The organism is Balneola sp. (assembly GCA_002694685.1).
In the GTDB taxonomy this organism is placed as follows: Bacteria; Bacteroidota; Rhodothermia; order Balneolales; family Balneolaceae; genus Gracilimonas.
The window spans coordinates 173,014-230,684 of the sequence record NZMW01000017.1; the positions used below are offsets into that span (position 1 = coordinate 173,014).

The window sequence follows — 57,671 nt, forward strand, 5'->3', positions numbered from 1 at the left end:
ATAACTAAATTCATTCAATAATTTCATATTCTGCCTCTTCCAATTCAGCAAATGCTGTATTTGGTTGATAATCAAAATTTCGCCTGCTGTATTTCGAGTATTGCCACATCTCAGAAACAGGATTTTTGAGTTTATTAAACCTGTAATATATAAAATACGAGAAAATGAATGTTAGTATAGACCAGAGTAAGGTTAACATATCAGATCAGAGTTGTTTAAAAATAATCAGTGTTAAATTTATATTACTGTGAAGGTTCAACTTTTAAACGCCTGTTTTGACGAAGTTTCGTAAAATACAGCCACAGGGCTGGTATTATCACTAATAAGCTGATAATCTGTGAGGTAGAAATTAAGCCGTCAAGATAAACGCCCCGGGGATCATTTCTAAAAATTTCTACAAAAGACCGTGCGACAGAATAAAGCATAATAAAAACCAGGAAGATTTCTCCTTTAAAACGCTGCTGTTTTTGCCACCAAAGCAAAATGCCAAATACTACCAATAGGACAAGCGTGGAATAGATTTGGGTGGGGTGCAGTGGGATACCCGTTGGGGCCATCGACATTGAATCAGTAAAGGTAACCGCCCAGGGAAGATCCGTCGGTTTGCCGAAACTGTCTCCCGAAAAGAAGCAGCCCAGTCGTCCAAAGGCGATGCCCAGCGCCAGGCCGGGCGCTGCCATATCGCTAATTTGCCATAAGTCCAGATCATGTTTTCGTACATACCAAATCCCGGCTCCTAGTCCGAACAAGAAACCTCCATAGAACGTAAAGCCTCCATTCCAGAGCATCAGAATTTTCAATGGATTTTGCAGGTACCACTGCAGGCTGCCATCGAACAGGATAGAGAAAAGTCGCGCACCAATAATGGCCCAGAGGACGACGATGACAGCCAGATCCATTATTTTTTGAGGGTCGACGCGGTTTTTTATGGCCTGACGATAAAGCCACCATATTCCTATAAGAATGCCACCAGTGTGAAACAGGCTAACCGTATGAATGGTAAACGGGCCGAGTTCAAAAAGAATGGGTTGCATAGTTTTTAAAAAATGAGGTTAATGTTAGCATTCTACTTCGGCATAGTCGTGCTCTCCATGCTTACACCATACGCATGAGCAGTTTTCGTGCATACACTGTTTGTCTTCCAGCCGGGTTTTGAAAGCCCGGTTGGCGACCGGAAAAACAATCTTTTTATACCAGCTTGGGTTATACTGAGTTCGGAGGGTAGGAATTATATCGTCCTTTTCTGCCAGACGGTCGAGCATAATGGTATATCCCAGGTCTTCCAAGCGGGTAAACAACCAGCGGTTGGCCAACGACACCTCCATTTTTGGGATGATATGCTCTTTGCACAAGTTAGGATAGGAACGATTCTCGATGATGCTTTGGGCCGCCAGATATCCAGAGTGCATGGCATAGCGCATGCCGAAGCCAAACAAGGCGTCTTGAAACCCGGCATTTTCTCCCACATAATAGATGCGGTTGTTTTTAACCAGCGTTTGATTTAGTGAGAAATTGACATAACCGCCAAAATATTTTGAATCCTGTATATCTATCATGATGTGCTTTTTCATTTCACCTAAAGCTTTTTCAAAATAATGGAGGGACTTGGGAAATTTTTCAAACAAACAAGTCGCAAATGTAGCTTTACCCTCATGTACCAATAAATAAGCATAACCATGTGGGGCAATATCATCACCAAGGAAAGCCGCATAGTAATTTTTATGAGTTGTAGAGAAAATGATTCCTTTCGCAATTGCATCACCGCCTTTTGGGCCAGTGCTTATTATTACTCTGCCGTTTTCAGGCACCTTTGTTATTTTTGTTCCCCATTCAAAATGAACTCCTGCTTCTTCTGCTTGCCGCCTCAACCCCTGATCCAGGCTCCATTCGTTAGAACCTCGTTCAATTAAATAAAAAAGGGGTCGTGACATGCTATAATGGTATTTTTGACCAGAAGGATTAAAAAACTCAACATTTTCGAGGGACTCAAAGAGATAATTCACTGAAATACCTATACGGCTCAAAAATTCTTGAGTATCTTCTTCGGTTGACCAGTTTTCGATACCCTGGAAATCATGGTTAAAGCGTTTACCGACCTCATAGTACATTTCATAAACGGTAACCGGAAATCCGGCTTTGGCTAAATTGATAGCAGCTACTAATCCACCAGGGCCGGCTCCAATGATATGTATTTGTTCCTTTTTCATACCAACTTCCAATAGGATTTAAAAAATATTTGAATAGTCCTTAATGTTTTAAGAACAAAATGATTTGAAATGCAATTAGCCGTATCAGGACCAAATGCATAGGGGTTTTTCGGTGCATTAATTAGAAAAACTAAAGGATCTATGACCAGAAATGTAATAGTCAGGTTCTCTTAAGAAAGTATCCTCGCAAGACGGACAACAGAAGAATAGCTCCATGCCCTCATATTCTATATGAGGGGAAAGGACAGGGTTATCTATAGTTAAACCGCTTACAGGACAGATTGCATGATGTGACATAAGTACCTCCCAATGTTTTTACTTTAGATAGAATAATGTTGAATTTCCTGAATCTTCTTTTCGGCAAACTTAATCAGATGCCGGTCAAAAATTTCTTTACAGGTAGTAGTACAGAACGCCCATGTATTGCCATTGACACTACTTTTGGGAGAGCTTTGAGGGTTTATTACCTCTTTTCCGGTTACTACACACTCTTTGTTTAGATTAAGATGTTCCATTTTGCAAAAATTAAATCCCTGCCCAAAGATTACCGACCTCATAGATCCAAAGGCAGGGGTGTTATTTATTGAATATTGTACTTAGTGATGATGATGGTGGCTACCGTTGCTTCCTATAAAATCGGCGGGATTTTCATCAAATGTTGTTTTGCAATTTTCGCAGCAGAAGTAATAGGTTGTTCCCTTGTACTCACTGCTGGGGGCGCTTGTTGGGTCTTCGATTTCGTGTCCCATTACAGGGCAGATGTTTTGTGCTTTCATGGTATCCTCCATGTTATTGGTTGTGATTTATAGATTTATTCAACGATGAGTTTACCTCGCAGCATACCCATCGCACATTGAAATTCGTATTCGCCAGGTGTATCGGGGATAAATTCCACAGAAATGGTTTTATGCGGGGTTAGCGTAGCCTGCTTTCCGAAGTCCGGAAAGATCACCTGCTCGGAGCAGGCGGCCGTCTCTTCGCGAAGGAAATTCAACCTCACCGGCTTACCGGCATCTACTACAATAACATTGGGACTATATCCTCCCTTTACTTTAATCAGGGCTTCCTGTAGCCCACCTGTACCGCTTTGAACACGGGTGCCCTCCGAGCTGGAAAACCAGAAATACCACGCGACAAGCGCGATAAGCAGGATTCCACCGATTAGTACAAAAATTTCATCAAGTGTCATGATAATCTCCTTTTAAGTTTATTTATTAGCTTTTGAAAATTTTGGTTGGAACTTGCGCAGCCGATTAGCATTGGTAACAACTGTTACAGAACTAAAAGCCATGGCGGCAGCGGCAATCAGTGGCGAAAGCAGGATACCAAAGAACGGATACAACAACCCTGCGGCAACCGGCAAACCGGCCGTGTTATAGGCAAAGGCTCCGAACAGGTTCTGTTTGATATTTCTCATCGTCGCCTTGGAAAGCTGGATCGCCAATACCACACCTTTCAGGCTGCCTTTGATCAGGGTGATGTCGGAGGCTTCGATGGCTACATCCGTTCCGGTGCCGATAGCCAGCCCTATGTCGGCCTGGGCCAGCGCTGGTGCATCATTGATGCCGTCGCCTACCATTGCTACTCGTTTACCTTCATTTTGGAGTTTTTGCACATTCAGGGCTTTATCTTCGGGCAGCACTTCGGCCATAACGCGATCCACACCCACTTGGCGTGCAATGGCATCAGCGGTTCGCTGGTTGTCGCCGGTTATCATGACGACCTCCAGTCCCATGTTCTTAAGTTGAGCTATAGCTTCTTTGGAATCGGTTTTTACGGTGTCGGCTACGGCCACGATTCCGGCAGCTTTTCCGCCTATTGCAACAAACATTGGAGTTTTACCTTCATCGGCCAGTTTGGTGCTTTGATCCAGTAAATTGCCTGTATCGATGCCGTTATCTCTCATCATTTTAACATTTCCGAGAAGTACCTTTCGTCCGTTCACTTCGGCTTCTACACCGTGACCGGGCACGGCGTTAAAATTTATGGGGTTCAGAAGAGTAAGTTCTCGTTCTTCTGCTCCTTTTATGATGGCTTCCCCCAGCGGGTGTTCGGAAGCGCGTTCCACGCTGGCACTCATATTCAGAATCTCATCCTCGCTAAAGCCGTTTGCGGTAACAATGTCGGTCAGCTTGGGTTGTCCTTCTGTAATGGTACCCGTTTTATCTAAGACAATGGTATCAAGTTTCTGTGCGGTCTCCAGCGCTTCTCCGCTGCGGATCAGGATACCATTTTCAGCTCCTTTGCCTACACCTACCATTAATGAAATTGGAGTTGCTAAGCCCAGAGCGCAGGGGCATGCAATGATCAGTACCGTAACGGCAACAACCAAAGCGTAAATTAGTGCCGGGGCAGGCCCTATAAGATACCAGACAACGAAAGCAGCGATAGCCAGGATAATGACAGCAGGGACAAAATAACCTGAAACTTTATCCACTACACGCTGGATGGGTGTTTTGGAACTCTGGGCTTCCTCGACCATTTGTACGATCTGTGCAAGTGCCGTGTCTTTGCCTACTTTGGTGGCCTGGAATTTAAATGAACCCGTTTTATTGATGGTGGCGCCAATCACCTCATCACCCTTATGTTTTTCAACCGGGATGGATTCCCCGGTGATCATCGATTCGTCAATAGCCGAAGAGCCTTCCACGATTTCCCCGTCAACCGGTATCTTCTCTCCGGGGCGAACCACAATAATATCGTCTAATACTACTTCTTCAACGGGTATATCTTGTTCCTTCCCATCACGTACTACACGGGCTGTTTTAGCCTGTAGGCCCATTAGTTTTTTAATAGCCTCCGAACTCCGACCTTTTGCTTTAATCTCAAGAGCTAAGCCCAGATTAACTAAAGCAACTACAACAGCGGTAACATCATAAAATACTTCAGCCAATGCTTCAGTTGGAAAGATTTCCGGGAATAATACAGCTACCGTAGAGTACAGCCAAGCTGCCGTAATACCCACTGCAATGAGGGTATGCATATTGGCCGACCGGTTTTTAAAAGCTGCCCAAGCTCCGGTATAGAAATGTGAGCCTGCCCAAAACATTACCGGCAACGTTACCACGCCCATGGAGAACCAAATCCAGTACAGCAGGTCGGTACCCCGTTGGAACTGGTCTGGAAGTCCAAGGAAATCAGGATAGCTGAAAATCATTACCGGAATAGAGATAACCGCTGAAAAGATGAATTTCCACATCAATGATTTATATTCTCTATTCCGTGCCTGTTCATTTTCATCTACAGGGTCACTACTACCCTGATTTCCCTCTGCGGTGTTTTGGGTATCACTCCCGTTCTCATCATATTTATGGGAAATTTCTGATACCTGATATCCCATCCGTTCAATGATGTTTTTAAGAGCAGGATAATCAACTTTTGAGGGGATATATTTTACAAGGGCTGCCTCAGTCCCAAGGTCTATGCTCGCACTGAGTATGCCCGAAGTACCTTCAAGTTCCTCTTCAATTTGCGACACACATGAATTGCAGTGCATTCCGGAAATATGAAGCCGTAACTTCGCATACCCGGTTCTATAACCTGATTTTTTTATAGAATCAATTATTTTCGAAACAGAAACCTCAGAACCTTCATATTCAACATAGGCGTTTTCGGTAGCACCATTAACGACTGCTTTCTTAATGCCCGGCAATTTCCGGAGTTCTTTTTCAATGGTTGTGGCACAGGAAGCACAATGCATATCTACAATAGGCAATTGAATTTTTTCAATACCATTTGTCGTTATTTGGTAGGTAGCCGGAGAATCCTGATGCCTGGCAACATACTTTTCTGGATTCTCATCAAATTTTGTTTTGCAGTTTTCCGAGCAGAATTTAAAGGTCTTATCCTTATAGGTACTTTGATATGGAGAATCATTATCAACTTCCATTCCGCATACAACATCCTTAGCCATTGGTTTCTCCGTTATAGGTTTTAATTCGACTTTTTCATCAAGCCTCTTTTTCAAGTTTCTACCCAATGATAATACCTACTACCTTAAGACAACCTTAAATGAGCTAAAGAATCTGAAATTAATATTTAGATTGATATACTGAGAAAGATGGTTTTTTATTTAGACCTGAAAGGTGAGCCTGATGCTGGTATGTAGTAAAAAAGCAGAGAGGCAAATAGATAAAGTCCTCCACCTGCAATTAAGACTTCTGTAAAACCCCATTCAATGCCAATGATCATCGCTGTGACAGCTCCTGCGACCGAAGCCAACCCGTTGGCACCCCACATCGCCGCAGTAAATTTCTCCAGTCCATGGTTATTCATCATTCTCAGGGTTAGCGGAAAGGGGAAGCCCATGGCAAAACCAATAGATCCGGTGAGTAAGCCAGCCTGCAATGGCACTGAGGCCGCCGACGCAAGAAATTTGTCAAGGAAAAAGTTATAGGTCAGGCTAAGGAAAAACACAGCGATGGTGCTGAAAATAACGGCGAGTGAAAGACGATCAGTTATCCATGCACTACTTAAGCTTCCTACACCAACTCCGAGTAGTAGTGAAAATAATAGTACAGAAGTGGCTGAGACGGGATTGCCGAGATATAACGACAATTTTTGGAAAAGAGCAATTTCCAGCATCATGAACCCTACTCCAAGCAACAGAAACACCAATAGGAACCACTTCATTTTCTTATGGCGGGCAAACGGCTTGACAAACCCGATTTTTACCTGATCCGGAGATTTTTTGACTGATACCACCATCACTACCACCCCAAGCCCAAGTACAAGCAACCCGTAGAGCTGGCGGAAGGGAGAGGGTAAGGTCTTATCAAAATTATAGAAGAAAGGATTATCATCATAAACCGGAGATATATTGAGGGGAAATTTTTTAGCAAAATTCTCCATAGTCATAGTTCCGTCAGAAAGATCATATAGGTTTTGATCAAACATGCTCCATTCTATGGTGGAAGTTGAATCATTCGGAACAGGTAACAAATAGGAGGCTTGTTCCTGAAAGGGTACAAAATAGTCACCCTGATCATATCCCAACTGATGCAGGGCAGCGTGCCTTTCCTGCATGTCTTTGCCTTCAAAAGGTGTTTTTTTAACTACTAAGGCAGGCATATTATGTTTGGAAACCGAGTAGAGATGATTCATCGCTTGCTGGTTGGGAATCCCTCTTTTTTCAAAAGCTTTCAGTGCCAGCCCTAACAGCCGGTAGAGTTCGGCATTACCATGTGTAACAAAAATAATTCTGCCCTCGGGAGTAAGCCGATCCAGGTAGTCGCTGAAAGCCTCTACGGTAAACAGGTAGTTTTCGGTTAAAGCATAGCCGTCGATGCTTCGGCTGCTTTTGGTTACCGGCAGAGCCAACATGAGGAGATCATATTTTTCAGAAGTATTTCGGATAAAACTGCGCCCTTCAACTACTACTATTTCAACATTGGGCAGTTTTGTATATAAACCGCCATTGAAATCCTCATAATCTTTGACTATTTGCACCAAGTCCGGGTTTACTTCAACACCAGTGATAGATGATACGCCGCCGAAAAGAGCTACTAATATGTCTCGCCCGCCACCGGGACCTATAATTAGGGCGCTGTCTTTTTCATTCTCATTTAAAAAGTAAAATGGGAAAAATTGCCCGAAGTTGGAGGTCAAATCACTTCGTAATGTTGAATCATTTAACAATGCCTGAAAACTGAACATAGAAGTGCCAGCGGCTCCGTCAACATAAATCATTTTTTCATCAGGTAATTGGTCGTTCTCAACAAGAGTTGTTTGGCCGAAAGCGCTCCATCTTGTTTCGATAACCCGGCCGTTACCGGAAGCATCATACAATAGCCTGTTGATATCCTTGCTTTGGTTATTTTTGATGGGAAGTATGCCTTGAGGGGCCAGCCAGATACCGCCTGCCGCAAAAAGAAGGGTACTTAACCATAGTATGGATGTACTCCATTTGAGCGATTCGGCTGTCATCAGGATGATCGAAGCCGCCGCTAATACAAATACAACAATGAAGGCCGCTGTGGTTGCCGGAACTGAATTTAGCAGAGAAACTGTCAACAGGGCAGCTAAGGCACCACCGGCAATGTCAAACCCGTATAACAGTGAACTCCGCTCCGGGGCTTGTTGAAAAAAAGATGCGATAGTCATACCGAAAAACAGGAAGGGTAGTACCGGAAGGAATAAGACGGTGTAGGTGATTGGTGTACTCCATGAAGGGGAGGCTGCCTGTGTGAGGTAAAGGATTAGCGCGGTAATTATACCAGCAGCAAGGGCCGTAGAAAGGATGAGCTTGTTTGTACTGATGGAGGGCCAGATTACCCCGCCTTTTTTCAGCAGCAGTCCACCCATACCCAACCCAAGCAAGGCAAGAGACAAAATGGCGAACACGTAATGATAGCTCAGGATAACCGCAAAGATGCGCATCAATACAATCTCATATATTATCATGCCGAACGAGATTAGTGCCAGCGAAATAAGGGTGCGCGTTAACCGTAGAGAATCCAATCCAGGGTTTTTCGGCAACTCAGGTATCATATTATTCATGAATGTTTTTATTGCAACCTGATATAATCAGATGGACAGAGATTGTCTCAGTCTGTTTTCAGTCCCCATCGTTTGTAGAAAAAGTTATAAATGGGTACATAAACCAGCCCGATGTACGCGCCCCAGGCAAAACTCTCGATAAGTCCGAGGAAGAAACTACCGACCGTAATCCATTCGAAGGCGGGTAATACAATTTCCAAGAACTGATGCATGTGGACGCTTTCGGGTGTTACTAAACCATAAATAACGCAGAAAATAAAACTGACTGCTGTAAAAGTACCTGCTGCCCAGCTTACAATTTTAATATTTAACATGATGAATCACCTTTTATTTTGTTATTGATGTTGATATTAGAATCCATTTTTATGTATCGGTTTTACAGAATGATATTGGGAACTTGACCTTGAGGACACCCAAAGCATCAAAGAGCCACTTATACCGGCCAAAATAGAAGTAATCAGGATGCTTAGCTTGGCAATATATCTAAGTTCTTCACTTTGGAACGCCAGATCAGTAATAAAAAAGGACATTGTAAATCCAATGCCTGCAATCAAAGCCACACCGCAAAGTTGCCCCCATGTTACTCCTTCTCCAAGTTGTGCAATGTTTAGTTTTACTAAAATCCATGAAAAGCCAGCAATCCCTATAAATTTGCCAACTATAAGTCCTGCCATGATGCCCAAGCTGATTTGCTGACTCAGAGTATTCAGAATATCACCATGAATATGGATGCCCGCATTTACCAGGGCAAAAACAGGTAGTATAAAAAAGCCGACGATAGGCGATAATCCATGTTCTAATTTTTGTAATGGGGTTTCAGCATCATTGGTTTTACTTTTAATTTTTTCAAGTATCTCCAGTTGACTTTCAGAAATGAAGCTTCCTTTAATGGGAGTGGTTTCTATAAATTTCCGGTGAAGGATCGTTAAATTTTTCAAATAATCTTGTTCCTTAATTTTTACTTTTCCAGGGATGGTAAAAGCGATAAGAATACCGGCAACGGTAGGGTGAACACCTGAAAAGAAAAAGGCCAGCCATACCCCTCCAATACCAATAATGAAATAAAACCAGGCACTCCTGACTCCAAAATAGTTACCTCCTACAAGTACCAGGAAAAAAAGGAAACCATGGAGTAAATCCATTTCAGATATTCCCGAAGTATAGAAAACTGCGATCACCAATACTGCCCCCAAATCATCTACAATAGCAAGAGCAACTAAAAAGACTTTAAGCGAAACTGGCACTCGATTTCCAAACAGAGAAAGTACACCCAATGCAAAAGCAATATCGGTGGCCATTGGTATTCCCCAACCACTTTGTCCAATACCATTACCATTAAAGAATGAATAGATTAGTGCCGGGACAAGCATTCCGCCCACGGCGGCCCCAATCGGCAGTATGGCTTTACGGGGATTCGAGAGTTTTCCACCGAGTATTTCACGCTTTAACTCTAAACCAACAAATAGAAAGAATACGGCCATTAACCCATCATTTACCCACAGCAGCAAGGGCTCAGATAAGGTATTTCCATTTAGCCCAATGAAAATTTCCATATGAATAAATTCATTGTAATATTCTTTTAAAGGAGAATTTGCCCATAGCATAGCGACAATGACTGCCAATAAAATTGCAATACCGGCCCCTGCCTGATTCTTTCCTTTTAGGGATTCCAAAAAAATCACAAGAGGATTTTGCTTTAAAGGTTTCATGCTTATTCCCTTAAGTCAGGCTAATGATGTTGATGTTTGTTTGTGTCATTTTCAGGGTGGTTGTGGTCTTCTGGCGAGTTCTGGCTATGTCCTCTTCCATGCCCTCCGTGTCCACCATGGCCATGACCGAACATATGCATGACTATGAAAAGTATAGTTATTAGTAATAGGAACCAGTTTTCAGCTATCCATTCCATAGTATTCACCTTATCAGTTGTTTCTTGTTTTTCCGTGCCTTCACACGCGGGATTGGTTTTCGTATATTAGTTGTCTTGATATGCTTTTCAAATTCCTGTAAATCATGTTTCAATTCCTTAAAATCATCCAGGCTTATTTCACCACGGGCATAGCATCGGCAGAAATGTTCCATTTGGATTTTTAAGGGATCTTTCTCCAGCTTTCGTCTTATAAATGACACCACTATAAATAATATGAATGCGGCAAGTAAAAACCACCAAAAGAGTGGGATGTTCCATATATAGTCTAACCACATATGTGCCTCCTTTTATTTTTAAAAAATTATTATTCAGAGGGTGCTAAGTTTTTGTCTAACTCAATAATACAATAGGAAGGCTTAAATGAAGCTGAAATTTTATAGCTTACTCCTGAAGAATAAGTATTCAATTAACCTATAACGTTGAGATTTTTTTTAACCAAGTAAAATGTTACGTAGAACAGAAATAATGAAAATGTGAGATAGGGAAGATGAATATTTATTACGTACAATCCGGAGCCTATAAATGAACCGGTTGCAAGTCCCAAGCTGCTTATAGATGCCAAGATTCCCATTCTTTCGCCAACATAATTTTTATTTATTTTGCTGGTAATAGAAGCCAAAGCCGGGCTAATTAATGCCATTCCCAACGCAAGAATGCTCACTACTATTATGATAAGGGTAAAAGAACTTGCCAGCATCAAAAACAACAGAGCTAACCCCACCAAAAAATATCCGATAGGCAACAACCTCTCTTCCCCTAATTGGTCAATTAAATATCCCGTAAAGCCAATCTGACTAATACTCATTCCGAGTGCACAAGCCATGAATATATAGCCCATTTCAATTACACTGTAACCCATAATTTGCTGTGAATGGAGCGCATAAGTACTTTCAAACATGGCTAATGCTGCTTGTGCAATAAGTGCATAGAAAAGAATCGGGAGCATTTCCCCCTTTATAATACTCAATAAACCAAATTTACTTGGGGGGTTGCTATTGTTTACGACTGGAGATGGATCACCTGGCATCCATATTATCAAAGCTGCTAGAGCCAACAGCGAAAAACTTCCTGCAAATATAAATGGTACAGTGTAAGGGGTTGCAACCAGCAGCTTCCATGACCATTCGGTAAACCAGCCAACGTCCATAAAGAAAGAACTCAGTACTGGTCCAAAAATTACCCCCAAGCTAGCTGATCCACCTACCCACGCCAATAGTTTACCTCTATTTTTTACTGTGCTCAGATCCGTAACCCATGAGTTAACTGTGGGGAGAACAGAGGCTGAAAATAGTCCTCCTACTATTCGAAGCACATAAAGCAAGACCAAGTCGTTAGTCCACCCAAAAAAAATCAGCGAGAGTGCATAACCGCCCATACCTGCTGTCAACACGGGAAATCGGCCAATACGGTCGGACCAGCGTCCCCATAAAGGGGCAGCAATAAACTGCATCAGCGGGAAAATGCCTGTCATAAGACCTACATGCACGGCCGGTGATAGAAGGAATAACTCATTTGAACGTACTGATTTTTCTACAAAAAATGGAAGAATTGGAAGGGTTAGTCCGTAGCCGATCATCACTAGAAACAGACAGATCAGCAGGATGCCAATCTGTTTATTAATCCTGAGTATTGATGATCTACTTGTCATTTTAAATTTATAGTCTTACGAAGTATTTATATGGCGGATGATTGTTGGTTGAAGGCTTTTTATTTCTAATAAAATTTTTAACAAGCAGTAAATCGATACTAATCAAGCTTGTTTACAGTATTTCCTGATCGTTGAATGAACTGCTTCCATTTTCCTTTCATCGGAAGAAAAGCCGGGACGTTCCGTTTGTATTTGAGATATTCTTCACCAAACTCCTCGATCACTTTCTTCTCTTCCCTTTTGGCAAGCAGGACATAAGCGATAACGATGACCGGGAACAGGCCTACGGAGAATATGGTGGGCCAGTGAATGACACCCTCTCCAAAAAGCCCGATAAACAACCCCGTATATTGGGGATGCCTAACCAGCCCGTATAACCCGTCGGTAGCAAGCCTGTTTTCCTGTTTGGCGCGATACAGTTGGCGCCAGCCCTGGATGAAAATGCCAAATCCACCAAAAAGAAGGATATAGCCCGCAATCATCGAGATCATCATCCCCGTTTCACCAACGCCCACTAAAGTAGACCAAAGGTTGGCGTTTAGATCACCACTACCACTATCCAACCCCAGGAACCGAACCATCAGATAAATGGTAAGCGGGAAGCCGTACATCTCCGCATACAATGCGATGATGAAGCCCTGAATCAATCCTGCTCCTATCCACTCCCTCCAAGTTTTTGGGGCCAGATATTTGTATAAAAGCCAAGACGCAATAACGATAACAAAAAGTGCTAACACCCAGGCACCTGAATGTTCAATTCCTCGTTCCATGTGAATATTCCGTTTAGATTAAATGTATGTTAGGAATGAAAATGGTGTTGTTTATATGAACCGCTGTGTAATGCCCAGCGAATGGTTCGTTTTGGTAATGGATTTTTGAGGATCCGACTCGGTGCCGGTAAGCGCTCGGATGGCGTCGATAGTTTCGGGAATAACGATGGCCTGATTATCGACCAGGTAGGCGTAATACAACTCATCGCCTTCCACTTTGAGCATATCTTCCCAGATGGCCACTTCGTACATATCGCCGTGCGGGCGTCCCAGGTCCAGCATCAGCTCCTTAACGGCGTTATTGGCGGAAAGGTCGTCGCTCATATTTATAAAGGCCGTTCGGGTAGAAGTGCCGAAAGCCTCCAGGACTTCCTCTTTAGATGCATTTTTGGTTAATTGCACGGTCCAGTAATGCATATGGGAAAGTGTTTGGGGTACTTTTACCGCGGCAGTTACCACGTCCAGTTCGGGATCTACGCTCTGGGCATCCGGGCCCTGGTGACTGGGAATTTCCGGTTCAGGAACCATTGTATTCATGATACCGTTTTTGTGGCTTTCCCACGGATCGGTAGCTCGGCGCAACAGCGTACCACGTGCTTTATTCAGTAATCCCGCTCGTTTTAATGCGCTGAGGGTCCGTACGATAGAGGTGGTGTTGCAGGAGACCACGCGGGTACTTTCCCGATTTAAAGCAGAGGCATAATTATTTTCCGCGCTGAAGGAATGCCCGGTCGTCTCGTGCTTTTCCCCGCCCTGCACAATAAACTTCACACCGGCCGTTTTGTACCGTTCGGCATTCTGGGTACCGAACTTTTTGGGAGCGCAATCCACCACCAGGTCAGCGAGCTCAAGCAGGTCATCAAGATCGCCGGCTACCGGAATATGTTTCTCCCTCATTGTCTTGCGGCCTTCTTCGGTATTGGCAAACACGGCGTATCCTTTAGCTGCCGCTGCCTTTATTCTCCAGTCGGCAGCTACATCACCGATGCCCACCAGTTCCATATCTTCTTGCAAGGTTACTGCTTCCGCCACTCGTTTTCCGATGACGCCATATCCGTTTACGGCTATTTTGATCTTTTCCATTGTTGTATTTTTTTTACTTGTTTAGTTTTAAAACTTTTTTACGCTCCTCAAACTCTTCGCGTTCTATTTCTCCACGAGCTAACCTCTTAGTCAGTATACCCATTGCGTCTTCCCGTACAACTCTACCGCGCCAATATGGAATCAAATCCAAAAAAACCAAAAGGAGTCCTATCGAAATCACAATCCACCAGATCCAGTGCATGCCAAAAAAGTGGTGATTGTAAAACATGATTTTGTAATATTTATTTAACTAAAAATGTAGTAATCGGTTATTTAAACGATTATCCGTAAGATAGATGCAAGTGCCTTAAATAAAGCTTAAACCAAAGAATGAAGTTTATGTCTCCTGATATATTCAGATGTGAGATAACCATTGCGTATGTAGAACATACACTACACTAAAAACAAAAATCCATAATCAAAAGGATATAAAATGACAGAATTAAAGCTCACTCAGTTTATTATTCCGGTGATAGTATTGCTCATTATTACAGCCAGTTATATTTATTATTCAAGAAAAGTCTCAGAGAAAAATGTGTTCAACAAACTCCTATTAAAAATCAGCGGCCTGGCTTTTTTGCTTAACCTTGTGTGGGAGATCGCCCAGGGACCGCTTTATTCGGGCTATGTCTATGATTTAAATCATATTTCTTTTTGTGCATTGGCATCCGTAGCCGATATGTTGATGGTATTGCTTCTTTATTTTGCTTTTAGCCTGTTTTATAAAGATCCGTATTGGCTAGGCAGAATGACCATCCGTAACGTGATCGGTTTGGTTCTTATCGGCGGGGTAGGGGCCATTTTGGGAGAACTCAGACACCTTGCAGCCGGGAGCTGGAGCTACTCTGATGCAATGCCGCTGCTACCTTACGTAGAAGTCGGCTTATCTCCCGTATTGCAATTTATGATGCTGCCGACTTTGATTTTTTATCTCGGCCGCTTATCCATAAAAAAGTTCAATGAAGTTGATTCCCCTTAAAAAAATCCGCATTCATCTACCTATCTCGTTCCGTTTTAATAAGTCTTGTCCCCGGATGGTTCTTTATCATAATAAGTTTGGTCGACTTTTTGCCTCCAGTAGGTTAACTCAAGCTGATTCGTGGCCTCTGCAAAAGATGGTTTTTCATAATAGACACCATTGATCTCAAGTATGGGTAATATCAGTGGATTACCCAGCTTCGATATCAACTCGTTAGCTTTTGATCTATCATACCGAAGATCGATAAAGGTGAAATTTTGCTGTCTCTCTCTCAGAAGGTTAACTACGTTTTTTAAATATTCACACCATTCCTTACAATAAATAGTGATAGTTATACTTTTTTCTATGTGGTTATTATTGGAATCATTCATCTGTTCACTGAATTATTTTTAACATTACATATATCCATGGCTTCCTCAAAGACCTTGTTCATGGTATGATTATCAAGCCCAACGCTCTTAAGAACTTGCTTGTCCTCACATATCTGCTTGCAGAAGACAACATTTTGTTCCAAAAGGAGCTTTTTCTTTTGATTGCTTAGGGTTGTCAGGCTTGTAATCGGATGAAGATGTACATGGCTTATTAGGTCTTTTAGTCCGTTATTTTCCGGATAATCCCAGCTTAAGAGTTTAAGACCTACACATTTTCCATACTGCTGGGCATCTGTAGTGAAACGGGTGTTTGTAACTACCCAGGCCTGGTGTTGTTTGTCTTCGTGGCCGGATTGGCTCCTCCAGTTTCTTTCTACATCCTTGAATCGTGATTGAATGTAAAGTGGAATTTTTACATTACATTTATGACCTTTCCGGTTGTGAAATTTACACTCGATCATAAAATGTTCGTCGTCTTTTTCTGCGATAACATCAATTTCATGGGAGACGCAATTCCCGTTAACAATAACTCCGGTATCAGTTTGATAACCGAGCCTGTTTAGAAGTTCTCCGATAAATTTTTCAAAAGGATAGCCGGAAGGCCCTAATTCCAGCAGGGCTTCTTTTAATTTATATCTGCCAGCCGAAGAATTTGAGTATTGCCTGAGCTGCTTAAAAGCTTCTCTGTATATTTTTTCAGTCGTTATCCCTTCAAATAGAATCCGTTGGATAGAGTGAATAATCTTGTCTGTAATCTGTTGATCGGCACCTGCTTTTCTGAGAGAATTGCGAAGCTTACTCTCATAAAAAGGTTCCCTTTCTCCGGACGCTTTAATTACGTTAAAGGTTGCCATTTTTTTTATTTTTAGGCCGTTTGTTGACTAATTACTTTGCAGTAGAATTTTTTTTCGTTCTTCAAATTCTTCGTGTTCTATTTCACCGCGGGCAAACCGCTTTTTTAATATATCCAGAGGATCTTCAGTGGTATCGGTTTTAGGCCTGTATGGAATCACATCAAAAACCACCAGGAGAATGATGACTATGATAATGACCCACCAGATCCAGTGCATGCCTATAAAGTGATGATCAAATAACATGGTGCTAAGGTGTTTTGTTACTATTGAATGTATGCTGTGCCATCAGTCGCATGCCACAGCAAGATACTGTCAGTAAGATAAACCATGAGTCTTAAAACAAGCTTAAATATTGAAAATATATCTGATTAAATGCCTGTGTCCAGAGGCTAATTGGCTTGATTTTGCTCCAGCAGATGAATCAGGTCCGTGTGGGATATAATTCCTGCCAGACGATCATCATTCAGCACCGGAAAAACACGCTGGCCTGATTGCTGAATCTTCGACACTAACTCGTATATAAGTGTTCCCGGGGCCAGGGTTTGTACCTCTTCTTTAATCAGGGTTACCACCGGATTATCAAAATGCCCCTTTTGTATTTCCTCGATGATCCTCTCATAGGATACGAGCCCCACAAAGCGATCTTCATGATCGGTTATAACCAGTTCGGGTTCCCGGCTTTCCATAAAGGCGGCTGCCGCCATTGATACGGAAGCTGTTTGGGGGAGTACATGAAAATCGGTCGTTATCAGATCTTTGGCCTTTACTTCCCGCAAGGATTCCTGCAATCCTACTTGGTTAGCTTCCGCCCCGGCACCGAGAAAAACAAAAATTCCGATAAAAAGCAGAAACGGATTATAAAACAGGCCGAAAAGAACAAAACCAATAGCCAACAGCTGCCCGACCGAAGCGGCCACACGGGTGGCCTTGCTTCTTTTCATTATGAAGGCCAGCAATGCCCGGAGCACCCGCCCACCGTCCATCGGGAAAGCAGGTATCAGGTTAAACAGAACCAAAATAATATTGATCACCAGCAGGTCGGCCAAAAAATTACCGCCGGTTATGTGATGGCTCAGTTCCATATTGCTTTGCCCCAATACCAACATGATGAGGTACAACCCGATTGCAATTACTACATTAACAGCCGGCCCGGCAATGGCTACCACCAGTTCCTCTTTGGGATCTTCGGGCATGCTTTCCAGCCGGGCTACCCCGCCGATGGGAAGCAGGTTGATATCCCGGGTTCCGATGCCATACCTTCGTGCCGCCAGGGCGTGGCCGAATTCGTGGAGGGTGACGCATGCAAACAGGGCAGCAAGGAAAAGCAGCCCGATTAATATTTCAAAAAGCCCGTGTCCCTGTTGCAAATGCATCCAGGAGAGCCAAATGACCAGTAAGATGAAGGTCCAGTGAATAAAGACCTTGATACCGGCAGGTTTTCCGATGTAAAGTGACCATTTCATGGCAATAACCGTTATAATTTTTGTTGTTAACTGTCGAACATGATCCAAGTCACCTTAGCATGTGAGCAGCTGGAGGATTTTCAGTGCCTAATCTTACAGGAATTTCCTGAAGCTGCGCACCGCCCAGAAGCCGGTCAACTTTATCAGCAAGATTGCGAATCAGATTTTTCAGTGTGTCCATAATAAAGTGGGTTAACCGGTTCACATTTCAAGTTCATAATTTAACATACAAACGCATTGCTGAAATAAAGCTTAAACTGGTAAGAGATTTTGCAATTATATTGCTTCTATATATAAGGGTGGCCGTCACTTTACCCTTATAAAGATGATTGGATAGGCTGGATCAAAATAGGTCAATGGACAGCAGCAAGAGTAAAAATTCTTGGCCACTAATTATTTGTAGATCGAAGCAATTCAGACAAGCATTACATAATACTTAGTTACTTGGGTCGCGTTTACTATTACTGATTTCTGCCCCCTATTACTATAAAGCTGAGTAAAATTATAAAACGGCTGTATTTTGGCATAGATGTTCATTTTGCAACGAATTTCGGAAGAGTGTTTAGATTACGCACCCTACCGAAATTTCTTTGCTGGAAAGACATCAACGTTGATTCATTTGTGCCATTGTATTACTGAGCGTTTGGAATGCTCCTCATTGACTCACTTGCTTCATAAAGTCACTAACTAGTATTTGTTGCTCTGTGGTTCTGAGCCCTTTCGGTGATGACCGATCATTAGAATATGGCAGGCAAGCATAGCTACAATTGCTAATGCAGTTGCTATTCCTTTATTTAAACCAAGTGCCGGGGCAATGAAGAGAAACAAAAATACGGCCCCGCACCCGATTATCATCCATAGAATGTACTTATTCATTGTATAAGAGTGTGCTATTGGGTTTAACTTCTTACGTAAAATATTGTGTTAAACTAAACTCTAGATATCCGGCGGTGAAGCTTGAATATCTCTTGAGTTTGATTAATTATGATGCTTTTGATGGTCGTTGCCTTTCATTCCATCTTTTTTGTCCATCATTCCCTCGCCATTCATCATATTTCCCTGCATCATTTGCATGCAGGTCATATGCATTTTCATCATGGATGAATCACCCATCATTTCCATCATTTTAGAGTGGTCCATTTCTCCATCCTGCATCATAGACTGCATCATCTTCATGTGGGCTTGCATGCGTTCTTTCATTTCAGGGTTATCCATCATATTCTGCATATTGCCCATCATCATGGTGCTGTCCATCTTCATAGAGCCCATCATTTTTTGCATCATCTGCTTACGCATTTCGGGGCTTTGTGCCATATGATCCATCATCATCGAGCGCATGGTAGAATCCTGCATCATTTCCTGCATCTGTTGTTTCTTTTGATTCATATCCTGCTGTTGAGCAAAGCTCATTCCTGCAGAAAAAAGAAGAATCGTAAGTGTAAGTGTAAGTGTTTTCATGATAGTGTTAGTTTATATATTGTGTTTTTAGTTATTACATATCTTTTTAAAAAAAGACACTGGGTCCTCTAGTGCCATCTTTAATACGAATAGCTTCGTCAATTGAAGAAATAAAAATTATGCCATCACCCTCAGTTCCGGTGGAAGCTTTCTTTTGTATGATATCTGCAATTCTTGAGGCGTCTTTGTCGTGAGCGGCAATTTCAATCTTTATCAGTTCTGCATGCATCGCTGGAAAGTCTAATGAACCATGTTGTTTGTTCGGATCAATATACCTACCGGTACCCTCACCTTTAAATACCGTCATACCAATTACTCCATGATGTCGCAATTCTTTATAAATTTCTTCAAGTAAAATCGGTCTGATCAAAACTTTTAGCAGCTTCATGATATTTAGGTTTCTATTAATAATGGCTAAAACACACACTTTCAGAGTGTTTTAAGGTATTTTCTAATCTCAAAATAAGAACCCTAGCTTAAATCAAGCTTAAATAAATAAATCAAAGAATTCATAGAGTTACATGCAGCTTTATATGCTGTATGGTGAATATTTTACCTTATTATTTATTGTCTTTAAGCCCTGATTTTGTTAGCCTAAGCGCCAACCAAATTGTTTATTTATGACCATTCAGGAATACGTTGATCAGTTAAATCTGAGATATAAATCAGGCATTTCGAGGGAACACAGTTATCGGGGTGATTTACAGACTTTGCTTGGAGAGCTTTTGCCCGATTTACTCATTACCAATGAGCCGGCCCGATCTGAAGTGGGAGCACCTGATTACATTCTTACCAAAGGGAAAATTCCGGTTGGGTATATCGAAGCTAAAGATATTGGCGATTCCGATCTGGCAGGTAAAAAGAAAAACAAAGAACAGTTTGAGCGCTACAAAACCGGGCTCCCAAACCTCATCTTCACCGATTATCTCGACTTCTATGTGTATAGGGAGGGCGAATTGCTGACGTCTGTTTCAATTGCCGAAATTCAGGATGGTAAAATCGTTGGGCGAACTAAAAACTATGGCGAGTTCGAAAACATCATCAAAGATTTTGGGACGCATGTGGGGCAAACCATCCGCAGTGCCAATAAGCTGTCGAAGATGATGGCCGGTAAAGCCCGAATCCTCGCTGATGTAATTGAAAAAGCCCTGAATGCCGATGAAGAAAAGCAGAAAAACAAAGTAAACGAGACGGCTAACAATACCCTGCGGGAACAATTGACTGCATTTCAGAACGTCTTGATTCACGATATCAGCGCTAAGGAATTTGCAGATATCTATGCACAGACGATTGCTTATGGTATGTTTGCAGCTCGTTTACACGATTCGACATTGGATACCTTTGATCGACATGAGGCAGCTGCGCTTATTCCAAAAACCAATCCCTTCCTTCGTAAGCTTTTCCAATACATTGCAGGATATGACTTGGATGATCGTATCGCATGGGTGGTAGATGGGTTAGCTGATATTTTCAGAGCGACCGATGTTGATGGCCTTCTAAAGAACTTTGGAAAAGCTACTCAACAACAAGATCCCATCATACATTTTTATGAAACATTCCTGGCTGAGTATGATCCCAAGCTGCGAAAAAGTCGCGGAGTTTGGTACACGCCAGAGCCGGTGGTAAACTTTATTGTACGAGCGGTCGATGATATTCTAAAAGACGAATTTGGACTGAAAGACGGGCTGGCCGATACCTCTAAAACAAAAGTGAAGGTAAAAGTACCCACGCACGACAAACGACATAAAGGCGGTATGGTGGAAGAGGAACGGGAAGTCCATAAAGTGCAGATTCTGGACCCGGCAGCTGGAACCGGAACCTTTTTAGCTGAAGTGATCAAACAAATTCATTCCAAGTTTGAAGGACAGCAAGGCATTTGGGCTACCTATGTGGAAGAACATTTGATCCCACGCCTGAACGGATTTGAGATCTTAATGGCCAGTTATGCAATGGCACACCTGAAACTGGACCTGCTGTTAAGGGAAACTGGTGTAGAGCCAAGTGGTAGTGAACGTTTCCGGGTGTATCTGACTAACACTCTGGAAGAACATCACCCAGACACAGGAACCCTCTTTGCTGGTTGGTTAAGTGAAGAGGCTAATGAAGCCAATCACATTAAGCGTGATACACCTGTGATGGTTGTATTAGGTAATCCACCTTATTCAGTCAGCAGTAGAAATAATGGAGAATGGATTGAAGAAAGAATCAAAACTTACAAGGAAGGTGTACAAGGTTATAATAAAAATGCCTTGTCAGATGACTATGTTAAATTTATTCGATATGGGCAGTATTTGATTGAAAAGAATAGTGAAGGCATACTTGCTTACATATCAAACAATAGTTTTATAGATGGTATTACACACCACAAAATGAGAGAGGATTTACTTAATGCATTTGATAAAATATATGTTTTAGACTTACATGGTAGCTATAAAAAACAAGAAGTAACAGATGATGGAGAGAAAGATGAAAACGTATTTGATATCCAACAGGGTGTTTCAATAAATATTTTTATAAAGAAAAGAGAGAGTCACAACATGGCATCACTATTAAAAAATGATGCCTTAGGTAAGAGGAAAGAAAAATACAATTACTTAACTGAAAATAGTTTATCAACAATTAATTGGAAAGCAGTAGAGCCCCAGTCACCAGATTACTTTTTTAAAGAATTCAAGTACAAACTGAGAAATCAATTTGAAGAATGGATTTCCCTGGACAAATTATTCATTGAATCTGGTACTGGTATAAAATTCAGAAAAGACAATCTCTTGATTAAGCCTCACTTCGATAGGGATTCAGTAATTGAGTTGTTTAAAGACATGAAAAATCTTGATTCACAGCAAATACTTGAGAAGTATAATATTTCTGATACTAAAGACTGGAAAATTAGTGAGAAAAGGGACCTTTTTGAGAATGAAGCAGATGATATCATGGAAGTGCAATACCGGCTATTTGATAGTAGGTTCACCTACTATCCTTATGAAAAAATCCATGAAATTATAGTTCGAGGAGATTCTCGAAGAGAGCTAATGAGGAATTTATTTTTTAAAGATAATTTAGCTTTATTGTCTGCCCGTCAACAAAGTGCATACGATTTTCAACATGTGTTTATTTCAGATAGATTGGTTGATATGTGCACATTATCCGCTAAGTCAAAAGAAAGCACATACACATTCCCTTTATATGTCTATCCAGAAAATAGCACCCAACAAACTTTGGATGGAAGTATAGAACGAAGGCCTAATTTAGAAAAGAAAATCGTAGATAAAATTGCTAAAAATTTGGATCTGAAGTTCTCTCCGGAAAAGAAAGAAATCGAAGGCACCTTTGCTCCCATTGATCTGCTCGATTATATCTATGCCGTATTGCATTCCCCAAGCTACCGGGAGAAATACAAAGAGTTTCTCAAGATCGACTTTCCAAGAGTACCTTACCCCGAAGATCCCGAGCTTTTCTGGCAACTTGTGGAACTTGGTGGAGAGTTGCGCCAAATTCACTTACTGGAGCATCCGGTGATAGAAGAATTTATAACTACCTATCCCATTGCAGGAAGCAATATGATTTCCAACCGGCTGACGAAGAATGATCCGGGATTTGTGGTTGATGGAGATGATGCAAGTGGTGAAGAAAACGAAGCCCTGAAAGGCAAGATCCTTCGGAGGTATCCTCAGGATGACTCGGATGATGACCTGGAATTAGGCAAAGTGTGGATTAACGAAGAGCAGTATTTCGGCAATGTGCCTAAAAAAGCCTGGGAGTTCTACATTGGAGGCTATCAACCCGCTGAGAAATGGCTTAAAGACCGTCGAGACCGTGAACTTTCCATAGACGAAATCCGTCACTATCAAAAGATCATTGTTGCTCTTATGGAGACAGATCGGTTGATGCAGGAGATTGATGGGGTTTGGGGGAAGTAAATAAATTCTAAAGCTATGCTTATTTACTTAGTTTTTACTCGTTATCCCAATCAGCTCTGCCATCGCAAAAATTACATCCATTATAATAGCTGTCAACCATATCTCCTGAGTTAGGTTCATTACACCATGCACACCAATTCAAATGGTCAAACTCCTCAAAACAACAGGCGCATAAATAAGAACCATCATCAAAACGAACAATTTTTTGGTAGCCATCGCAGTAATAACAATTACCTAAATCCCAAGAATAATCACCATCCATAAATGCTGCAGTTGCGAAACCGCTATCCCAAATAATTTCTACTAAATCATCCGGTTCAAAATTCTTTTGGCATTGTTTGCATTGAGAAAAGCCTTCACCATAAAAGAAAACTGTTGACTCGCAATCAGTACATCCTACTTGAATAGTCTTTTCCTTCAGATTACATACCAAACATTCAGATATATATAATTTTTCTTTTTCTATCTCATGCTTTAGAGTTTCATAGCTACATGATGGACATTTTGTAAATACTATACCATTTGATGTTAATTTTTTTATTCTGTCTTCTTTAGCTTGATAAACTACTGATAGAAACTCCCGGTGTTTTCTTAGTGATTTATCTATTGTTTCAATCTGATCTTGCCAGTCTGAAAAAGTTTCTTTCCATTGCTCATTTAAGAGTTGGTGCAAATAATACCAGGCTATTAACTGCTCTTTTACTATACTTTCTTTTAAAGTACGATTCTCACTTTCAGAACCATCTGGATGAAAAAAATGGACTAATTTATTCCGGTGCTTGGTTACCTTCTCAAAAGCTTTTGATACATCTTGAGATATGCCTTTTCCTAATACATTTTCTAACCTATCAGCGCCATTGGAAAGTGAAACAGATCTAAAATTACCCGAAATAAATTTTTCTTTATTTAAGCTTTCTGAATTTGCAACAATCAACGTCCAATGTTCAGCCATTAGTCTTGCTTTTATAAAAAGCTCAAGAGCTGAATGGAAATTAATCATGGAATGCTTAAAATTATTTTGATCAAGCTCTTCAAAAGCTTTTTTAAGAAAATCAAAAGCATTCTCTACAAGCCTTGTAAACATTTCTTTGCTGTTCATATCCAAAATATTCTTTACAGTGATTGGCAAATCAACGTGCAGCAACAATACCATCAAATCATTTATCAGCTGCTTTCACGTGTCTAAAAATAGCTTAATGCTTGTATTAATATTAAGATTTTTAATTGTCTTTGCAGGCCTAATCCCGGTTGCCTAGCTAAACAAATCAAACAATTTTGGATGGGCCAATGTTAGGCTATTATTTTTCATCCTCATCAGAAATCTCATAAACAAATTTGTAACAAACCTTCGCCCACCACTTGAAGCGTTCTTCTTTACCAGTATCATGGTAATGGAAGACTGCACTTATTCTAAGACCCCAAAACATGTTATATGTGCTATTTATATAACCTATGTGGATAAGTCCTCTGAAATGTGGACAAGTGTTACATAACCGTTACATAAAAAAAGCCATTCTAACAGCTTTAAAACAGTGTTTGTGGGTGAATACCCTAAAATTGTTACATAAAGGTGACATAGATCAAGCCCAAAAAGGAATGTAACTGGCATCTCTTTTAGAGTTACTGGATGGATCAAAATCCTTAATAAGACCAGCTTCTATGGTATCAGAAATAATTCTGGAAGCCATAGGGTAATTTTTGTCCGAAATCTCAAACCTTTTTCTGAGGGACTTATTACTCATCCTTTCACCGGAGAAGTGTTTGAGACAGGTATGTTGATAACACGCTCTTATTTTATCTTTTTTATCCATTTCATTCAACGGCCGATAAGCATAAAGCTTTGCAATAGTATGAAAGTCATCTACTAAGAAATCAGGCGGGGGCAATTGAAAGATCTCAACAGCATCTACAACCTTTATAATACCGCTACCGCGTTCCTCACAAATATTAAGCCTTCTCATAAATGAAGCCAATTCTTCATTACGTGAGCGAGGTGTAGCACCAATAAATCTTAATGGGTCAACAAGAGGTTTCCCATTGTTTGTAATCTCAATTCTGTCATCAAAAATTTCGATCATTGGATTTGTTCCTTTCATCTCGAAATCCTGATGGATAATAGCGTTCGCCACAAGCTCACGAATAGCGATTTCGGGATACATTTTAACCTTGCTTCTCAAAGCTTGCCCAATCACTTCATTCTCAGGGAGTTGATCGTTTATCCATGATATGAGTCCTTCAAAACCATTGGCGTATCCTTTTATGCCATTCTGCTCTTTTATTGTATTCACTTTGTTTTTTCCATCATAGATAATCACCCGGATGGATTTTCTTTTTAGAGAAGGGAATTTATTCAATTGCTTTGCGAATAGAATTGCGCCCAGATTTGTTACAGAATATCTACCGCTATCAAAGGCCACCAGGTTTTCCTCAATAAGCTTATCAAGTATTCCACTCATATCAGCAGGAAGAGGAATGCTCATCATTTCAAAGAAAGCGGGATAATCAATAAGTTGAAGTACTTCATTTCCCTCAAGATTGTCAGCAGCAATTTTACTCTCAAATGAAGCCTCAGGATGCCTTTTCCAAATTTTTCTTTCCTTTTCAGGATGATCTTCAAGTTTCTTTTTATATGATCCTACACGGATAAATTTATCGTGGCGAAATCGAACAGGCTGATTTCTCGTTGCATCAATTTGAAATATGGAGATACTCTTTCCTTCATAATCAAATTCATAAATTTTAAAATCTATTTTAGGATACAGTTGGGTAGCCAGCCAGTTTTCAAGCTCCTGGTTTCCTATTTTGGTGTTTTTAGGATGAAAATCTGTTCCAACAATATCATGTGTTCCGTCTTCTATGCCATAAACCAAGTAGCCGTATTTTTGGTTATGAAGGCAGGCTGAGTTTGAGAGTGCTGAAATATATTCCCCTATTTGATTCTCTTCAACGTAGCTTTGCTTAAACTCTACCCATTCGCACTCTTTGGGCAAAGCAATAAGCCTTTCTAATAATTGTTTTTGTTCTGTTGGTGATAACATGATTCTTGGTAATATGTATCGGATGCTGGAAAGAAGTTACATTAAGTGTGAAAAAGAAACTGATTAGTTTAACATCTAGAGGATTTTTAAAAAATTTTTGGACTTTGAAATTGAGCAAATAAATGGATGATTCTAAAACAAAAAGAAATGCCCCGTAGCTGCTATGAAATTAAATTCGTTTCCCAAGTGTAACTTAGGACTTCGCAACATACAGGGCTCTGTTTAAATGTACTGTTATCCTTAGATTATGACAAGGTGTTATATTTTATTTGATCTGCATAACAATAAAACACGTTATTTATAACTGATTTTCTTCAACTTTTGTGTTTTGGGAAGAACCGGCAATTAAAGCGACAATCCCATACACATATCCAATAGCTTCAACGATAGCTAAAATGATAAGTACCGTTTCATCTAATTCACCGGCATTGATTCGTCCGGTTGTAATCATCCCAGAAATGCCCAAGCTGGTAAGCCCGCTTTTGGCAATGTCCTTTCCTTCCTGCGGGGTTTCTTTCTTGAATAAGGTGATAAGTGTTGGTACGGATTTGATGACGCTTTTAAGTAGTTTTTTCATGAGTAATAAGGCTAAATTAGGTTAATAAGGCTTATTCACTCCCTCGTTCAAGGGACTGAATGCGTTGTTCGTGAATGGTTAGTTCCTGGTCGGTTTTTGTTTGGTAGGACTCGATGGACTGCTTCAATGATTCCAGATCAACGCCCTGAATCTTCTGTTCGGCCCGGATATTGATCATGAGCTCATACCACCGTTTTATTTCAGCGGTCTGGTTGTTGATCGAGTCGTAGATCCCGGTCAGAAACAGGCAAATGATGGTCGTAATGATCAGCTCTTTATACTTGCTGAGGTAGTGCTCGGGCTTTGGTGATTTGCTCATAGCGTTGCTCGTAGTCCTGAATGGCTTCTGTAAGCGTTATGGTTTGTTTGTTCTCCCGGCAGTAAAACCGTCCGGTTTTTGTCGATTGGTAGTAGTAATGGCCATCAATCCGGAGCCATCGGAGTGGCCGCTCGTTGATCTGCTTACCACTCCACCCGTCCACATGAAGACCAATGGCCGGGATCTTTTCCCCACTTACCTTATGAGTGAAAGTCCAGTCAAAATAAAGCCCCACCCCCTGAAAGGGCCACGTGGTTGCAAGCAGCCAGTGCTGAAGCGGGCTTGACTGTTTGGTAAGCCATTCGGTAAACAAAAAGCAGTCAATGGCCAGGCCTTTCCCATGTGATTTCGCATCGCTATCTCGCCACGCGGAAGTGATTAGGGTTTTTGTGCCCGTCCAATCTCTCCAGGCCAGAAACGACCGCAAAAAATCCACATCCATTTGGGAGATATCACCCTGGATTTCAAAATCGGACAGCGAAAAGTTGCCCCCATAGCTTTCTATAAGGGCAATGTAGTCGGCTCGTTTCATGGGACTATTTCTTGAACTTTAGCCACAGAAAGCCAGCGCCAAGAGCAATGGCAGCCGCTTTGTACTTCATCGGTACTTCGCCGTTGATGTACTTTTTGGCGGTATCTACCAAGTCCGTTTTGGTGTTTTCGGCTTCGGCGTTTTTAACGTCCACTACGGGAGAAGAGCCAATTCCGGCTCCGTTGCATCCGCAGCCGCATCCAAGGCCGTTATCAGAGGTATAGCTTGATTTACTCATGGGTTATCAGGTTAGGTTAGCGTAAGATTTTAAAGAGGATTCCGGCTCCAACAATACCAGCCCCGGCCAGGGCGATCATCTTCTTGTTGATCGGTTTTTTTTGTGTGGCCACCGGCTCACTTTTGGTTATAGAAGGCTGGGCAGTTGCCACAGGCTTTTTGGTCAAATCACGGACCACCGGAGTTACTTTGGGTGGCGTGATTTTGGGCAATTTTGGCAGAACCGGTTTTCTCATCCTGGGAGAAAGCCCCCGAGGAATGGATATGGTTGGTCGCCGAGTAACACCAGTAGATACCGGTCGGATAGCGGTGTTCAACTCAATGGGTAGTGTCGGGTCGAGTACCATTCGCCCCAAACCGGGGGAGCTTTCCTCGCTGTAGATATATCCGGAAGATGATTTCATAGTGTTTTATTGTGTGTTAAAGATTTGGTAGGAAATAAATCCTGTGATGATGAGTGGCACCAGTACAATGCTGGCCGTGGACGCTTTGGAAATACCCATTACGGACTCCATGATTTCTTTACGGCGCAGCACATCGGTGACGTAGTTTTGCCCGGTGGTAACCAGATTGGGATCAATGCCAGCACTTACCGTATTTCGCACTTTTGAGTAGCCCGCGTTGTATGCCGCTACAGCTGGAGTGAGCTTACCGCCAAACTTGCTTATCAGATCCGCCAGAAATTTGCTGCTATAGTGGATGTTGGCGCGGTGGTCGTTATTGGCATGGGAGCTGGTAAAGTCCGAATGATAACGCCGATCTATTTGCATGATGCCGATGCCGTTTCCATTGTCGCCCGTCCAGTTATTGTCCAACGCCAATCCCATATGACTTTCCCTGGATGCGATGGCCAATAGCAGGGAAACTGGCACATTATTAGCCCGAGAAGCCTCATAAAAGTGCCCCATGATGCCTTTCACGTGAAGGTAGCTGAGCTGGGAAGATATGGACAGCGCGCTGCTCACTTATACAATGGCCTTACAGTTGAAGGTGACTTTTGCGGTTTCACCCGCTCCAATGGTAAACTGATCGACCGGAGCCAATGCCTTTCGGGCCAAAAGATGCGGATGGATATTTAATGAGTTATTCTTGTTGCCAAATAACCCAATTTCCCGGACGGTAATGGGTGTTGCTCCCCGGTTCTCAAAAATACGCTCTATAGGGAAGTACACCTCGTTAGCCACATCATCGACTACCAATTGTCCGATATGCGTGCCGTGGTGTACCAGTTCTCCGTCTCCATATCCGTGTGGAACGCCATTCACTTCCGCATTTTCTGGGGTAAGGGAAGTATCGGTCATGGATACAAACTTGTTCGACTCGCCCACGCGAACGCCAAATTGCCAGCCTTCCAGATTCCGATCGACATTGAAGTTTACCCCTGTTCCACCTCCACCTAAACCGGCAGTAAAATGAAACTCATTCTCCCAGTTGTGAGCAGCTCCAGGATTTGCAATTCGGTGCAGGATGTACATGAAGCTTTCCGTCCATCCGCCATTCGTGCCGTTGGCGTCTGTATCCTGATTAAAGTTCTCAATCATGGAGATGATCTCGTAGTCCAGCGACAAAGTGGAGGTGTCTCCAAGGCTAATTGGTGCACCTAGCACGTCACGAGCCATCAGCATATAAGCGCTTCGGTAATCCCCGGACATAATTCCAATTTCCTTGATTTGCCGAATACCACCCGTCATGTTGGTGAACGGACGGGATAGTGTAAACTTGGAACTTTCCTGATCGGTAATAAGCGAGGTAATAGACACGGCCCCTTGGGTGCACCCTCGCTTGAAATACCCCGGAAGGCACAAATCAGAGGCTTTAACCGGTTGATTACTCATGCCAATGATCGGCTCCCAATTTATGGGCAGGTGATAATCTCTGTCTGTCCAGGTATTTCTGTATTTGGCTGCCATAGAAACACCGGAAGTTCCATCCCATACCCCCGTCAGGTGAGGTACAATCCCCCGAATGTAATATTTATACGTGCTATGGCGATCCAGTGGGAATAGCCCGATGGCATTATCATGAAAGTACACACCGTTCAATCCTTCTAACCCGAGTACTCCTTGTATGGTTATCAAGTCATGTTCCACGCTACTGTATTCATGGTACCTGTCCAACTCAATGATGATATCCTGTCCGGATTCCGTAATACTGGTAATGTTGCTGATTTCCTTTCGGGTACTGTTTCCATCCCAGTAATCATCCTGATTGGTTTTACCCATCTGAATGCGCATCCACTTTAGCAGGTTTCCTACAAAGCTTTCGCATTTCATACGGTATAGGTGCCGTTGTTCCAGGGACAGGTCACAGTACATATCAAGACCGCTTGCTGTTTTACCTACGTTTAAATCCGTTCTAATGATTTTCATGGGGGTTTGTTTATGCAAATATGAGGTTATGTAATGGTGTAGCTGATGTTGGTAGTCAGAGAACTGCTGTTGTTGGCATTAACCTCTTTCACCTGGTCCAGTGGCTCGGGTTGAGAGTACTCGTGATCAAAAGCCGCTGGTTGATCGGAGGCAATAGGTTCGGTGCGATAGCCCGAAATGGAAGTTGCCGGAAAGTTGGTGCAGTCGATGCTGGTGGTTTTTACCAGTACCAATTTCAGTTCAATCTCAGTAGCCATTCGGCCCCGGTTTTTAATGTCCAGATCCGGGGGTACCACGACCATGTAGATGTCCGAGATCCCGGTTTTTCCGTGCTCGGTTCGCGAGCGCACGCGGAAATAATGCCGCTGATCGACCAGGGTTTGTGGCAGGTAGAGCTGGTGATAACGCACCATTTCTTCAGGTTCGATGTGAACTTCCGGCGTTTGAAACGGCACCGAGTCATCCCAGCCCCAGTCAATCTGGCTCGAAGCCGGTTCTCCGGTGGCCCACGAGATCAAAATGGAGCCGTCCACGAGCATACCGCTCACGACCCGCATCTTGAAGACTTCATTGAGCCCAAATTCCTGCCCGCTAATCTTGCTCATCTCAGCTCGTCCAAAAGATTTCGGTTACCAGGGCTTTGGATTCGGCTCCGGGATTGGTTGCTTCATCCCACAGGCCCATAAAACCGCCTTTGTAGAGCTCACCGAACCGGCGTAGATCAAAATGCAGGGTTTCACCTGCCCGCAGTTTGAAGGTGTAGTACTTGTCCGATATCCGCTGGCTGTCCAGGGCAATCATCAGTTCGCCTTCGCTGCTGTTCTGAATAATCACCCCAAGCCGGTGCGGGTTTTCGTTGACCAGGCGAACGGGCTGCTCGCCATGTTTCATTACCGGGGAAATGGAGGAGGCAATCCGCGCCTGACTGGGCTGGCTGCCTTGCGTTTTTTGCAGGTTTCTAACCAGCGCTTCCACGTTGGCGGCCAGCTCGCAGAGTACTGTAATCAGTTCGTTGAGCATAGCTACTCCGCTGGGATGAATCCGGTGTTGGCTTGCACGTAGCTCTCGCAAAGGAAACTCACCTCGGCAGGTTGCGCTCCATAATTGGAAGCGTACACATCAAAGGGCACGTTCGATCCCACTACAAACGGTACGTTGATGTACTTGTCGTTGAACTCGTCATTGACCTGCTCAAGGAACACTTCATCGCGAACCGTGGTGTTGTACACTTTCATCGAGGCGGTAATAGCTCCTGGCTGGTTACTGCTCATGGCCATACGCCGAACCTGCACGTCCACGCTTTTGCTTTTCACGCCCAAATCAATGTTAAGCCCGCCAGCCGGAACCGTGCTATGTCCATACAGAAACCGGGGCACGGGAACCGAGGCTCCAATTTCCTGGTAGGCCGCGCTGAGTTTTGCCAGCGCAAATTGGTCATAACCGACAATCTGAATGTTCACGGTTTGTTTGACAGCTCCAGTATTGGTGAGCTCAAACACGATATGGTTGTTCTTTTGAATGATAAAAGGAGCAAATAGTCCGTCAATGGATTTGAACAGATTGTGCACCACCGAGAGCTGGACGCCCCGAAACAGGTAAAGGTCTTCGTTGAGACGAGCGGAAATCAAAATGGCGTTCATGTTGGCGCTGAACGGGAGAATCTTTCGGATGCCGTAGCGCTCTCCACCCATGCCGTTCATGGTAAGGTGAGCGGTTGCTCCCGGTTGCACCTCGACCGATTTGGCCGGATTGTAAGCCGAACTTTCTTTAGGAGGTAAAAAATTGGAGAGTATCTTCATTGTGTTGCTTTGAGGTAGTCAGGATTGCTTGGAAAAAAGAATCCCGCCAGAATCAGCGAACTGAAACCGGCGGGTAGGGATGGATTACTCAACTTCAGCGACTACCATGGAAGCCCTGAGCCACAACTCTCCCTGACCGGATTGGTTCCAGTTCTCTGTGGTTGGGAACACTGAGGCGTCATCAAAATGGACGGCAAGGGAAACCGTCTGGTTGATGGCCAGATCAAACGGATCGGCCAGACGGTACTCACTGGCAGATTTCATGGTAACAAGCCTGCGATATTCAGCTACGGCGTCCACGGTATTATTGGTGGCCGAGGTAAACTGAATACCGGTTCCAGCAAAGTTGGAGAACTCACTCATTGGAGCGCGGAGGAATTCCTTGTTGTCGTTATCGGCCTGTAGCAAAATGGCCGCGTCTTTGAGCCCGTTTACGATGGCGCGCGCATCGATGCCATTGGCTGGATCGTCTTCAATAAATTGTTTGGTGAGTTCAAAGGATAGTCCCAGAATCCGGCGTTTCATAGCTCCGGGAAACGGGTTACTTACATAGTTGTCCCGCGTTAGTTTTCGATCTGCATTAGCAGGAAAGAAATTAAGGACTGATTGATTTTGCTGTACTTTGCGTGTGTCAAAATAGGTCTTGATGCGCGCAGTAGCTGGAACAAGTGCTTTTTTGGAGATTTTATCGCTCATAACTGTTATTTAAAAGGTTTAGAAAATGGCTGATAGCCGGTTTGGTATTACCAGTACCCCTTTTGCAATGCAGAGCTATGAGGCGTTATTTCTAGACTTCGATGGTATTATCAACCTCTAAAGAATGTTCTACCTCATCCACATGGTGTGTTTTTTCCTGGATTTCAGGCAGGTTGTCATACACGTATCCGGAGCCATCCATAAGACCTTGCTGGGGTGTCCAGTCAGGGGTAATAAATTTGATGACCTCCATTACGCCTTGCACGCCCATGCCCATGGCCAAACCGCGAACGTGTTTGTTTTTGGAAAGGAGCGTTAGAAGTACTCCAGCGGTGAGAGGGATACCTGCTCGGGTGGCTTGTTGAATAGTTGCTGAGGCGTTGCCTGTCAGCAAGGGGACGGCCAGGACATTCATCTGGGCTGCCACCGCTTGTCCACCAAGAATATATCCGGCGGTGATGGCCTGCTGCTTGAACTCAGAGACCGCCTTCTCGGTAGTGATTTTGCTTTCTGTTATCATGTTACTGCGTCGTTTGTTTGGGTTTTCGATGATTTGTAGCTCGGAAGGGTTCTTGGCGAACACGCGCTCTTTCATAGGTGCCTTCGTTGTTCTGGCGGGTGGCTCAATTAAGAATGCCCCTGCCGTCTATGTTGACGTTAGCGATGATGTACACATCACCGTATTTAAACACCGGTCGCTTGCCCGCATCGAAGTAGTGGAAATAGTGATTGTCTTTGCCTTTTTCGTCATCGGCATAGATAATCTTATCGCTCACGTACAAAATGCGGTCGGCGTAACCGGCACTGATCAGTTTTTCGCCCGCAGGCGGAAACAGCTCATAATCGTAGTCGTCTGCCGGGAAATGATGAAACTCCTCAAACATTTCGGCGGCTTTCGGGTCATTGTAGGCTCCCTTTGAGAGCCTCATTAAATTCGTGGGAAACACATAAATAGTGGTACCCTTTGCGTTGATAATCATCGCCAGATCATCTTTTTCCGCTTCCATACGCTGCATATAGCCCTTAGCGTCGATGTACTCCAGTTCCTTGACAATGCCGGAATACACCAGCGGTTCTTCGTAGAGGGTTTTGAGTACGCCGTGTCTTTTAAGTAATTTTGCTGGAATGGTATCTGCCTTGTTCTCGCGAAGCTTAGGGGCGCTTTTAGGGTCATTCCCTTTCAGCGCCCCCACATCACGGACGGTAATAGTCTTGCGGATCTTGTATTTCGGGGCGATCCGGTTGATCTCTTCATACAATTCGTTCCGGTCGTCGTAGCTTACCGCCACCAGCTGGTTAACCACATCGTTGAGTTCGATCACGGTCTTCTGGTTGTTCTCCCGGGCGGTTTTGGCCGCTTCCAGTTCGCCCTTTGTGGACGCCAGCACCTTTTGAAGTTCGGTCAGGGTTTTCTCGGTTTGCTCCAGCTCACTGCTTAGCAGTTCCATGCGGGACTGGAAGGTTCTAATCCACGCTTTTTCGAGTTCCAGGAATAGCTCCGCCAGTTTTCGGGTGATAATCGGTTGCCACTTTTTGCTGGTAAACATCCCAGCGGACTCTTTGATGGCCTTGAAGCTTTGCTCGTTACCAGCCTCGTCTTTTTTAGTTTTTTCGACTTCAATGTCGATGCCGTATTCATTGTAAAAATCTTCCTCAGTGGCAATGATGTTGCCGAGGTTGCCGGAGATGGATTTGCCCTGTCCGGTCTTTTCTTCCAGCGTCCACCCAAAGGCGCTGCCAAGCTCTTTGGAGGCCATACGTTTGATGGAACCCCACGTCTGCTTGTTGTAGAACGAGCGGTCAGGGATATTGCTGTCTGGAATCAGGTGAAACCACACGCGCCCGTTGGCGTTGTTTTCAGGCACGTCCAGTACGGTTTTCATGCGGTAGCCGGAAATGCGTTTAGAGTCGGAGCTCAACTGGATATCGAGCTGGTACGGCTCGCCGTTCCACCCGTACTGCACGTCAAACAGGTTCTCCTTTAGGGCAAGATCCGCGCTTTCGGGAAGCTTCGAGTTTTGCAGGGCGGTTTCGCGCTCTACCACACTTTTCATGCGATCCTGTTTTCCCTGGATATCGCTGGTCGCCTGGGACTGACTGGCTTCGAGCCGCTGAACCTCGGATTCAAGGTTATCAATACGGTCATCGAGCACGTTCTTTTGAGCTAAAGCTTCAAAGAACTGTTTTACCCTTGGATCAGAGTTGGTGGCTGCGACCATTTGCTCGTATTCCAGCGACTCCGAGTCGCCCCCGGTGGAGACTTCTCTACCGGTGCCAAAGAACAGGTCATCAATCCAGCTCTGTTTTTTGGAGACCAGTTCCAGCCGGTACTGATCAAATGAGTCCTGCATCAGGTAGTAATGGATTTGCACTTCGGGGTACTGGTTACCTTGGCGGAGCCCGCGCCCGTTTCGCTGCTGAATTTGTGAAGGCGTGTAGGGCACATCCATGTGGTGCATATCGGTTGTCCACTTCTGAAGGTTCATCCCTTCGGCAATCGATTGGTTGCCAATGACCACCCGGTACTTGCCTTGGTTGAAATCATCCTGAACCTCTTTCTTGAGGGCTTCCTTGTCGTCTTTGCTACTGACGGAGTAGTCATCCCCGTTTTTGCTCGTGCCAATGATGGACCCGTTGATGATCGCAATCTGCTCTTTGGGGATTCCGGCTTTGACCAGCTCGGATTTGATGAGTTGATGGTAGCTGCCTCCCTGAGACTGATGAAGGCTGATCCAGTCGCAGAAAATAATCTGGTTTCGAATGGCGGGGCTGCCCGGATTGGATCGGCTGGCTTTGATCTGCTCCCATTCTTTATTGAGCTTTTGGGCGCGTTCGGTAGCCTCTTTTTCGCTGCCAAAAATGCCTTCGCTCCACGTGTGTTCGGGTTTTTTGGGCTTCAGTATGTGTAGGGGCTCATACACTTCTTTCTTTTCATCCCACACTACCCAGTAACCACTTTTTTCTTTTACCACGCTCTTGCTGGTAATGACTTCAATATGGGTTGGGTTCTCTCGAAGATGTGGAGGAGTGACAGCTATCTGGCCTCTGCCTGGCCGGTTAAAGTAGTCACCGTAAAGGTCTTCGGGAACGGCTTCAGGAGCCGGATTGGAACGGGCCACGTAGGAAGCGGCCACGTTTTCTACCATAGCGCCAAGTTTAAGGTACGAGCGGTCGATGCCTTCAAAATCTTTGTCGTACACCCGTAGGTCGGTCGCAATTTTGCTTCCATCGCCGGTAATCACCAGAAAGTTGTCGCGGGTCTCGCACTGCCGGTCTTTCATGCAGGCAATCACTTCGTTGGCCCGAAGAATAATGTCGTCAAAAAGTAGCTTATGTAACTCACTGGGTTCAATAATGACGTTTCGGGTACTGGCCTTGGGGCGCTTGAATTTGGGCTGGAGCACCTTGGGTTTTCCATCCTTGCCTTTGACCGTATTCCCGTTCTCGTCCTGAATATAGTCTGGGTATTCCTTGTAGAAACCGATGAGCTGATCGTAGCTCTTGATGTCCATCACCTCGTCAATAATCTTGCGCATTTCGGGCAGGTTGTAGTACCCGGCCACCACACGCTCGGAGCGGTATTCCCCGTTGGTCTTTTTAACGATCTTTTCTTCTTCCCGGACAAACAGGTTAATGAAGTTGTCGAGGTTTTCAATTTCGTATTTGGCCAGAAGATCCGGGGCGCACAAATTGAGCATGTGCCACACTTCGACCGGGGAATTCACCACCGGGGTTGCGGTAAGCACAAACACGTTTTTATGACCTACTTTGCTGAACAGCCACCGCGTTTTTTGCAGGGCGTCTTCGGCCCGTTGGGAAGGCTTGTTCGCCGAGATTCCCAGCTTGGCGGCTTTAGCAGAGCCCAGGGCATTTTTGTAGAAGTGCGCCTCGTCAAAGAACAGGCAGTCCACGCCCAGCTCGTCAAAGAAAATATCGGTTTCAAGGCGTTTGGCATGCGCCACATTGCGAAGCTTGGTTTCCCATTCTTCCATCTGCTTTTCCATGCGTTTCATCATGGAAGTTTTGGCCGCTTTCGAGATCGCCTCGTCTTCCTCCAGCAGATCCTCGAAATTCTCCAGCATCTGGTTGAAGTAGTCGATACGCTCTTGGTAAATACGGGCTTGCTCCGCCGGAGACAGTGGCAGTGATTTAAAAGCGTGGTCGGCGATAAAAATAGCGTCCCAGTTGTAGAGCTGGGCCATCGTAAGTTCTTTGTGCTTGTCGCCACCGGCCATTTTCATGTTGAGGACTTTGGCGTCGGGAAAGAGCATCTGGTATTCTTCCACCCATTTTTCTTGCACTTTTCCGGGCACGACAAACATCGGTTTTCGGGCGGCTCCCTGCTGGAGTAGCACTTGAGAGGTGATAATGGAAGCGAGTGTTTTTCCGGCTCCCACATCGTGGCAGTTAGCGCCTTTACCATTCCACACCAGTTTTTCAGCAATGGCGCGGTTGTGCTTGTACACGGTGAAATCTTTCACCCCGTAGAAGGTGTCGCTCATGCCGCGAACTCGAAGGGTGCGCCCGTCAAAGGGCGGATTGATCACCGCGTTGTAGGTCTGGTTGTAGGCGGTTTCAATCAGGCTTCGGACTTCGGAAGAGGCTTTGGTGCGCACCCAGTTGTTGAACTTTTTGGGCACGTGCGTCAGCATCCGGTTATTGTTCTGGCGCTGTATTTTCCGTGCGCGCTCGATCAGCATCTGGCCCCGTTCGCCCTTCATGGACTGCGCCTCTTTGAGCGTCATCGACGGCATCAGGGTATCGTCCTCATCATAAAACTTCAGTGGAAAGGTGCTGTCCTGAATGTAGGAGGTAATGATCTTGGTGAATGGTGTCTCGCCCCAGCCAAGATTAATATCATCTTGGGTTTCATCGCCTGGGGAAACATACCGCCCCCATTTTCGCAGCTTCATGTAGAACCGGTTGCCCAGATCCGCCTTGTCTTTGACCAGACCGGTTTCCACCTTGTCGTAGTTCATCTCATCTTTGATCCACTCTTCAATGGCTTTGGCGGGTAGATAGGTAAACACGTGCTGCGGGTCCACAGTGATATTGTACACGTCGATCCATTCTGGCACGACTTCCTGTAAGGCCTTGATGTTCTTTTCCAGCTCGTGCTCTTGGGCCAGTTGTAGTTTCTCGCGCACGTTTCCAGACAGGTACTGGTAGCGAAATTCGTGGTTTCCTGTTGCCGGATTCCAGTAAAAGTCAGGGTGATCCTGGAGCGCTTTTTCCAGCTCCTCTTTGCTGGCTGTTCCCCCTTTGTACACCGACTGGTAGAAATCCAGGTCCAAAGTTTCGCCAATGCTTCGGCCAAACATAGCCAGCTCAGCCAAGTCGTCAGAATCTTTGACGGCGGGCACGTAGTTGCGGTTGAACATAGAATCGGCGTCGATGATGTCCGCATATACCAGTTCTCCATTAAGCGGATCTCGCTTCACCAACGTCGTGAGCTTGTAGAGCCGGTTGTCGAACTTGAATACCTTTCGGATGTCCTCGTCTTCATCGGGAATACCGTACTGTTCGATGTGACCTGATAAAAGCTGCTTGAATTCAGCTCGCAGGGCATCTTTTTCGCTTGTTTCCTGTGCCAGTGCCGTGATATAGTCATCGTATTTATCGAGCAGCAGGCAGGCTGAGCCGATGCGGGTCTCCAGCCCGGAGCCGCCTTTAAGGCTAAGCCGCTTGAAAAACCGTCGCTGCTTCTCGTAAAAATGATTCTCATGGACAATGATATTCCCCGGATGGTACGATCTTGGCAGGTCGAGCATAATGCCATCATCGGGAATGTTGTAGAGCGGCATCTCGCCCGGAAGCGCGTATGGAAAGGTGAGTCCGTCGGAAAGCACTTTTTGAATGAGACCTTCAGTAAGGTCACCTTTCACGCCCATGCGGGAATAAAACTGAACGTGGTGCCCCTGAATATGTTCGCCTAACACATAGCTTGGGTGCTCTTTGAAGTAGGGATTGTAATAGGCCGTGTACGTTTCCCCATTATGAGAAACGCTGCTTTCGATGAGCGTGTCATGGGCAAACAGTCGGTTAAGTGTGGAGTCCACGTCCGGATGGATTTCTCCCTGGTGCTCCCCATACTTCTGAAAAAACAGAATATCGGTCGTAACGGTAGTATCAGCGTTATCTTTAAATGCCGTCGATGGCAACCGGTAGGCTCCGACAAAACGCGCGCGTTGTACCATTGCCTGCCGAATGGACGGGTCTTTTTTGTCCATTGTGCCCGTTGAGGTAATCACGGCCAAGAAACCACCAGGCTGTAACGCGTCCAGAGATTTCAGGATAAAATAGTCGTGAATGCGGGGGCTGAGCGGTGCTAGTGGGTCGCGGGAGGTATGAATTTTAAGGTCGCCAAAGGGTACGTTCCCCACTACGCCGGTGAGGTTGTACAGGGAAAGATCGGTGTCCGCAAAGTTCTCGTGGCGCACGGTCTGCATCGGGTAGAGCAGGCTCGCAATGCGGGAACTAATGGCCGAGCGTTCGATCATAACCATGCGAAACTTTTCGCGGTCGGGAAGGAATCCGGCAAAGTTACCCACGCCCGAACCAGGCTCTAAAATATTGCCACCCGCGACGCCCATGTTTTGAAGCTTATCCCAGATGAGTTTAACCACGGGGTAGGACGTGTAATGCTCATTAAGGAGCCCCCGCTTGGACTGCTCGGTGGATTCGGTGTAGCCTAAACCACCCGCTCCGGTATAAGACCGAAGTACTTCGATATCGGATTTGGTAATCGCACGATCTTCCTTTTGAAGCACGGCGATAGCTGCTTCGTTGGCCTTGCGACGCTCGGAGGCCGTTAGTTTGATGGGAGGAAATTCCGAAAGTTCGGTATCACTAAACTTAAAAGTTGATTGGCCTGATTTCTTTTTGGGCTGTCCGGCGGGCTTCGATTGCCCAGTAGAGGCTTGTTTAAATAGCCCGTCAAAATCGACACCAATGATGCGTCCGTGTGCCCTGAAAAGCCCCAGGGCTTCTTCTTTATGCTCTGCCGGAAACTTGTCCAGCTGAAACGCGAGGGCGAGTTTACTGGTGACCATCTCAAAATCTGTCTGAAGTTGTTGGAGCTCGTTGCCTGAATTAAACCGAAGAGTGAGTTGGGTTTCAAGCGCTTCCAGATCTGCTAAATAGGGTTCCAGTTTTTCCGCTGATTCGTTGTCGCCTTTGTCGGCTTTCCACGCGAGTTGGGTGAGTTGTTCCAGCAGCGCTCCATTGAGCTGGCCCACTTTATAGGGCTTGTGCGAGGCCGCCGAGATCATGGACATGCGTTTGGTTTTTACCTGGACTTCTACCGGGTACTGCTCGTCCACTACGAGGATAAAATGATGGGCGCGGTAACCACTCGCTGGGTTTTTATATTTGTCTTCGTGTTCCCAGACTTCACCTAAGCCGCCCGAAAGTATGCGCTTCACAATCTTATCCACCTGCGCCTGCGTTTCGGCGATGGCCATACAGCCCGCCACATCGGTCAGGCCGGTGGTATATTTTTCTCCGGCATTGGTGGCTATTTTTTCGGTAAAGGGAAACCTTTTGCGGATGAGTTTGCCTAGCGTGGAATACACTTCTTTAATGCGGCCTTTTACCACCAACGCCAGATTCATAGCCAAAAGCCCCTTCATGACTTTCTTTAGGGCCGGGATGTAGTTGTTTTTCGCCTCAATCACTGCCTTGATCTGCGGTGCCAGTTCGGCCTCAGAAACCGGGGCGGTGTCGCCCGGTGTAAGCGGGTTGGGATCATCAATATTGACAATGCCGTCGGAGTCCCAGTCACCCAGCCAGTGATCAAAGTCGCCGGTGGACAGGTGGGTAATCTGGTCGATATTTGTATAAACTGCTGGCATAGCTTAGCTAAGGACTTTTTCTAAAAAGGTGTCAAGTTTGGCTTGGCTTTTTCGAGCGGCTTCCAGGTCCACTTCAGCCCTTGGAATGGCCTGCTCTTTGGGCTTAGGTGCCGCTTTGGATTTTTTTGCGGCCGGTTTTTTCTTGGCTGTTTTCTTCTTGAGCGGAGTAGGCTTTCGCTTAGGCTTCTTCTTTGTGTTGGATTTTCTTGCTGGCGGACAATCTGAATTCTTACTCTGAAGCTTTTCCTGCCTTCGGTACTCCCGCGCGCCCAGTACTTTTTTCGCGTGATCCTGGGCGAGAATCTGCACTTCCAGATTGCCGTGCTTTTTCACCAGCTGCGCCCATGAAGCGGCAAATCCGCCTTTGGCCCCTTCGGTGCAAATCTGGGTTTTCAGCTCTCCGTCAATAAGCAGCTCCACGATATAGCGTTTGTTGTAATAATCTGGCACGTAGCGAATGCTAAGGGTAGCCCGTTCGGACTCCCCGGAGTGCTGTTTGGCGTAGCACGGCATCTTGGAGCCGAGCAGGGAATTCACCCGTTTCCAGGAGCGCAGTTTGTGGAGGGTATTGATTTTTTTGAGTGAGATCGTAAATGGCAACTCTACGGGATTTTCGCGTGGCTCGCTGTGCGTGGGATTCATCAAATAGCTTCCTCTTTTTGAGGCCCAATGGGCTGCCTGCTGTTTAGTGAGACCAAATTCATCCTGAAAGAAGTCGATGAGTTCCTCATCTGTGGAGGTCTCATTATTAGATAGCTGGTCTTCCACTCCTTCATACTGGCTTTGCGTTAGCGGGGGGATAGTTTTTAGAGTTTCGGCAGTACCTGACGAGCCAAAAGGAACGTTGATGGCATTTAATAACTGATAGCGGTTTTTTTCGGTCTCAGCCAGTCCCTCTTTGGTTACTTTAATTTCAATGTCGCATTCGTGTGCGATACTGGTGTTGCCCTTATACTTGCCATCTTTGGTCGCATGGGCCACCATGATGAACCCAATGCCTTGTTCGCGGCACCACTGTGCCAGTTCTACCGTGGAGGCGTCTTTGGCGTCAATGACAGAAATAGAATCCAATACGCAAAAGGCAGATCTGTTTTTCAGCAGGGTTTCCTTTAGCGATGTGAGTGATTTCCACTTGGTAAAGTTCAGGTTGTTGTGGGTTGCTTTTAATCGCTTGACACGGTCAATGAGTGTTTTACCGAAATGTTCTTCGGCTGGTATATATTCGACTCTACCGTGCTGTGCAAGAGCGTTTGCAAGGCCTAAACTGAAGGTGGACTTTCCGGCCCCTTTCTCACCCCAGATAAAGATGACGGCATTTTTCTCCGGTTCCCCAAGAAGTGTGCCATAGGGCTGGGCAATCTTGATGCCTTTGATGTTTATTTTTGCCAGTTCTTTGGCGCTCAGAGTGTTCTGGATGTCCATATCAACGGTGCCTCATTTTTTTAGCGATCACAATTAAAGCACCGATGGCAATGCCAGCCAGAACAGCTTTAGTCAGCATGGTTTTTTTATCTGTTTTCATGTTTAATGGAGCATTGGATACCCCCAGTTTTGAAAGTAGTGTTGGCCCGGCCTCTCCGGTTACCGGAAGAGAATACCTGCGTTGAGCTTTCATAACGGCAGATTGTGTTTCACTTCCAAATTTTCCGTCAATACCATATTGAGGTAGATCAAAGCCTGCTTTTTGCAATCCTGCTTGGAGCCTGATTACCTGTTGTCCTGAGGCGCCTTTACTGAGAGTCATTTCTTCGATGTTGAGTTATACGTTCGATGTGCCAGCATACCTATTGTGATACCGATCAGAAGTGTAGAGCTATACTTTATCAGTGGTGATTTAGCTGAGGATGATAAAGGATCATCGGTAGTTAATTTCTTTGACAGAGCCACCAGATCCACATACTCGAAGTAGGCGTCAATAACTCCGGCGTGCTGTTCATATACCCTGTTGATACCTGCTTTACTAGTGGTCAGGTTGGCCAGGTTGAGTCCCATCGTGGCAAGCTGGCCGCGACGACCGCTTGTGGCACTCTGAAGTTTCCCCGCAAACAGCTTGAAAGCATTCTGCGAGGTGCGCTGCAGGTAATCGTCCATGCCATGCAGGCCGGTGCCGGTATGTGGTACATACCCAGTTCTCATTCGGCACCTGCTTTTGGAGCTAAAGCTTTGATACCCGCTCGAAGTCCGGGGAGCATCGGGGCAAATAGATATAATCCTCCAAATATTCCGCCGATGACAATTGTTCGCTTGATTAACTTATTAACTTCGCTAAGAGTGTTACCTGGCCCAAGCTCGGGTATCTTGTACCACGACTCGGTGGGTGGAGAATACACCCCGGACTGCTCGCCGGTTTTCTGGTCAAGGTCGAGGGAAATGGGTGCGGACTTTGCAATGAGATCGGAAGCGGATAGCTTGCTCAAATCAACATCTTCGGGGTACACTTCAAAAACCACTTTATGGTCCGAGGTGGGAACAAACGAACGGTCAAAAACGAGTCGTCCCTGTGCGCGGCAACCGTCCATCATCGACGTTCCGAACCGCTGGAAGCCTAATACAGACGCAGTCTGCACCGAGCGAACCACCACAAGGGCGTCGGGGCATTGCCCCCAGCTGGCCATAAACGGCACAAAAAGCACTTTAGCCCAGTTGCGGAAGGTTTCAACCTCAAGATCGAGGGAAAACGGAACCCCGCTGGGCGGGTTCCCTGAGGCGGGGTTGCGTCCGATAATGCGAAGCTCTACCGCATCAGAGCTTATGATATTGCTGGACAGGTTGAGCTGCCCAATTCCGGTGTCGATATATCCTGATTGCGCGTTCATCTTAACTCCGTAGCAAGCGGTAGCCCATATAAAGGCCACCTGCGATTAGTAAGGTGTTCTGGTTATTCCGAATCCACTGCGAAAGTGAAATCGGCTGCTCCTGAAGTCGCTGGCATAGTTTTTTCGCTGTTGGCTGCTCGCCTTCGCCCACTTCAATGACCTGCATATCGGGCTGCTCGTAAGAAGTATCTTCTACCTCTGGCAATACCATAGGGGCATGTCCACCTGGAACACCACCATCTAAATACGTTGAAATTCGTCCTGCTTGCATACTTACTTCTTCAGCACTTTGAGTAGAATAATGCCACCGCCAATGGCGATGCCTGCTATGCCCGCATACTTGATCAACTCTCCCGAGCCGCTGGGAGCAGGTGCGCCTTGGCCGGGATATAGCACCGGCGGTTGTCCGCCTCCAGACTTGTTACCGCTCTTGTTGACGACCCCATCTATGGTCACCACGGTATCAGTCGCGGTCTTAAGTAAGTCGCTAATAGAGGTTAAAGCCGAGCCAAATTTGGTTTGGGTAGGCTGGGTAACGATAGCCGCTTTCTGGTTGAGAAGATCAAAACTGGTATAACCGCTGGGTTGTTTGGTCATGGGAAAAGCCTGCTTATTTAGAAGATTTCTTTTTTCGTTTCAGCATCAAAACCGCCAAGGCAATGGCTCCGGTAAGGGCGACTCCCCCCACAGCAATACCCGACTTCATGGTCGAGTTGGCTGTTTGCTGCTGGGAAGCGGTGGTGGTAAGATTGGTCTGGAGCGCCTGCATCATTTCCTCGCGCTGGCCTTCCCACTGAGCTTTCTTTTGTAGGGATGCTTCGTGCGCTTTGCATAGCGCCTGACTTTTCTCGCGTTGACGTCGGCAGCTTTTCAGCTTGCCAAACATTTTGCCTTTACAGCTTTGATTGGCGTATCGGCACGGGTCAGATTCTTCCCAGTTGCCGAGTCCCGGACTGATGGCTACGGCAATCACCGTGTCTTCCTCTCCAATGACAGTATCCTCTAAGGGAATGATAAATCCACTTTTACTCATGGTCTATTTATTTAGAAGCATATACCCGCCACCAATCAGAACCAGGGTTCCAATGGCAAGACCGGCATACAGCCCCATTTTTTTGGTTTTATTTGCTGCTTGTTGTTGAGTAACCCAAACCGGGGAAAGTTGCCCGTAGCGATTCAGTTGCTGAACCGCCGGGGCACCAAGTTCATCTATAATCTGTGCGTAGCGCTGAAGGGAGGCATTGTCTTTTTGGGAAAGACTGATCACCTCGGATTGCACGCCCCGCTGCATGAGGTAGTCTCGCAGGGCACCGCGCAATTGACGTTCATCTTTATCTTTGGCTCCAAATATGCTGGACAAGGTATTTTTAAGCGTCATCCCTGTACTGGCCATTGTGGTAGCCGTGGTGAGTAGCGTAATGGGATCAAGCCCCAATCCTTCCGGCATCTGGTTGGTGACGTGCCTGGATTTTTTAATGAGCCGCTCATCAAATACATAGCCGGGATATTTCAGTACGGTGGTATCGAATGATTTCCACCCCGCAGGTGATTGGTACACCGCGTAAATATGGTCAAAGTGGCGTCCGGTTCGTGAGACAATACGAAAACCCGTTTGAATACCTAAGCTTTGCAGTAAGGCGGCTCCTAAAATGGCATGATCGTCGCAGTCACCTGCCCGTTGGGTTATGGTGACAAAGGGCGACTGAATACGCTCGACATCCCACGGATCGCGCACATAATTCACGTTGCGCACCATCCATTTGTATATGGCGGAGGCAATGGCGTCAATGTTTCGCAGGTCGGGTTGTCCGGTAAGCCGGTGCCGTCGGATCGTACTTGTAATTTTGAGGGCGAGTGAACGAATACGCTCGTCGCCGGTATATTTGGTAACCAGCCTGCTGGCCGCCGATAGCACGCTTTCTACACCGGGGTACGCCTGGCGTCGAGTAGAAAGAGGTACTGTGGATGCTCCCAAAGAAGCATCCACAGCCCGTGCTCTGGTGTATTGCTGCTGGGTATCTGGTAATATCTGTACATAGCCACTTTGCATCAAGGCATCAACTCCTTAGTAAGCTGGGTAATCGAGTAGACGGGATTTTCCTTGATTCTTTTATGAGTTAAGGATGCCAACCCATCTGTGGGGAAATTTTCGGTAATTAGGACTCCAATAAATTGTCCATTTCGGGTCACGGTGGTAATCCTTGCTTCCTCGGCTATGGAGAACAGCTGATTTCGCAGTTGGGAGATCGTTTTCGTTTGTACTGTGCTCATGAGTGGGCAATTGGATTAGTTCGTGTTATGTATAGCTTCTGCAGTTCTGCAATTACATCAACCAATAGCGCTTTTTCTTCTGGTCGGAGTGAAAAAGTACCCGACCAAATGAGTAATAGGTTGGTGGCAGCACTGGCAGAGATACCGGCATAGGTCGAAAATTGCCCTGATCCATCCACTAAGGGATATATACTTTCTGCAATTCGTTTCGCGCCGATATCTCTTTCCAATGCCCTTCTGCCCAATTCAATAGCGATACTGATCCAGTCCTTGGCCGTCAAAGGTCTGTTTTCAATGCCCTGAATGATTCCAATTTGTGATTGTATGGCCCGTACATAGGTTATATAGCGAGCCGCAGAGGGGGAATCGATAGCCATAAAATCCAAGGCAGCCTGTATTAATTTTTGATAAGGGAAGTGCATGCTCATTGATTGGGGGTAGTTGGGTTATTTGCCTGAGTTTGCTCTTCCGGCTGAGCTTCCTCTTGAAGGGGCTCTGGTTGTGATGGCCTGGAAGTTTCAGGAAAATGCTCTATAGGTTCACCAGATGAGGGTGCTTCGTTTTCAGGTGCAGTGTTAATGGTCTCCGAAGGAGGTGTATAGGTTGCTATAGGACCTAATCCATGCCGCTGCCCAACGATGATGCTTATTAATCCGCCAAGGGTATCAATTACCTCCGGGGTTTTTTTGACGAACTGTTCTACAAATTGATTTCCTGGAGACTGCTGAGCATTTTGATATTCCAGGTCTTTTTTGAACTGTTCACGGTCCAGTTTTTCAATTTCTTTTTCCAATTCATGGACCTTTGACGTGTTAGCTTCTTTATGCCCATCGAGTTTATCTCTGAATTCCTCCTTCAGCCTGGCGATCTCATTCTGGTGGGCTAACAGTAATTCGGTTTTATCTTGGGAAAGGTCTTTTCTGGCTTGAAAAAGCTCGTCGGTAATCTGTTGGATTTTGCGATTCGCATCCGTTAGTTGTCCTTCGAGCTGGAGGCAGCGCTCGTGGTAATAATTTCCAGCCATAGAAAACTTAGCCGGAATATTCATACTCGAATAAAACTCAGCCGGCGGCCGGCCGGGAGAAGCTTTTATAGCTCCGCCTATTTTATCATCAGCAAGCGTGTCGTGTATATGTTCTGAATGATCTGCCATCTGTGTTCTGTTTGGTTCGAACACAGAATAGGCAGGATATAAATGGAGTTAAATGGCCCTTGGAGCAATAGCTGGGGATGTGAGCAAGTAAAAATTTTCTGTAAGCACAAAAAATTGGAAAAAATTTATTGAGTGAATTGGAATTATTCTTTTTTACTCAATTTGTTTTTTCATGCTGAAAATGACCTGCTCAACTTGTTCTTTAGCAACTACAAAATGAGCGGGTTTTCGGGTGCGTTGATTGATAGCCATGGGACGGGGAGAAAGAAGAGGACGCACGCAATCATAAAAAAGGCTGCTTTTCATCCCCGTTTTTTGCTCTACATATACCTGGGCTTCTTTGATGGTCATAACTTCGCGGTCAATTATTTCTTGCATGGATTTTTCAGTCTGCATGGAGTTTCTAATTAGTGATGGTTATGTATTGATTTTCCGGTAAAACTCATTTTATTCCAAAAAAATGTTTCAAATACCTAAAAATTACACTAAGGCATATTTAAAGGCTGATTTCTATGAAACATTTCCTGAAACATGCCTGTTTCACGATGGATTGCGTTTATTTTTGGAGTAAATAATTTCAATGATTTAGAAGAAATACCCGTGAAACACAGATGAAACATTCCTGTTTCAGTAAAAAGGGTGAATGTTTCATGGTGTTTCATAAATGTTTCAGCAAAAGTTTCATAAAAAAGTGTATTAAAAGTATCATAAAGTATGTTTTTAGTATTTTGAAACATTGAAACATAGATTTTCTTCTTTTTCGGTCTTTTCTATTCTATAGCTAAAAAAATAGCTCACGCCGAAGCTATTTCTTCTTTAAACAGTTCGGTGTTTTCCGTCCAGGGCTGGCTTCCAGCAGGCTTAAATTTGTCCCAGTTAAAGGCGTTGCGAAACAGCTCGTTTTCTACCGCATTCGGGAGGTAATAGCCCCGCTGACGAATGGTATCGGTCTTTAGGTTGCTGTAACTGTCAACAATGGTCCAGTTCACCACCTTAAGTTCGCCTTCCGGAGTCAAATCGCTTAAATCCCGAAGCTTCTCATCCACGATATCACGGCGAACCATGCCATCGGTGCCTCTTTTTTCGTATTCGTAGATGTCCCAGATCGCCTTGGCCCAAATTTTGAGCGTGCCGTCCTTGGTCCAATTGAAATGATGTACGGTAACCTTCAAAGATTGGATAAGTGTACCGATGGTTTCAATAAATTCGGTAAGTGGATCTTGGGAAGAGTACCGGATGGCTGTCTTAACCACTTCATCCCGAGCAAAAAGGAAAAGATCTTCCCCGGTAACCGAGAGAAGCCGTTCCTCATTACGTTCCTTGGTGAAATTGCGGTAATAATCATCGTACATGGCTTTGTCTTTGATCTCTTCCAGCTCGTCCAGCGAACCCGATATCAGGTTCCGGTAGTTAGGATTTAGCCAGTAGGAAACCGTAACCAACGAGGCAAACTGATTTATTTGCCGATCTTGGAGTACCACATCTTTCATTTTATCACCCAGCTCGGTTTTAACGGCATCTTTGAGCTTGAGCCGGATACGTTCCATATCCCGAATGAAGTCTTTTCGGTTGAGAAGATGGTAGTTTTTTAGAAAAGAAAGCATAAGACGCTGAAGGGTTACCCGATCATTGAGCAGCTCTTTTACATGATCTTCAGGCCCTCGCGTCTTTTTGCTGTAATGAATGATCAGCGATCGGCTAAGCAGGTGATCGGTGGCGGGCAAAAAGTTGCTGCAAAAAAGTGGCATGGTACGCACGACTTTATGTTCCTTTCCCCATTTGTTGCCCTTTTTGATGTTAGTAGGTCGTGGCTTGAGTTCAAACCAGGAGTTCCAGATTTGGTCTTCAATCTTGGCTTTTTTGCCAGGGACTTGGGGAACGTGCTCATCAATCCACTGGGGGATGTGGGATTTTTGCTCCAGCGCCTCATCCACCGACCGAGCCGGTGGTGTATTCAAACTATCGAGGTGATTTATTCCAAAAAAATCCTGAATAAGTTTGGCCATTTCTCCTTTACCCACGTTACCCTCCCCATAGAGGTAAAGGAAGATGACATGCTTATGAAGCGTATATATCTCGTCAAAAAACACAAACGCAAACACGTAAGCGATGATAAATTTCCCCCAAAGCCTAAATTCCGTAATGCCTCCAATCATGCCACAAAAGTGATGCTCGACTTCCACCAATTTTTTATAAAATTCCTGGTCATTGTACAGGCTTTCCTGAGCATTTTGGAAATAACCATCAGTATTGGCTATTCCTAAATCGTAATGCGGTAAGTGAATAGCATCTTCCGGGGGCTTTAAAAACTTGTTATCGCCAATAGGAAAAGCACCGTCACGTTGGGCAATGAGTTTAATGTGATCAGATGGTTTCTTTGGAAAGCTTACCAGCACATTACCGGCAAGTAAATACCGGGTTTTTTCAAAAGAAATGATCCCAAAGTGATCAAACTCACGGACTATGCGGGGTTTAAACTCGATGTTTACATGCAGCCAGAAGCTGCGCATGTCCTCGTTTTTCATGTTTTTTACCTGGAGCACGTCTTTATTCCATACGCTTTTGGAAAATTCCTCCACGCTGTGGGTTTGTCCAGGTTCAAAATTGAAGGGTTTGTACATCGGAATGCCTCCCCGAAGGTAGCGGAGCTGGCCAACATAGGTGCGTTCCCATTCTTTCTTTTCCGGATTCCATTTTTCGATTATGGACTCCAGAATAAGATCAAAATCGGTTACAGGCACCTTTTCGCCGCCCCGCTTGCGTACCCATTGGTAGTTATCGAAGTCACGTTCGTATTCTTTGGCCGCGTTTTCTTGAAATTTTTGGGCCAACCAGCGCTCATAGTCAACGGCCAGGTTCATTTCCGCATACTGCCGTTCGGAGTCCTCTTTTATGGCAATAAATTCAATCATATTGAATTCATTGCCCTCGGAATCAGTACAAATTTCCGTGTCGAGGTTTAAGGTGAGAAACGAATCGGGATTGTTTTCAGAAAATACATTCGGAATTCGTTCAATAAGGATGGTTGTATCTGCTAAATGGGTAAATTCTTTAAACTCTTTACGCAGATACCAACGCCAAAAATCGGCGTTAAACATTGGGTTTGTCATTGTGTAGTCAATTCTTTGAAATTATCTGTTGCATAAGTGATGTACACAGATCGGGTGATGTTGTCAGGTATTCCTGCAATAAGCTGTATCACATCTTTAGTTGTAATTTTTTGGGTAGTCTGAGCAGAGCAATAGTCCACCCAGTCCATTTCCTGGAATTCGTTGGAATAATCTGGAATAGCGAATACTTCCAGTTCTGCTTTTAAAGCCGCTTCAAAGGAGGGCTTAAGTATTTTCCACGTAGTATCCTGAGCAACGAATATGATTTTCTGAGCTCGTTTTTTTAAAAGTTTAGCAGCATCAAGGCTTAGCTGGCCATCTATGAAAAGAATAGGCGTGAATGGCGCGTCGCCTTGTTTAAATGCTACGTAAACTATCTTCGTCTTCAGGATTTCAGACTTTACCGAGGAGTAACCCGGAAGTATATCATCTTCTTTTTTTATTGCCTGCTGGGATTTCTTCCTACTTTTATTTGAAATGGTTAGGTGATACCGGTCGGCTAATAAATAAATGACTTCATTAAAGGTCAGTCCATCATAAAACTCAACAAAACTAATCGCATCACCCCATGCCTGACAGCCATAGCATTTATAGGTTCCTTTTATTTCATGAACATAAAAAGAGGCTGTCTTTTCTGTGTGAAATGGACAACATGCTTTATAGTAACTGCCAGATTTTTTTAAAGGAATGCGTTCAGAAATGATTTCGATAATATCATTTCTGGATGCTTCTCTCACATGAGGTATCGCTTCGTAGAATGTCAATCAGGTTTGACCTATTGCAAGATCACTCGGTTAAGTTTTTGTTGAGCATCCGAAAGTATTTTTATGACCTGTCTTAGGTCGCTATTTTCTTCCCGTAGGTAGATTTCCGAAAAACTTTTTAATTCTTGACTGGAAACAATCAAAGCAGCAAGGCCTAAGATGTTCAGTCTATTAATGGAATTTGAATTTGTGGGTACTAACAGTCGTTTTACTTGCTCCAATTTTCCAACTCCGAAATATGAATAAGATGTCTTCCCCTAATTTTTTTAGTCATTTTGATTGTACCCTTACCCACATAATTGCATACTGTTTTATGATTTAGAGTTGATCTATTTGAAAACTCTTTGGTGTCAATCCAATCACCAGACGGGACTGATTCATTTATTAAAAATCTTACATGTTCGAGTTGGCTTTCAATGCCACTTAATACTTTAAATAATTGCTGTTGTTTAGTTTGCGTCATTCCTTTTGAATAATTCCTCCCAAATGTTTGGGTAATCTTTACTGGTTTCTTTGATTGTTTTATGGATCACATTTTTGATCCAGGGAGTTTTTTCTTTGTCTTGTGCTACTCTTATAAGTGCTTGGTGTGAGATCCCGATCGTACCATCCGGTTTCCTTAAATTATTGGCGAATTCTTTGATGCCAATTCTTCTAACCAACAGCGCTATCTTCAATTTATAATGAGTTTCTGTTATTTGATTAGACATGGGGTATATTATTTTATCTACTTACTTTTGTAAGTAAATGAATTTTAGTTAATTAACGATAAGTTACGCCCCGATATTAATACAAGTCAAGCAAAATGAGTAAAAACCCGATCGCTGAAAGAATTATTTTAATTAGCAATAGATATAATTCTGCAAAAGAATTTTTAGACAAATGTGGTATTTCCAACTATTCGTTAATTACTGATTTGAAGAGTGGGAGGATAAAAAAACCTGGTTCCGAAGTGCTTGCCCGAATCGTTATTGGTTCCGGTTGTAATGGAACTTGGCTGCTTACAGGTGAGGGGAAACCTTTTGAAGAGGGTGTCAAGAATTTGTCGAAAAAAGAACGAGCTGAATTAGCACTTAAAGAAATTTTAGAATATCAATTCGATGAATCTGAAGAAGGCAAAAAGGAAGCTTCTGATATTCAAATAAAGTTAGCTGAGACGCTTACTGATTTTCTTAAAAATAGAGGGAATTAATTTTGAATTGAGCTGAGAATAATCCCTATATTTACTTCCCTAAGTAAGCGACTTTCGAGGAATGCCTAACATCATCTACACATTTGAAAATAATAACGCCAGCCGCCAAAAACTGGGTAGCAATGGTGTACAAAATTTCTTTGGTGTACGTATTGGTGTACATGAGCTTTCAAGTTCAAGGTATTTTTTGGGTAAATCGTCGTTTAATTAACAAAAGGGCCCGTAGCTCAGTTGGTTAGAGCAGTCGACTCATAATCGATTGGTCGCAGGTTCAAGTCCTGCCGGGCCCACTTTTATTTTTACTACACATATTAGCCAAAAAAGCCCCTTAAATAACGTTTAAGGGGCTTTTTTTATGTCTTAACATGATCTAGTTGCTGGTTTTGAAAATGAAGGGTTTTCATTTTTCCACACTATTTACGTAATTAGTGGGTACAAAAATGGGTACAAAATTTCACTAAAGCCCACAATCAAAAGTAAAAATGGAACAGAGATGGCTAGTTTAAAAAAACGAGGAAGTGTCTATTATATCAGATTTGCCCGAACAGAAAACGGAAAAACTAAAAGAAAGACATTTAGCTTGGGAACAACGATTAAGAGAGAAGCAGAAAAACTACGTTTAGATTTTGAGGATAAATTCGAGCGCGGAGAAATAGATCCATTTAATGGTTGGACTCCAAAGATGGCAGCAGAAAAGAAAAGGAAAAGCCTCAAAGGAAAGCATATGTCATTGGAAGATGCTTCCGAACAATTTGTTAAACAAAGGAGTCAGGCCAATCAGCAGACCAAAGATAACTATGCAAAACACCTGAGTATGTTAATGGAGCAGGTTGGAAGAACCATGCCGGTAACCCAGATTATAGAAAGTGATATCAGAGAGTTTTGCTTCAAAGACGATTTGGCTGCTGCTACCCAGAAAAGCTACCTCACACACCTGTCTGTGTTTTTCAGATGGCTGCACGAAAAGAAAATCCTCAAAAAAGATCTTACTAAGAATATCAAGGCTCCAAAGGTGCCACAAAAAATTACACAGAAGACGGTATCAAGGAAAGAGTTGGATCAAATTTTTGAAGCTTTTGATGCATTCTATAAAAAACAAGAGAAGGTAGGAGCAGTGACGAAGCCGCATCAGAAGAGACTATGGTTTAAGCCCATGATCGAAACTATTTACTACTGTGGCTTGAGGGCTAAAGAAGCTGTTAATCTAACTTGGAAGGATGTAGTGTTTAAAAACCCTAAGAAAGAAGATGATGAATACGGGGTTATCATCATCACTAATACAGAAAAGAATACAACAAAGTCGGGCATGGAAAGAATGATTCCCATTCGAAAACCTCTATACAAACGGTTAAAGAAGTGGCACAAGGACCAGGGTAGCCCAAATGACGGATATGTCTTTCCCAGTGCTTCAGGATTAGACGAATGGTCCAAAATGGATACAGGTGCTCTATCAAAGTCATACAAAAAGTTTGTTAAGATGGCTGAAAAGGTTCCAAACTCACCAACGCTTCATGGGCTCCGGCATTCCTGCGCCACCGATTTATTAGCAAAAGGTGTGTCTCCCGTAATAGTTCAAAAGATTATGGGACATGCTTCTATTAACACGACGATGATATACGAACACCTGGATGCTAGTAATATTAATGATGCTTTAAAGGGGATAGATTAATGGGATTTTTAGAAACACGGCAAGAAATACTAGATATCATTTACACTTGCAAAGGTATGAGTAGTTTTCCTAGACATGATATTCCATATGATGATTTAGCTGTCCATTACTCGAAAATGGAGGGATGGAATTTTGAATATGTGCAGAAAACAAGGAAACTATATGAAGGCTTCACAGATAATTCACTTGAAAAATTAGATGGCAAAAGAAATGTTCTTTTAGAACGGATTTCTAGTTTGGGAGTTGAAATTCCAGAGTTAATACCATTTCCTACTGGGAATGAAAAAGAATATGAAAAGGCATTTGATAAAGGAGAAAGTAAAGAGTTAGATAATGTGTTTATCAATCTTTATAAACAGTATAGGAAGGATGTTGGGGATATAATTACAGTAAAATCCCTTGAAGAGGATGTTCCGGAGCTTTGGGAACTTCTCGAGAAGCTAGCGAAATCAGTAATAAGCTTACGTATAATTCGAGAGGTTGAAGGTGAGATTCTTGATGAAGGGAAGTATGAATATAGAATTGAGTTTTCATCCGCTGCTGCTGCATGTAATTATTATCGGGATAAAGTTGTAGATGATTTTAATGCTTTTTCAGATGCCGATGTAGAAAAGCTGAAAATTTGGTTTGAAAAAGGTGTCAAAATTAAAAGGAAAAATGAAAAGTCGAGTATCAATAAACTACTATCGACTTGGATTGGGGATGAAAGAAAAAGGCAAAATTTAACAAGAGGACGCGCAGACGAGTAAATTTCATTTTTTGAGTTCTGAAAAGAAATCCATTTTTCTGAAAATCAGCTAAAATTTCTGAATCATTGGTAGAAATTTCTGAATTCTGATTCAGAAATACTTTTTTGGCATGCTGGCTTCCGGCGTGGACCGTTTCGAATTTGTGTGAAATTAAATCACTAAGTAAGAAATGGTTAAAAAAATGAAAACAGATACACTTCAAAGAATTGAGAAGAAGCTTGATCTTCTGCTTAATTCCAAAAAACACAAAATCAACGAAAAACGGTATATCACAGCCAGGGAGGTTGAAGATCTAACCGGATTAAATCATCGAACGATACTAAATCGATCTAATCTCGATGAGAGTCACCCACGATATATACCATCCATACAGTTTGGTGGGAGTCGAAGGAAATACTTCGAAAGAGTTGTAATTGAAAGAATATTCAGGTTGAGGTAGAACGATGAAAAAATCAGAATTTTACTTCACAAAATTTCCGAATGTTTTATTAGACGACGTGATGCCAATGGTTGGACCGAGTGCCTTTAAGATTTTATCGGTAATAATCAGAAAATCGAAAGGATATCAGAAAAAAGGGGATATGATTTCTATCACTCAGTTTGAAGATAATTCGGGATTATCAAGAAACACGGTGCTTGATGCAATTAATGAGTTAGTCGATAAAAGAATCATCAAAAAACAGAAAAAGAAGAATTCATTTTGGTACAGTATCAACGAAGATTACTTAGATATTTTGTCAAAAAATGGTAGTTCAAATTCTGAAAGGAAGGGTTCAGATTCTGAATTGCTAAAGGTTTACATTCCGAACTTAAAACCGGTTCAGAATTCGAACACACTAAAGAAAGACTTAAATAAAAACAAAATAAATACTACTAGTAATTCTATTTCTGATGAAGATTATCAGAAAGTCTGCAGTTATTGGAATCTATTATTTGATAATACCTTAGATCCGGATAATCAGAATATTAAAAAACAGATTTTTCAGGTAATTGCTCAATTTTCTGTAAATCAGCTTAAAAAAGCCATGTTTAATCGCTCTAAATCTGATTATTACAAAGAAAGAGTACCTCATCTGAGAAGTAAACCAGGATCATTTTTTGGGTATCCTGAAACTATTACGAATGATTTAAAGAGAAAATCTAAAAATATGTTTACTTATGACGAAATGATTAGAAAAGTAGCTAATCAAGCAGGATTAACCACCGACGATTTTCAGATTATAGAAGATTTACAGGAAAATGGTGAGAAGCTATGGGAGCAAAAAAAGCAGAAAAATAGCTTTTCTGTTCAAGAATCATCTTTGAGAAACACACAGAATTACAGATAATTAAGAAAAAGCTTCTTTTAAAGGATCAAAAGTATGTCTATTGACGAAAATCTGAAAATTCATCTGTTTTATATACTTGATAACCTAGAAAGCAGAGGAAGAACGATTTACAGTTTTTCTAGTGTGCGGTGTCAGGTATATGTAATCAGGTATATAATTGGAAGGAATTGGACGTTTTTGGAAGTAAACGGAAGTAAACGGAAGTAAACGGAAGTAAACGGAAGTAAACGGAAGTAAACGGAAGGATTCGGAAGGATTCGGAACTGTACGGAAGGATTCGGAAGTCAAGAGAGAAAGATCGAAAACTATGCATCCAATAAACAGAAAATTAAGGAAAAGCTGTCATTTAACGGCCTAAAATGTATGATTATTGGTGAAAACCTGAATTTACAATGTTATGGGATTATATAACGAGATATCAGAAAAACATTAATTTTCAGGTTATCTAGTGTGGAGGTGACAGCTTGTGTCAGGGTTCGTGTATAAGTTTAGATGCGATTACATCAAAAATCAGAATAATGAAGCATCATAAATCAAGTAACCCAAGTCAATCAGTAGCAGCTGATAAGATCGACGCCCTTCAACATTTTAGCACATTCGGACAGTCATTACATATATTAAGACGGAATCAGTTTCCAAGTAAATATATGGTTGGTGATGTTGGTATGGGCAAGTGGAAGGATTGGATCGCTAAAGTAGAACAGCAGTACCAATGGCTACCTGAAAACCGGATCTTGTGGATGAAAGATAACCTTCGAGGTGTAGATGGCGAGCTACATTTTTTACATCTGGAAGATGGTATCACGCTGCGGTTTGATTCAGAATATGAAGATGTCCAGATGTTTTATGATCACAATAGTAATGCAAAAATGGTCAGCCGTTTTAAATCAGAATTAAAAGGGCTAAGAAAAGATCAGACGAAGTTCGAGATTGGGTTTCTTCAAAGTGAATTAGGGTCCATTCATATCAAATTCAGAGAATTCACTCCGTATGAAGAAGACCTGACCACATTTTTGGGTTCTGAAGTTGAACAACTTCGGGAGGCAATGATCTCTTCTATAAACAATGAGGGTGATAGTGGATTATATCTGCTACACGGCCAGCCGGGTACGGGCAAAACTTCCTTCATCAAAACGATATTAAGTCAGGTTAAAAACAAAGCGATCTACATCACCCCGGGTTATGCCGATCAATTAGCTTCACCTGATTTGATTGGCGTACTGATGGATCACCCCGGAAGTGTGCTGCTTATTGAAGATGCCGAAACGGTGCTCATGAAAAGACAGGCCGATAACTCCAATGCTGTTTCTAACCTTCTCAACCTCACTGATGGCTTCCCGGCTGACTTTCTTAAGTTGAATATTATATGCACCTTCAACACCAAGTTAGATGATATTGATTCGGCCCTGCTTCGGGAAGGGCGGTTAAAGGGGATACATGAATTTACTAAGCTAAGCATTCCAAAGGCGAACGAATTAGCCAAACATCTCGGGAAAGAAATTGAAATCACTAAGCCTATGACGTTAGCGGAAATTTGTGATGCTGGTAGCCTGCAGCCGGAATTGGCAGTGAATGGAATTGGGTTTTAAAGTACAGAGGATGAACTTATTTAATGACTTACTTAGCCTATATAAAAAGTCAAGGGGATCAAATACCCCAACCGAAGACTACTGTACTGAATGCCTGGCAGGTATTCTAAGGAGTAATACAGAGCTTCTTAATGAATTCGCAGAGACTGTTTTAAAAATAGATAATTCAGGTAAGATCAATGTTTTTACACAAAGGAGTTATAGAACCATAGATGGTGATTTGGGTATCGTGGATATGGTATTTGAGTCAAATTCAGCACTTTGCCTGTTAGAAATGAAGGTTGAATCAGGGGAGGGGGCAGGACAACTGGAAAAATACCAACAAATTCTAAATGAAAGACCACAGAACGGTCGCAAAATGTATTTGAGGTATTGCTCACTCTACATCGATAATAAAGAAGGTTATTCAAGCTTTAAACAATTTAGATGGGCTGA

62 protein-coding genes, 1 tRNA gene and 1 pseudogene (1 of these 64 running past the window's edge) are annotated in these 57,671 nt (G+C 43.6%); 10 read left to right on the forward strand and 54 right to left on the reverse strand.

Annotation, left to right across the window (positions count from 1 at the left end; translation table 11 throughout):
- Nucleotides 1–242: 242 nt before the first annotated feature.
- From lgt to CL667_16910, 16 genes are all read right to left on the reverse strand, one after another.
- On the reverse strand, nt 243–1,034 hold the full coding sequence (gene lgt / locus CL667_16835) for a prolipoprotein diacylglyceryl transferase (GenBank protein ID MAL19365.1): 792 nt from the start codon (nt 1,032–1,034) through the stop codon (nt 243–245).
- Nucleotides 1,035–1,058: 24 nt separating this feature from the next.
- Nucleotides 1,059–2,207, reverse strand: a complete 1,149-nt coding sequence (locus CL667_16840) for a hypothetical protein (GenBank protein MAL19366.1) — start codon at nt 2,205–2,207, stop codon at nt 1,059–1,061.
- 117 nt (nt 2,208–2,324) lie between these two features.
- A complete protein-coding gene (locus tag CL667_16845; protein MAL19367.1) occupies nt 2,325–2,504 on the reverse strand; it encodes a hypothetical protein in 180 nt (59 codons plus the stop codon).
- A 23-nt stretch (nt 2,505–2,527) separates the two neighbouring features.
- Entirely contained in the window at nt 2,528–2,764 is a 237-nt protein-coding gene (locus CL667_16850) for a hypothetical protein (GenBank protein MAL19368.1), read from the reverse strand.
- 39 nt (nt 2,765–2,803) lie between these two features.
- Nucleotides 2,804–2,995 (reverse strand): YHS domain-containing protein, encoded by a 192-nt coding sequence (locus CL667_16855; GenBank protein ID MAL19369.1) that lies wholly within the window; start codon nt 2,993–2,995, stop codon nt 2,804–2,806.
- A 23-nt stretch (nt 2,996–3,018) separates the two neighbouring features.
- On the reverse strand, nt 3,019–3,396 hold the full coding sequence (locus CL667_16860) for a copper-transporting ATPase (protein ID MAL19370.1): 378 nt from the start codon (nt 3,394–3,396) through the stop codon (nt 3,019–3,021).
- An 18-nt stretch (nt 3,397–3,414) separates the two neighbouring features.
- Entirely contained in the window at nt 3,415–6,120 is a 2,706-nt protein-coding gene (locus tag CL667_16865) for a copper-translocating P-type ATPase (protein MAL19371.1), read from the reverse strand.
- Between the two features lie 155 nt (nt 6,121–6,275).
- Nucleotides 6,276–8,705 carry a hypothetical protein gene (locus CL667_16870; GenBank protein MAL19372.1) on the reverse strand — a complete coding sequence of 810 codons (2,430 nt, stop codon included), beginning with the start codon at nt 8,703–8,705 and terminating at the stop codon, nt 6,276–6,278.
- 47 nt (nt 8,706–8,752) lie between these two features.
- Nucleotides 8,753–9,019 carry a hypothetical protein gene (locus CL667_16875; GenBank protein ID MAL19373.1) on the reverse strand — a complete coding sequence of 89 codons (267 nt, stop codon included), beginning with the start codon at nt 9,017–9,019 and terminating at the stop codon, nt 8,753–8,755.
- Between the two features lie 36 nt (nt 9,020–9,055).
- A complete protein-coding gene (nhaA, locus tag CL667_16880; GenBank protein ID MAL19374.1) occupies nt 9,056–10,414 on the reverse strand; it encodes a Na+/H+ antiporter NhaA in 1,359 nt (452 codons plus the stop codon).
- Nucleotides 10,415–10,434: 20 nt separating this feature from the next.
- Nucleotides 10,435–10,611 carry a DUF2933 domain-containing protein gene (locus CL667_16885; protein ID MAL19375.1) on the reverse strand — a complete coding sequence of 59 codons (177 nt, stop codon included), beginning with the start codon at nt 10,609–10,611 and terminating at the stop codon, nt 10,435–10,437.
- Between the two features lie 5 nt (nt 10,612–10,616).
- Nucleotides 10,617–10,907 (reverse strand): hypothetical protein, encoded by a 291-nt coding sequence (locus CL667_16890; protein ID MAL19376.1) that lies wholly within the window; start codon nt 10,905–10,907, stop codon nt 10,617–10,619.
- 131 nt (nt 10,908–11,038) lie between these two features.
- Nucleotides 11,039–12,280 carry a hypothetical protein gene (locus CL667_16895; GenBank protein MAL19377.1) on the reverse strand — a complete coding sequence of 414 codons (1,242 nt, stop codon included), beginning with the start codon at nt 12,278–12,280 and terminating at the stop codon, nt 11,039–11,041.
- A gap of 98 nt (nt 12,281–12,378) precedes the next feature.
- Complete coding sequence (locus CL667_16900; GenBank protein ID MAL19378.1) at nt 12,379–13,050, reverse strand: isoprenylcysteine carboxyl methyltransferase; 672 nt, start codon at nt 13,048–13,050, stop codon at nt 12,379–12,381.
- A 51-nt stretch (nt 13,051–13,101) separates the two neighbouring features.
- Nucleotides 13,102–14,133: a type II glyceraldehyde-3-phosphate dehydrogenase gene (locus CL667_16905; GenBank protein MAL19379.1), complete on the reverse strand. Its 1,032-nt coding sequence runs from the start codon at nt 14,131–14,133 to the stop codon at nt 13,102–13,104.
- A gap of 13 nt (nt 14,134–14,146) precedes the next feature.
- Entirely contained in the window at nt 14,147–14,365 is a 219-nt protein-coding gene (locus tag CL667_16910) for a hypothetical protein (protein ID MAL19380.1), read from the reverse strand.
- A gap of 201 nt (nt 14,366–14,566) precedes the next feature.
- Between CL667_16910 and CL667_16915 the strand changes: the two genes are divergently transcribed.
- Complete coding sequence (locus CL667_16915) at nt 14,567–15,112, forward strand: hypothetical protein (protein ID MAL19381.1); 546 nt, start codon at nt 14,567–14,569, stop codon at nt 15,110–15,112.
- Between the two features lie 35 nt (nt 15,113–15,147).
- Here CL667_16915 and CL667_16920 read toward each other — a convergent pair whose 3' ends face one another.
- From CL667_16920 to CL667_16950, 7 genes are all read right to left on the reverse strand, one after another.
- Nucleotides 15,148–15,483, reverse strand: a complete 336-nt coding sequence (locus CL667_16920; GenBank protein MAL19382.1) for a hypothetical protein — start codon at nt 15,481–15,483, stop codon at nt 15,148–15,150.
- Nucleotides 15,480–16,337: an ATPase gene (locus CL667_16925; protein MAL19383.1), complete on the reverse strand. Its 858-nt coding sequence runs from the start codon at nt 16,335–16,337 to the stop codon at nt 15,480–15,482. The genes CL667_16920 and CL667_16925 overlap by 4 nt, the downstream gene beginning before the upstream one ends.
- A gap of 27 nt (nt 16,338–16,364) precedes the next feature.
- On the reverse strand, nt 16,365–16,553 hold the full coding sequence (locus tag CL667_16930; GenBank protein ID MAL19384.1) for a hypothetical protein: 189 nt from the start codon (nt 16,551–16,553) through the stop codon (nt 16,365–16,367).
- A 173-nt stretch (nt 16,554–16,726) separates the two neighbouring features.
- Nucleotides 16,727–17,848, reverse strand: coding sequence for a hypothetical protein (locus tag CL667_16935; protein ID MAL19385.1), 1,122 nt, complete (start codon nt 17,846–17,848; stop codon nt 16,727–16,729).
- A gap of 639 nt (nt 17,849–18,487) precedes the next feature.
- Nucleotides 18,488–18,676: a hypothetical protein gene (locus CL667_16940; protein ID MAL19386.1), complete on the reverse strand. Its 189-nt coding sequence runs from the start codon at nt 18,674–18,676 to the stop codon at nt 18,488–18,490.
- Between the two features lie 102 nt (nt 18,677–18,778).
- A complete protein-coding gene (locus CL667_16945) occupies nt 18,779–19,258 on the reverse strand; it encodes a hypothetical protein (protein ID MAL19387.1) in 480 nt (159 codons plus the stop codon).
- 46 nt (nt 19,259–19,304) lie between these two features.
- Nucleotides 19,305–19,685: a transcriptional regulator gene (locus CL667_16950; GenBank protein MAL19388.1), complete on the reverse strand. Its 381-nt coding sequence runs from the start codon at nt 19,683–19,685 to the stop codon at nt 19,305–19,307.
- Nucleotides 19,686–19,878: 193 nt separating this feature from the next.
- On the opposite strand from CL667_16950, the gene CL667_16955 reads away from it, so the two are divergent.
- A complete protein-coding gene (locus CL667_16955; protein MAL19389.1) occupies nt 19,879–23,175 on the forward strand; it encodes a DNA methyltransferase in 3,297 nt (1,098 codons plus the stop codon).
- A 34-nt stretch (nt 23,176–23,209) separates the two neighbouring features.
- On the opposite strand, the gene CL667_16960 is transcribed toward CL667_16955, so the two are convergent.
- The 31 genes and pseudogenes from CL667_16960 to CL667_17110 form a co-directional block, all read right to left on the reverse strand.
- On the reverse strand, nt 23,210–24,328 hold the full coding sequence (locus CL667_16960) for a hypothetical protein (protein MAL19390.1): 1,119 nt from the start codon (nt 24,326–24,328) through the stop codon (nt 23,210–23,212).
- A gap of 427 nt (nt 24,329–24,755) precedes the next feature.
- Nucleotides 24,756–26,213, reverse strand: coding sequence for a transcriptional regulator (locus CL667_16965; protein ID MAL19391.1), 1,458 nt, complete (start codon nt 26,211–26,213; stop codon nt 24,756–24,758).
- Between the two features lie 298 nt (nt 26,214–26,511).
- Nucleotides 26,512–26,790 (reverse strand): hypothetical protein, encoded by a 279-nt coding sequence (locus CL667_16970; protein MAL19392.1) that lies wholly within the window; start codon nt 26,788–26,790, stop codon nt 26,512–26,514.
- A gap of 275 nt (nt 26,791–27,065) precedes the next feature.
- Complete coding sequence (locus CL667_16975) at nt 27,066–27,641, reverse strand: hypothetical protein (protein ID MAL19393.1); 576 nt, start codon at nt 27,639–27,641, stop codon at nt 27,066–27,068.
- 4 nt (nt 27,642–27,645) lie between these two features.
- Nucleotides 27,646–27,879: a hypothetical protein gene (locus CL667_16980; protein MAL19394.1), complete on the reverse strand. Its 234-nt coding sequence runs from the start codon at nt 27,877–27,879 to the stop codon at nt 27,646–27,648.
- Nucleotides 27,880–27,895: 16 nt separating this feature from the next.
- On the reverse strand, nt 27,896–28,282 hold the full coding sequence (locus CL667_16985; GenBank protein ID MAL19395.1) for a hypothetical protein: 387 nt from the start codon (nt 28,280–28,282) through the stop codon (nt 27,896–27,898).
- Between the two features lie 6 nt (nt 28,283–28,288).
- The gene (locus CL667_16990; protein ID MAL19396.1) at nt 28,289–28,843 is read right to left on the reverse strand and encodes a hypothetical protein; all 555 of its coding nucleotides are present in this window, start codon (nt 28,841–28,843) and stop codon (nt 28,289–28,291) included.
- Nucleotides 28,844–30,247 carry a hypothetical protein gene (locus CL667_16995; GenBank protein ID MAL19397.1) on the reverse strand — a complete coding sequence of 468 codons (1,404 nt, stop codon included), beginning with the start codon at nt 30,245–30,247 and terminating at the stop codon, nt 28,844–28,846.
- Nucleotides 30,248–30,273: 26 nt separating this feature from the next.
- The gene (locus tag CL667_17000; protein ID MAL19398.1) at nt 30,274–30,852 is read right to left on the reverse strand and encodes a hypothetical protein; all 579 of its coding nucleotides are present in this window, start codon (nt 30,850–30,852) and stop codon (nt 30,274–30,276) included.
- 1 nt (nt 30,853) lies between these two features.
- Complete coding sequence (locus CL667_17005) at nt 30,854–31,267, reverse strand: hypothetical protein (protein ID MAL19399.1); 414 nt, start codon at nt 31,265–31,267, stop codon at nt 30,854–30,856.
- 2 nt (nt 31,268–31,269) lie between these two features.
- The gene (locus CL667_17010) at nt 31,270–32,046 is read right to left on the reverse strand and encodes a hypothetical protein (GenBank protein ID MAL19400.1); all 777 of its coding nucleotides are present in this window, start codon (nt 32,044–32,046) and stop codon (nt 31,270–31,272) included.
- Between the two features lie 84 nt (nt 32,047–32,130).
- A complete protein-coding gene (locus tag CL667_17015) occupies nt 32,131–32,742 on the reverse strand; it encodes a hypothetical protein (protein MAL19401.1) in 612 nt (203 codons plus the stop codon).
- A gap of 91 nt (nt 32,743–32,833) precedes the next feature.
- Entirely contained in the window at nt 32,834–33,337 is a 504-nt protein-coding gene (locus CL667_17020; GenBank protein MAL19402.1) for a hypothetical protein, read from the reverse strand.
- Between the two features lie 28 nt (nt 33,338–33,365).
- On the reverse strand, nt 33,366–40,595 hold the full coding sequence (locus CL667_17025; protein ID MAL19403.1) for a hypothetical protein: 7,230 nt from the start codon (nt 40,593–40,595) through the stop codon (nt 33,366–33,368).
- 3 nt (nt 40,596–40,598) lie between these two features.
- Nucleotides 40,599–42,017: a hypothetical protein gene (locus CL667_17030; protein ID MAL19404.1), complete on the reverse strand. Its 1,419-nt coding sequence runs from the start codon at nt 42,015–42,017 to the stop codon at nt 40,599–40,601.
- Nucleotide 42,018: 1 nt separating this feature from the next.
- Nucleotides 42,019–42,339 (reverse strand): hypothetical protein, encoded by a 321-nt coding sequence (locus tag CL667_17035; protein ID MAL19405.1) that lies wholly within the window; start codon nt 42,337–42,339, stop codon nt 42,019–42,021.
- A complete protein-coding gene (locus tag CL667_17040) occupies nt 42,336–42,731 on the reverse strand; it encodes a hypothetical protein (protein ID MAL19406.1) in 396 nt (131 codons plus the stop codon). Before CL667_17040 ends, CL667_17035 begins: the two co-directional genes overlap by 4 nt.
- Complete coding sequence (locus CL667_17045; protein ID MAL19407.1) at nt 42,728–43,411, reverse strand: hypothetical protein; 684 nt, start codon at nt 43,409–43,411, stop codon at nt 42,728–42,730. The genes CL667_17040 and CL667_17045 overlap by 4 nt, the downstream gene beginning before the upstream one ends.
- 1 nt (nt 43,412) lies before the next feature.
- The gene (locus tag CL667_17050) at nt 43,413–43,682 is read right to left on the reverse strand and encodes a hypothetical protein (GenBank protein ID MAL19408.1); all 270 of its coding nucleotides are present in this window, start codon (nt 43,680–43,682) and stop codon (nt 43,413–43,415) included.
- A gap of 2 nt (nt 43,683–43,684) precedes the next feature.
- Complete coding sequence (locus tag CL667_17055; protein MAL19409.1) at nt 43,685–44,008, reverse strand: hypothetical protein; 324 nt, start codon at nt 44,006–44,008, stop codon at nt 43,685–43,687.
- Nucleotides 44,009–44,021: 13 nt separating this feature from the next.
- A complete protein-coding gene (locus tag CL667_17060) occupies nt 44,022–44,444 on the reverse strand; it encodes a hypothetical protein (protein ID MAL19410.1) in 423 nt (140 codons plus the stop codon).
- Between the two features lie 3 nt (nt 44,445–44,447).
- Nucleotides 44,448–45,461, reverse strand: coding sequence for a hypothetical protein (locus tag CL667_17065; GenBank protein MAL19411.1), 1,014 nt, complete (start codon nt 45,459–45,461; stop codon nt 44,448–44,450).
- Nucleotides 45,461–45,682, reverse strand: a complete 222-nt coding sequence (locus tag CL667_17070; protein MAL19412.1) for a hypothetical protein — start codon at nt 45,680–45,682, stop codon at nt 45,461–45,463. Before CL667_17070 ends, CL667_17065 begins: the two co-directional genes overlap by 1 nt.
- Nucleotides 45,679–46,059 (reverse strand): hypothetical protein, encoded by a 381-nt coding sequence (locus tag CL667_17075; protein MAL19413.1) that lies wholly within the window; start codon nt 46,057–46,059, stop codon nt 45,679–45,681. Before CL667_17075 ends, CL667_17070 begins: the two co-directional genes overlap by 4 nt.
- Nucleotides 46,060–46,289: 230 nt before the next feature.
- Nucleotides 46,290–46,835 (reverse strand): annotated as a pseudogene (locus CL667_17080) (hypothetical protein).
- Between the two features lie 153 nt (nt 46,836–46,988).
- The gene (locus tag CL667_17085; protein MAL19414.1) at nt 46,989–47,243 is read right to left on the reverse strand and encodes a hypothetical protein; all 255 of its coding nucleotides are present in this window, start codon (nt 47,241–47,243) and stop codon (nt 46,989–46,991) included.
- A 77-nt stretch (nt 47,244–47,320) separates the two neighbouring features.
- Nucleotides 47,321–47,572, reverse strand: a complete 252-nt coding sequence (locus tag CL667_17090; GenBank protein ID MAL19415.1) for a hypothetical protein — start codon at nt 47,570–47,572, stop codon at nt 47,321–47,323.
- Nucleotides 47,573–47,629: 57 nt separating this feature from the next.
- Nucleotides 47,630–49,945: a hypothetical protein gene (locus tag CL667_17095; protein ID MAL19416.1), complete on the reverse strand. Its 2,316-nt coding sequence runs from the start codon at nt 49,943–49,945 to the stop codon at nt 47,630–47,632.
- Complete coding sequence (locus CL667_17100; GenBank protein MAL19417.1) at nt 49,942–50,709, reverse strand: hypothetical protein; 768 nt, start codon at nt 50,707–50,709, stop codon at nt 49,942–49,944. Before CL667_17100 ends, CL667_17095 begins: the two co-directional genes overlap by 4 nt.
- A gap of 208 nt (nt 50,710–50,917) precedes the next feature.
- Nucleotides 50,918–51,172 carry a hypothetical protein gene (locus CL667_17105; GenBank protein ID MAL19418.1) on the reverse strand — a complete coding sequence of 85 codons (255 nt, stop codon included), beginning with the start codon at nt 51,170–51,172 and terminating at the stop codon, nt 50,918–50,920.
- Nucleotides 51,159–51,419: a hypothetical protein gene (locus CL667_17110; protein MAL19419.1), complete on the reverse strand. Its 261-nt coding sequence runs from the start codon at nt 51,417–51,419 to the stop codon at nt 51,159–51,161. The genes CL667_17105 and CL667_17110 overlap by 14 nt, the downstream gene beginning before the upstream one ends.
- 95 nt (nt 51,420–51,514) lie before the next feature.
- On the opposite strand from CL667_17110, the gene CL667_17115 reads away from it, so the two are divergent.
- From CL667_17115 to CL667_17150, 8 genes are all read left to right on the forward strand, one after another.
- Complete coding sequence (locus CL667_17115; GenBank protein ID MAL19420.1) at nt 51,515–51,901, forward strand: hypothetical protein; 387 nt, start codon at nt 51,515–51,517, stop codon at nt 51,899–51,901.
- A 216-nt stretch (nt 51,902–52,117) separates the two neighbouring features.
- Nucleotides 52,118–52,191, forward strand: a tRNA-Met gene (locus tag CL667_17120).
- Between the two features lie 203 nt (nt 52,192–52,394).
- Nucleotides 52,395–53,570, forward strand: coding sequence for a hypothetical protein (locus tag CL667_17125; GenBank protein MAL19421.1), 1,176 nt, complete (start codon nt 52,395–52,397; stop codon nt 53,568–53,570).
- The gene (locus CL667_17130; protein MAL19422.1) at nt 53,570–54,319 is read left to right on the forward strand and encodes a hypothetical protein; all 750 of its coding nucleotides are present in this window, start codon (nt 53,570–53,572) and stop codon (nt 54,317–54,319) included. The genes CL667_17125 and CL667_17130 overlap by 1 nt, the downstream gene beginning before the upstream one ends.
- A gap of 169 nt (nt 54,320–54,488) precedes the next feature.
- Nucleotides 54,489–54,758, forward strand: coding sequence for a hypothetical protein (locus CL667_17135; GenBank protein MAL19423.1), 270 nt, complete (start codon nt 54,489–54,491; stop codon nt 54,756–54,758).
- Nucleotides 54,759–54,762: 4 nt separating this feature from the next.
- Nucleotides 54,763–55,647, forward strand: coding sequence for a hypothetical protein (locus tag CL667_17140; GenBank protein MAL19424.1), 885 nt, complete (start codon nt 54,763–54,765; stop codon nt 55,645–55,647).
- Between the two features lie 518 nt (nt 55,648–56,165).
- Complete coding sequence (locus CL667_17145; GenBank protein ID MAL19425.1) at nt 56,166–57,236, forward strand: hypothetical protein; 1,071 nt, start codon at nt 56,166–56,168, stop codon at nt 57,234–57,236.
- Nucleotides 57,220–57,671 carry the start of a hypothetical protein gene (locus CL667_17150; protein ID MAL19426.1) on the forward strand. Its footprint extends 637 nt past the window's final position, so only the first 452 of its 1,089 coding nucleotides appear in the window; its start codon is at nt 57,220–57,222; the stop codon falls past the right edge of the window. The genes CL667_17145 and CL667_17150 overlap by 17 nt, the downstream gene beginning before the upstream one ends.

Coding starts and splice junctions, on each gene's coding strand:
- CL667_16920 (MAL19382.1), bottom strand. CDS start 15,483: ATGAATGATTCCAATAATAACCACATAGAAAAAAGTATAACTATCACT.
- CL667_16960 (MAL19390.1), bottom strand. CDS start 24,328: ATGGTATTGTTGCTGCACGTTGATTTGCCAATCACTGTAAAGAATATT.
- CL667_17040 (MAL19406.1), bottom strand. CDS start 42,731: ATGAGAACTGGGTATGTACCACATACCGGCACCGGCCTGCATGGCATG.
- CL667_16975 (MAL19393.1), bottom strand. CDS start 27,641: ATGAAACGAGCCGACTACATTGCCCTTATAGAAAGCTATGGGGGCAAC.
- CL667_17115 (MAL19420.1), top strand. CDS start 51,515: ATGAGTAAAAACCCGATCGCTGAAAGAATTATTTTAATTAGCAATAGA.
- CL667_16860 (MAL19370.1), bottom strand. CDS start 3,396: ATGACACTTGATGAAATTTTTGTACTAATCGGTGGAATCCTGCTTATC.
- CL667_16930 (MAL19384.1), bottom strand. CDS start 16,553: ATGCACTGGATCTGGTGGGTCATTATCATAGTCATCATTCTCCTGGTG.
- CL667_17140 (MAL19424.1), top strand. CDS start 54,763: ATGAAAAAATCAGAATTTTACTTCACAAAATTTCCGAATGTTTTATTA.
- CL667_17090 (MAL19415.1), bottom strand. CDS start 47,572: ATGTTTCAAAATACTAAAAACATACTTTATGATACTTTTAATACACTT.
- nhaA (MAL19374.1), bottom strand. CDS start 10,414: ATGAAACCTTTAAAGCAAAATCCTCTTGTGATTTTTTTGGAATCCCTA.
- CL667_16940 (MAL19386.1), bottom strand. CDS start 18,676: ATGAATAAGTACATTCTATGGATGATAATCGGGTGCGGGGCCGTATTT.
- CL667_16875 (MAL19373.1), bottom strand. CDS start 9,019: ATGTTAAATATTAAAATTGTAAGCTGGGCAGCAGGTACTTTTACAGCA.
- CL667_16985 (MAL19395.1), bottom strand. CDS start 28,282: ATGAAATCATCTTCCGGATATATCTACAGCGAGGAAAGCTCCCCCGGT.
- CL667_16905 (MAL19379.1), bottom strand. CDS start 14,133: ATGGAAAAGATCAAAATAGCCGTAAACGGATATGGCGTCATCGGAAAA.
- CL667_16955 (MAL19389.1), top strand. CDS start 19,879: ATGACCATTCAGGAATACGTTGATCAGTTAAATCTGAGATATAAATCA.
- CL667_16885 (MAL19375.1), bottom strand. CDS start 10,611: ATGGAATGGATAGCTGAAAACTGGTTCCTATTACTAATAACTATACTT.
- CL667_16945 (MAL19387.1), bottom strand. CDS start 19,258: ATGAAAACACTTACACTTACACTTACGATTCTTCTTTTTTCTGCAGGA.
- lgt (MAL19365.1), bottom strand. CDS start 1,034: ATGCAACCCATTCTTTTTGAACTCGGCCCGTTTACCATTCATACGGTT.
- CL667_17005 (MAL19399.1), bottom strand. CDS start 31,267: ATGCTCAACGAACTGATTACAGTACTCTGCGAGCTGGCCGCCAACGTG.
- CL667_17135 (MAL19423.1), top strand. CDS start 54,489: ATGGTTAAAAAAATGAAAACAGATACACTTCAAAGAATTGAGAAGAAG.
- CL667_17060 (MAL19410.1), bottom strand. CDS start 44,444: ATGAGTAAAAGTGGATTTATCATTCCCTTAGAGGATACTGTCATTGGA.
- CL667_17015 (MAL19401.1), bottom strand. CDS start 32,742: ATGAGCGATAAAATCTCCAAAAAAGCACTTGTTCCAGCTACTGCGCGC.
- CL667_16865 (MAL19371.1), bottom strand. CDS start 6,120: ATGGCTAAGGATGTTGTATGCGGAATGGAAGTTGATAATGATTCTCCA.
- CL667_17030 (MAL19404.1), bottom strand. CDS start 42,017: ATGGACATCCAGAACACTCTGAGCGCCAAAGAACTGGCAAAAATAAAC.
- CL667_17095 (MAL19416.1), bottom strand. CDS start 49,945: ATGACAAACCCAATGTTTAACGCCGATTTTTGGCGTTGGTATCTGCGT.
- CL667_16895 (MAL19377.1), bottom strand. CDS start 12,280: ATGACAAGTAGATCATCAATACTCAGGATTAATAAACAGATTGGCATC.
- CL667_17065 (MAL19411.1), bottom strand. CDS start 45,461: ATGCAAAGTGGCTATGTACAGATATTACCAGATACCCAGCAGCAATAC.
- CL667_17075 (MAL19413.1), bottom strand. CDS start 46,059: ATGGCTATCGATTCCCCCTCTGCGGCTCGCTATATAACCTATGTACGG.
- CL667_17130 (MAL19422.1), top strand. CDS start 53,570: ATGGGATTTTTAGAAACACGGCAAGAAATACTAGATATCATTTACACT.
- CL667_17020 (MAL19402.1), bottom strand. CDS start 33,337: ATGAAAGAGCGCGTGTTCGCCAAGAACCCTTCCGAGCTACAAATCATC.
- CL667_17070 (MAL19412.1), bottom strand. CDS start 45,682: ATGAGCACAGTACAAACGAAAACGATCTCCCAACTGCGAAATCAGCTG.
- CL667_17050 (MAL19408.1), bottom strand. CDS start 43,682: ATGCAAGCAGGACGAATTTCAACGTATTTAGATGGTGGTGTTCCAGGT.
- CL667_17145 (MAL19425.1), top strand. CDS start 56,166: ATGAAGCATCATAAATCAAGTAACCCAAGTCAATCAGTAGCAGCTGAT.
- CL667_16980 (MAL19394.1), bottom strand. CDS start 27,879: ATGAGTAAATCAAGCTATACCTCTGATAACGGCCTTGGATGCGGCTGC.
- CL667_17105 (MAL19418.1), bottom strand. CDS start 51,172: ATGACGCAAACTAAACAACAGCAATTATTTAAAGTATTAAGTGGCATT.
- CL667_16995 (MAL19397.1), bottom strand. CDS start 30,247: ATGAAAATCATTAGAACGGATTTAAACGTAGGTAAAACAGCAAGCGGT.
- CL667_16840 (MAL19366.1), bottom strand. CDS start 2,207: ATGAAAAAGGAACAAATACATATCATTGGAGCCGGCCCTGGTGGATTA.
- CL667_17025 (MAL19403.1), bottom strand. CDS start 40,595: ATGCCAGCAGTTTATACAAATATCGACCAGATTACCCACCTGTCCACC.
- CL667_16855 (MAL19369.1), bottom strand. CDS start 2,995: ATGGAGGATACCATGAAAGCACAAAACATCTGCCCTGTAATGGGACAC.
- CL667_17010 (MAL19400.1), bottom strand. CDS start 32,046: ATGAAGATACTCTCCAATTTTTTACCTCCTAAAGAAAGTTCGGCTTAC.
- CL667_17110 (MAL19419.1), bottom strand. CDS start 51,419: ATGTCTAATCAAATAACAGAAACTCATTATAAATTGAAGATAGCGCTG.
- CL667_17045 (MAL19407.1), bottom strand. CDS start 43,411: ATGAACGCGCAATCAGGATATATCGACACCGGAATTGGGCAGCTCAAC.
- CL667_16915 (MAL19381.1), top strand. CDS start 14,567: ATGACAGAATTAAAGCTCACTCAGTTTATTATTCCGGTGATAGTATTG.
- CL667_16890 (MAL19376.1), bottom strand. CDS start 10,907: ATGTGGTTAGACTATATATGGAACATCCCACTCTTTTGGTGGTTTTTA.
- CL667_16850 (MAL19368.1), bottom strand. CDS start 2,764: ATGAGGTCGGTAATCTTTGGGCAGGGATTTAATTTTTGCAAAATGGAA.
- CL667_16845 (MAL19367.1), bottom strand. CDS start 2,504: ATGTCACATCATGCAATCTGTCCTGTAAGCGGTTTAACTATAGATAAC.
- CL667_17000 (MAL19398.1), bottom strand. CDS start 30,852: ATGAGCAAGATTAGCGGGCAGGAATTTGGGCTCAATGAAGTCTTCAAG.
- CL667_16900 (MAL19378.1), bottom strand. CDS start 13,050: ATGGAACGAGGAATTGAACATTCAGGTGCCTGGGTGTTAGCACTTTTT.
- CL667_17055 (MAL19409.1), bottom strand. CDS start 44,008: ATGACCAAACAACCCAGCGGTTATACCAGTTTTGATCTTCTCAACCAG.
- CL667_16925 (MAL19383.1), bottom strand. CDS start 16,337: ATGGCAACCTTTAACGTAATTAAAGCGTCCGGAGAAAGGGAACCTTTT.
- CL667_17125 (MAL19421.1), top strand. CDS start 52,395: ATGGCTAGTTTAAAAAAACGAGGAAGTGTCTATTATATCAGATTTGCC.
- CL667_17035 (MAL19405.1), bottom strand. CDS start 42,339: ATGACTCTCAGTAAAGGCGCCTCAGGACAACAGGTAATCAGGCTCCAA.
- CL667_16970 (MAL19392.1), bottom strand. CDS start 26,790: ATGAAAAAACTACTTAAAAGCGTCATCAAATCCGTACCAACACTTATC.
- CL667_16870 (MAL19372.1), bottom strand. CDS start 8,705: ATGAATAATATGATACCTGAGTTGCCGAAAAACCCTGGATTGGATTCT.
- CL667_16965 (MAL19391.1), bottom strand. CDS start 26,213: ATGTTATCACCAACAGAACAAAAACAATTATTAGAAAGGCTTATTGCT.